We start from the raw sequence: 46,120 nt of genomic DNA on the forward strand, positions 1-46,120 counted from the left end.
AGACCTCAGTATTGAATACAACAGTTGTTGGAGATCCAGCAGTTGCGAATGTTGGAGATACCATCCAGTACTCGTTTGTTGTTACCAATACAGGTAATGTTACTTTGAGCAACGTTGTTATCAACGACGACACCCTATCTGCAACACCATTCACAGTGGGCACACTTGCAGTAGGTGCTTCTGTAACGATTACTACACCAGATGTTCCGTTGTACATCTTGACTCAAGCAGATTTAGATGCAGGTCAGGCTACAAACACAGCTGCTGCTACAGGAACTACTCCTGGCGGAGGTACTACAACCGATGTTTCAGATGATGGTATTACAGAAAATGGAAACGATAACCCAACGGTTACTCCATTAACGCAAGTTCCATCTCTTACAATGTTGAAGACAGGATTGTTTAATGATAACAATTCCGATGGTGTTCCACAAGTAGGAGAGACTATTACTTATACATTCACAGTTACTAATACAGGAAATGTTACAGTAACTAACGTATTAGTAAATGACGCTTTGACTGGCACAGTTCTGGTTCCTGTTACGCCAACAGATCTATTGCCTGGTCAAATAGGAACATTGACTGTTGTTTATCAAATTACTCAGGCTAATATTGATTCAGGTCAGGTTCTGAACTCAGCAAGTACGACAGGATCTTTACCTGGAGGTGGAAACACTACAGATGTATCAGATGAAGGAAATCCAGATAATGGTAATGACAATCCAACAATTACTCCGCTAACAACTTCAAGATTATCGCTGATTAAAACAGCTGTTGTTGGAGGTGACGGAGTTGTGGGCGACGTTATTACGTACACGTTCACGGTTACAAATGTGGGAACTGCAACAATATCTAACATTGTGATTAACGATGCGCTAACAAATACAGTTAATCAAGCTTTGGTTCCTGCAACGTTGAATCCAGGCGAAGTAGGTACTTTAACTGCTACTTATGTAATTACTCAAACTGACGTTAATAACTGTCAAGTTGTGAATACAGCTACAGTAGTTGGTCAGAATCCAGCAGGTGTATTAATTACCGATGTTTCTGACGACGGTGATAATACAAATGGTGATGACAACACAACAGTATCGACGCTTTGTACTATTAATAACGACATAGCTGTAGTTAAAACGGGAGTATTTAACGATTTGAATAACGACGGATTTGCCCAAGTAAACGAAACAATTACGTACACGTTTACAGTAACAAATACTGGAAATTCAATTCTTTACAATGCAGTTATAACTGATGACTTCTTGCCAGGACTTGTTTGGAATCAACCGACTCCCGTTACAATTCCTGAGTTACTGCCAGGGGAATCATTCACAGGAATCCAAGCAGTTTACTATTTAACTCAAGAAGATTTAGATAGAGGTCAAGTGACTAACCAAGCTTCTGTTAGAGCTGTTGCTGCAAACGGAGAAATTGTTGAAGACATTTCAGATGATGACAGCAATAATTTCGATGATCCAACAGTAATCGTGCTCGATGGTTGTACAGTTAAAGTTTATAACTTAGTTTCACAAACAATTGCAGGTTACGAGCATTTACATATTCAAGGTATAGAATGTTATCCGGATAACTCTGTAATGATTTACAACCGTTGGGGTGTATTGGTTTATGAAACTAAAGGCTATAATAATGAAGATAAAGCCTTCCGTGGAATTTCTGAAGGCCGAGTTACCGTTGATAAATCGACGGCATTACCAGAAGGAACTTACTATTACATCTTAAAGTATGTAAAAGAAGGTCAACCAATCGAGAAAGCAGGATTCTTACATTTAACACGATAAACTATTTTCTGGGATCTCTTAACAAGGTCCCGGCCAAATACACAACAAATGAGAGCAAAAATTTGGATATTGTTAATGTTTAGCGCTTGTGCAACTTATGCGCAACAAGATGCTCAATACACGCAGTACATGTATAACACATTAAATGTTAACCCAGCGTACACGGGTTCGCGTGGTGTTTTAAGTATATTTGGATTACACAGAACACAATGGGTGGGGCTAGACGGCGCACCAACGACAAATAACGTTTCGGTTCATTCGCCAATCGCAAATTCTAAATTTGGAATTGGATTGAGCGTTGTCAATGATAGAATTGGGATATCCGATGAAAATACTGCGTCAGTGGATGTTTCGTATTGGATTAAAACTTCCGAAGATTACAAATTGTCTTTCGGATTAAAGGCGTCAGCTCACTTGTTAAGTGTTGACTTTACAAGATTGACCGTTCTTCCCGGTGATAGCCCAAGCATTGGTCAAAATAATATCGACAATCGTTTTACCCCCAATATTGGAGCGGGTATTTATTTACATAGCGATAAAGCTTATTATGGATTGTCTATTCCATTTATGCTAGAAACTACACATTACGACGATAATTCTGCGAGCACGGCAAGTGAAAAAATGCACCTTTATTTTATCGCAGGGCGTGTTTTCGATCTAAATCCTAATCTTAAATTTAAACCAGCATTACTTACAAAAGTGGTAAACGGCGCACCGCTACAAGTCGATTTATCTGGTAATTTTTTAATTAATGATAAGTTGACACTCGGACTTGCCTATAGATGGTCTGCGGCGATGAGTGCTCTAGCAGGATTCCAAATTAACGACTCCTGGTTTATAGGATATGGCTATGATATGGAAACAACCAGATTAGCTAATTACAATTCCGGCTCTCATGAAATTTTCTTACGCTTCGAATTGTTTAAAAATTACGACAAAATTGTCTCGCCAAGATTCTTCTAATATGATGTCAAAAAAAATTAAAGCTTTTTTAGTCTTGTTGTTATGCTGCCTAACGACCAGCTCTTCTTTTGCTCAAAAGAAAAGTCTTGAAAAAGCAGAAAAAAAATACAACAGGTTTGCTTACGTTGATGCAATAGAAATTCTAGAAAAAGTAGCTAAAAAAGGTTACAAAGACGAAAAGATGTTTCTTAAACTAGGAAATGCATACTTTTTTAATGCCGAGTATGATAAAGCTGAGGCAGCCTATAGAGAGCTATTTGCTCTTAATGCCGAGCAAAACGAACAGGTTGTCTACCGGTATGCTCTTTCACTCAAATCAATAGGTAAGTATGAAGAAGCGGATAAATATCTTGACAAATTCAATGCTTTAGCTAGTGCCGACAAAAGAGCTTCTTTATTTAACGATAATCGAGATTATTTAGAAGTCATTAAGATGAATTCTAAACGCTATTACGTAGAAGACGCGGGTATTAACTCAGTCTATTCTGATTACGGATCCTCTATGAATGGCGATAAGTTAGTGTTTGCAACTGCCAGAGATACTGGAGGTCTTTCCAAAAAGAAATTTAAGTGGAATAACAAGTATTTTACAAATCTATTTTCATCAGATGTTAAGGAAGATTTTGATGCACCACTCGGAAATCCAAAACGTTATGGCAAAAAGTTAAACTCAAAATTCCATGAAGCCTCAGCAGTTTTTACTAAAGACGGCACAACAATGTATTTCACTAGAAACAACTATTTAAACGGTCAAATCCGTAGGAATGACAACAAAGATGTCCTCCTTAAAATTTACCGCGCTACATGGGTTAACGGTACTTGGTCTAATGTTATTGAACTTCCATTTGATAGCGACGAGTATTCATGTGCTCACCCAGCTTTATCTCCAGATGAAAAAACAATGTATTTTGCATCTGATATGCCAGGTAGTTTTGGAACTTCAGATCTATATAAAGTTGCAATAAACCCAGATGGTAGCTTCGGAACCCCAGTCAATTTAGGCGCAAAAATCAATACTCCCGGGAGAGAAACCTTCCCATTTGTTAGCACTGAGGGCGAATTGTACTTTGCTTCTGATGGTCACCCTGGGTTGGGCGGACTCGATATATTCGTTACCAAATTTAAAGCGGATGGAACTTTTGGCAGCGTACAAAATTTAGGAACGCCACTAAATAGCAGAAAAGACGATTTCGGATTTTATATGAATCCAGTAGGTAGAACCGGTTTTTTCACTAGTAACCGAGAAAGTGGTAAAGGATTCGACGATATCTACAAATTTACCGAACTTAAAAAGTTAAACTGTGAGCAAGTGCTTGAAGGGATTCTTCGTGATGTAGATACAAACGAGCCTGTAATGGATGCTCAGTTAACGCTGTTCTCAGCTGATATGGATAAAATCGCAACAATCACAACAAATAAAGAAGGGTTTTATTCATTTGGAACCGTCGATTGCGATACAAAACTCTTTGTCAGAGCTGATAAAGTAGATTACGAAACCACTGAGATTCCTATCAACACGCCGAAACTTACTGGTAATACTTACATTCCCTTAACACTGAAAAAGCGTCTTGTTAAAATTGAACAAGGAACTGACTTAGCAGAACGCGATGTTTTAGATATTCCGACTATTTACTTCGATCTTGATAAATCATTCATCCGGAAAGACGCGGCATTTGAGCTTGAAAAAGTACTCGCTGTCATGAATCAATATCCGAAAATGAAAATAGATGTGCGGTCACATACAGACAGTCGCCAAACGAAAGAATACAATCAAAGACTTTCTGAACGACGCGCAAAATCTACAATAGCATGGTTGGTTAGAAACGGAATTTCTCCCGACCGAATTACTGGTCGTGGTTATGGAGAAACGCAACTGGTTAACAGATGTGCCGATAGCGTTAAATGTTCAGAAGCTGAACATCAAATGAACAGAAGATCACAATTTATCGTCGTTGAATTCTAAGTTAAGCGAACTGAATAATGAAGCTGAAGGTAGTCATAAGTTTCTTTTTTATATCCTGTTTCTGTCTGGCGCAGGAAAAAGAAGTTGCTCAGGCTACGCAACAGTTTAATGATTTTGCTTATTTCGATGCAATAAAAATCTATGAACGCGTTGCAGCCACCGGATATAAATCAAAAGAACTTTTTCAAAAATTAGGTAATGCATATTACTTTAGTGCTGACTATGAAAACGCCGCTCGAGCGTACAAAGAACTTTTCGCTCTAACAGACGACCAACACCCCGAATATTTTTATCGATATGCTCAAACTCTTAAATCCTTAGAAGATTACGAGCTTGCTAAGGTGTACATGGATAAGTTCGCCGCTTTTAATATCGGCGATAAAAGAGCAGCCGTTTATCTCAAAAAAACAGATTATTTAGCAGCAATAAAAAGAAATTCAGGTCGGTACAACATCAAAATTTCCGAATTTAATTCTCCTTATTCCGATTATGGAGGAGCTTTTTGGGGAAGTAAATTAGTATTCACAACAACAAGAGATACGGGAGGTGCTTTTAGATCTAGAATGAAGTGGACCAATGGAGCCTTTTCGAATTTTTATCAAGTGTCTTTTGATAACGACGGATCCGCAAATAAAGCCGAACGGTTTCAATCAAAAGTAAATTCGGTTTTTAACGAGTCAAGCGCTGCCTTTACCGCTGATGGCAAAACAATGTATTTCACTCGAAATAACTATCTCAACGGAAAAAAGCATAAAAATAATCGGGACCAGGTTCTTTTAAAGATATATAAAGCAACTTACGAGGATGGTAAATGGGTTGATTTTCAAGAGCTACCATTTAATAGTGATGAATTTTCAACAGCACATCCAGCGCTAAGCCTCGATGAAAAATATCTATACTTTGCCTCAGATCGCCCTGGTGGTGCCGGTAAATCTGATCTCTATGTAGTAGAGATAAATAAGGATGGAACTTTTGGTGAAGTAAAATCTCTCGGACCGGAAGTAAATACAGAATCTCGGGAAACCTTCCCTTTTGTTACAGGAGATAATACCTTGTATTTTTCTAGTGACGGGCATCCGGGCTTGGGAGGAACCGATGTATTTGCTGCGAAATTAACAAATCCGACCACTACTGAAGAAATTCAAAATGTGGGAGAACCAATTAATTCACCTTACGATGACTTTGCTTTTATTATTGACGATAAAAACAAGAATGGTTTTTTTACATCAAATCGTCCCTCAGAATTTGGAGATGACGATATATATCAATTAACGGAAATTAAGCCTCTAGAGTGTAAGCAAAAAGTGGTAGGTGTTGTGGTAGATGAAAAAACACAGCAACCGCTTCCAAACGCACAAGTTATTCTATTGGACAAGAATTTGCAGCGAGTCAATGAGGTGTATGCAAATGATAAGGGAGGATTTACTTTTGAACTAAACTGTAAAAGTATTTACACGTTGCGAGCAAATAAACAGTCCTATGAAACTAACGAAGCTCTAATCAAAACACCTGATTTCTCCGGAGATATTTCTGCAAAAATTGCGCTCTCACAAAAAACAGCTCGTTTCCAAAAAGGAGAAGATATTGCTCCGAAGGTAGGAATCAAAATGATTTATTTTGATTTAGATAAATCATTTATACGTCCTGATGCTGCGGTAGAACTTGAAAAAATTCGACAAGTTTTGATCGAATATCCAAATATGAAAATAGATATTCGAAGCCACACCGATTGCCGAGCCACAGCTGCTTACAACGAAAAATTGTCTGATCGACGTGCACAATCAACTCGACAGTGGTTAATAGATAATGGTATCGATGCAAGCCGACTTTCAGCGAGAGGATACGGTGAATCTCAACCAATTAACAACTGTGTCGACGGCGTTAAATGTTCCGAAGAAGAGCATCAAGCCAATCGCCGGTCACAATTTATTATCCTCTCCCTATAATTTTCCCGTAAAAAATTTGTTAATACTGAGCTTTAGGCATCCGTAGCACAATCGAATTGTTAAATTTGCGTGCTTCACTAAACATATTTTCGAAATATTGTATCTATGAAAATCAAATGGTTCTTTATTTGCCTGTTTATCTTAAGTATTACATCAGGTTTTGCACAAAACATTACAAAGGAAGTTCTGTTTACTGTGGATGGTGAACCTTTTTACACCGACGAGTTTGCTCGTGTCTACAAGAAAAACATTGATTTAGTTAAAGACGAAAGTCAGAAAGATCTAAATCAATATTTAGACTTGTATATTGGATACAAATTGAAAATCATTAAAGCCAATAAACTAGGACTGCAAAATGGTACTGCTTACCAAAATGAATTGAAATCATACAGGTCGCAACTTGCTAAAAATTACCTCACCGATCCAAAAGTCACGAAAGAGCTCGTAGACCAAGCGTACGAGCGATCTAAATTTGAAATTAAAGCCGCTCATATCTTAATTTCTTGCGACGAGAACGCCTCTCCAGCAGACACGCTAAAATCTTATAACAAAATTCTAGAAATTAAGAACAGAATTAGCAAAGGTGAAGATTTCGGAAAGTTAGCAAAAGAACTTTCTGAAGATCCTTCAGCAAAAGAGAATGCAGGTGACCTAGGTTTCTTTTCCGTTTTTAGAATGGTTTATCCTTTTGAGTCAGGTGCCTACAAAACTGCAGTAGGGAAAGTGTCTGAACCTATCAGAACGCGTTTCGGCTACCATATCATCAAAGTTTTAGAAAAGCGACCAAATAGAGGCGAAGTTAACGTGGCTCATATCATGATTGCCAAGCCTGGTACCAAAGAAGGCGATACTAAAGCAAAAGATAAAATAACGGAGATATACCAAAAACTGCAACAAGGCGAGAAATTTGAAACGTTGGCAGAGATGTTTTCTGAAGATCAATCTACTGCAAAGAAAGGCGGAGTGTTAAATAAATTTGCCTCGGGTGATCTAACATCTGAAGAATTTGAAGACGTAGCTTTCAGCCTTTCAACGTCTAATCCTGTAAGTGAACCATTTGAAACAGATTTCGGTTGGCATATCGTAAAATTTTTGCAAAAGTTTCCAATGAAACCGTTCGAAGAGGTTAAATCAGATCTTGAATCTCGAATCAAAAAAGACGAAAGATCACGAAAAATCACAACTAGTTTGGTGGATAAACTCTCTAAGAAATATTCGCCAAAAACAGATCAAAAGGTTTATAAGTCGTTAGAGAAAGTTTTTGATGATTCGTATTACAAAGGTGAATGGAAACAACCAGCAGACACAAAGCCTTTCGAGAAAACTCTGTATACTGTAGCAGATCAAAAATTTACAGCTTTTGATTTTATTCAATTTGTTGATAAGAGACAAAAATTAGCTCCAGACGTCAAACCAATTTCAAAGCTGATTGAAAACCTGTATCAAACGTTTACTACAGAAAAGCTACAGGAGTACTATAACAATAATTTAGAAAAAGAATTTCCCGAATTTGCAGATATAATGACGGAATACAGAGACGGATTGCTGCTCTTTGATTTAATGGAGAAAGAAATATGGCAAAAAGCAAAAACGGATACGATTGGTTTGCAGAATTTTTATAACAGCAATAAATCTGCTTACCGTTGGAAAAAAAGATTTGAAGGTATCATAGCATCAAGCGTAACTAAAGATTTAGTAACGAAAACCAAGAAAGCACTAAAGAATAAAACTGCAATTGCAGACATCAAAAAGGAGCTAAACAAAGACGGTAAATCGGTGATGATCACAGAAGGTACTTTTGATGAAAACAGCGATGCATATCCAGCAACACTGGCTTGGAAAGAAGGACTAAGTGAGGTGCTTCAGAAAGGCGATTATTACTACCTTGTCGAAATAAAGAAAATTCTACCCGCAGCCGACAAAATTTTCGAGGAGGCAAAAGGAAAAATCATCAACGACTACCAGCAATATCTCGAAAGTAATTGGGTAACAAACCTTAAAAAAGATTTTAAAATCGACGTAAATCAAGCCGCTTTCGAACGAGTGAAAGCCGCTTTGAAATAGTAAACATTCACTTATGGAAAAACGCTTTTATGCGCTCATGTTGGTATTCCTTTCCACAACCTTATTTGCACAGGAAATTATAAAGGATACAGTTAAGCCGATTCAGATTCCAAAATCTAAACAGAAAATCGACGGAATTGTAGCTACAGTTGGGGATTATTTAGTTCTAGATTCCGATATCGACAAAAGCTTCTTGGAACTTACAAGTACGCGAAACTCAATTGATGGGATTACACGTTGCCAGATGATTGGTAAGCTCCTCGAAGAACGCCTTTATGCGCACCAAGCCGTTCAGGACAGTATTGTTGTAAGCGATGCTGAAATTAACGGTACTTTAGAAGAGAAGATGTCTGTAATGATTGAACAAGTCGGCAGTATGGAAAAATTGGTCAAGTTCTTTAAGAAAAACTCTGAAGAAGAACTTCGATCTACATTTTTTGATGTACTTAAAATGGGGAGACTCGCTTCTGAAATGCAGAAAAAAATTGTTGAAAAAGTTGAAATAACACCGGAAGAGGTTCGAAATTACTTTAAATCAATACCGAAAGCTGATTTACCCGTTTTCGGCGATGAAGTTGAAGTAGCACAAATCGTCATCAAACCAAAAATCTCTGATGAAGAAAAGCAAAAGGTAATCGATAAACTTAAAGAACTTAAGCGAGACGTTATTAACGGAAGCAGTTTCTTTTCGAAAGCCGTTTTGTATTCACAAGATCCCGGTTCCAAATCGAACGGTGGGTACTACAAAATGAATCGGAAAACGCCTTTTGTTAAGGAATTTAAAGACGTAGCTTTTAGTTTGAACGAGGGCGAAATTTCCGAACCTTTTGAAACCGAGTTCGGTTATCATATTATTCTTGTCGAAAAAATCAGAGGACAAGAAATCGATTTGCGTCACATCTTACTTATCCCTAAAGTTTCCGATGAAGCCCTTAAAGAAGCCAAGGACGAAATTACCGAAATTCGCAAAAGAATTTTGGCGGGAGATATAACATTTGGCGATGCCGCAAGAGCCTCTTCCGACGAAAAAGAAACCAAGAATAACGGCGGACAACTCGTAAACCCGAGAACACTCGATACCCGTTTCGATCTTACAAAAATGGATCCGTCATTGTACTCGCAAGTATCAAATCTTAAACAAGGCGAAATTTCAGTTCCCTTTTTAGATACCGATCAAACGCAAAAGAAAATGTACAAAATCATTACGGTTACTAATCGAATTCCTTCGCACACCGCCGATTATGCACAAGATTTCCTCAAAATCAAAGATTTAGCTTTGAAAGAAAAACAATTTAAAGCCATCGCTAAATGGACCAATGAGAAAATCAAAGAAACATTCATAAAAATTAATGGAGAATACCGCGATTGTCTTTTTGAAAGCAATTGGTTAAAAAAATAATTCAAAATGTCAGACGTAGCAGCAGTTCAAAGCCTTGTTCAAAAACGACTCGCATTGAAGTCCGAGATCGCAAAAGTGATTGTAGGACAAGACGAAGTAGTCGATCAGATTTTACTCAGTATCTTTTCTGGTGGCCATGCTTTATTGGTTGGCGTTCCGGGTTTGGCGAAAACGCTCATGGTAAATACCATCGCACAAAGTTTGGGATTGCAGTTTAAGCGTATTCAATTTACGCCGGATTTAATGCCTTCCGATATTTTGGGAAGTGAAATTCTAGACGAAAATCGAACTTTTAAGTTTATTAAAGGGCCTGTTTTTTCTAATATCATCCTTGCCGACGAGATTAACCGTACTCCGCCTAAAACACAAGCCGCCTTACTTGAAGCCATGCAAGAGCGCGCGGTTACCATTGCTGGCCACAACTACAAACTCGATTTGCCGTATTTTGTTTTGGCAACACAAAACCCAATCGAGCAGGAAGGAACTTATCCTTTGCCAGAAGCCCAGCTCGATCGTTTTATGTTTTCAATCAAACTTGATTATCCAAGTTTTGAAGAAGAAGTTGCTGTCGTAAAAAATACCACTTCAGATTATAAGCCACAAATCCAAGCGTTATTTACTGCAGAAGAAATAATTTCTTACCAAGAACTTATTCGCCGTGTTCCAGTTGCAGATAACGTTATTGAATACGCGGTGCGTTTAGTTTCAAAAACACGACCAAATTCGATAGACGCATCAGATTTTATCAAAAACTACATCGATTGGGGAGCTGGACCTCGTGCTTCACAGAACCTCATTCTAGCAGCTAAAGCCCATGCGTTATTTAACGGAAAATTTTCGCCAGATGCAGAAGATGTTAAAGCAGTTGCAGTAGGAATCTTGCGTCATCGTGTTGTTAAAAATTATAAAGCAGATGCCGAAAATATTACTATTGAAGCGATAATCGAAAAGCTATTTTAAGACCGATTATTGCTAATTTCGGATTTTAAACGCTCGTTTTTAATAATTTTAGAGACGAGCGTTTTTTATTTGATAAATCCTCAAAAGTTGTTTAGAATCAAACGGTATTAGCTTTCGCCGAACAACAACTACCAACGTTTTCGTAAATTTGCACCGCAAACAAATAAGTAAAATCATGGCTTTTGATATTGAAATGATTAAAAAGGTTTACGCAACCATGCCAGAGCGCGTAAACAAGGCGCGTGAATTGGTGGGAAGACCTTTAACGCTAACCGAAAAAATATTATACAACCACCTTTGGGAAGGTAATCCGACGCAGGTTTTTTCTCGTGGAAAAGACTACGTAGATTTTGCTCCAGACCGCGTAGCTTGTCAGGATGCAACAGCCCAAATGGCGCTACTTCAGTTTATGCACGCCGGTAAATCAAAAGTTGCCGTACCAACGACGGTACATTGCGACCACTTGATTCAAGCGAAAGTTGATGCAGCAACCGATTTAGCTCGCGCGAAACAACAGTCGAGCGAAGTTTTCGATTTCCTTTCATCGGTATCAAATAAATACGGAATTGGATTTTGGAAACCAGGTGCAGGAATTATTCACCAAGTAGTATTAGAAAACTATGCATTTCCGGGAGGAATGATGATTGGTACCGATTCACACACAGTAAATGCTGGCGGATTGGGAATGATTGCCATTGGAGTAGGAGGTGCCGATGCCGTAGACGTTATGTCGGGAATGGCTTGGGAGTTGAAGTTCCCAAAACTTATAGGTGTAAAACTTACAGGTAAATTATCGGGTTGGACAGCACCAAAAGATGTAATTCTAAAAGTGGCTGGAATCCTTACTGTAAAAGGAGGAACTGGCGCTGTTGTTGAGTATTTCGGCGAAGGTGCTACCGCAATGTCTTGTACCGGTAAAGGAACCATTTGTAATATGGGTGCTGAAATCGGCGCAACAACGTCAACTTTTGGATATGATGAGTCGATGGCGCGCTACTTGCGTTCGACAAATCGTGCCGATGTTGCCGATGCTGCCGACGCTATTGCACCTTATTTAACGGGTGATCCAGAAGTATACGCAAATCCAGAACAGTATTTCGATCAAGTAATCGAAATCAATTTATCGGAATTGGAGCCCCATTTGAACGGTCCGTTTACACCAGATTTGGCTACACCTATTTCAAAAATGCGAGAAGAAGCTATCAAAAATAACTGGCCACTTCGCGTAGAAATTGGTTTGATCGGATCTTGTACCAACTCGTCCTACGAAGATATTTCTCGTGCAGCGTCGCTTGCTAAGCAAGTTGCCGATAAAAAATTGAAGACCAAAGCTGCGTTTACCATTACTCCAGGTTCAGAAGTTGTTCGTTCGACTATTGAAAGAGATGGTTTCATTGACACCTTCAACCAAATTGGTGCTACTGTGTTTGCAAATGCTTGTGGTCCGTGTATCGGAATGTGGGACCGCGAAGGTGCAGAAAAAGAAGAGCGCAACACGATTGTACACTCGTTCAACAGAAACTTTTCGAAACGTGCCGACGGTAATCCAAACACCTTAGCTTTCGTTGGTTCTCCAGAGCTTGTTACCGCTTTAGCGATTGCTGGAGATCTTGGATTTAACCCAATCACCGATACATTAATTAATGAAGATGGCGAAGAGGTTAAATTAGACGAACCAACTGGAAATGAGTTGCCAGCAAAAGGTTTCTATGCTGAAGATCCAGGATACCAAGCGCCGGCCGAAGACGGAAGCGGCGTTACAGTAGCTGTGAGTCCGACGAGCGAGCGTTTACAGCTTTTAGCTCCGTTTGAACCTTGGGACGGAAACAACATTACAGGTGCTAAATTGCTGATTAAAGCTTTCGGAAAGTGTACTACTGATCACATATCGATGGCAGGTCCGTGGTTGCGATTCCGTGGTCATCTTGACAACATTTCAAACAATATGCTTATTGGCGCGATTAACGCCTTCAACCAAAAAGCTAATTCGGTTAAGAATCAGCTTACAGGAGCTTACGATGCGGTACCGGCCGTACAACGCGCTTATAAAGCTGCTGGAATACCGTCGATTGTGGTTGGCGATCACAACTACGGCGAAGGATCGTCTCGTGAGCATGCTGCTATGGAGCCGCGTTTCTTAGGTGTAAAAGCCGTATTGGTGAAGTCGTTTGCACGTATTCACGAAACTAACTTGAAAAAGCAAGGTATGTTGGCACTTACATTTGCCAATGAAGCAGATTACGATAAAATTCGTGAAAACGACACGATTAATTTCAAAGATTTAACGTCGTTTGCACCGGGTGTACCACTTACGTTAGAATTTATTCACGATGATGGTACTACGGATATCATTCTGGCAAATCATACGTACAATGAAGGTCAAATTGCTTGGTTTAAAGCAGGTTCAGCATTGAATTTGATTGCTGCTGCCGGAGCTGCATAAATCCTTTTGTACATTTTTATAAAGTCTGCCCAGCTCAAAAAGTTGGGCAGATTTTTTTTGGCTTGGAGTTAGGATTAAAAGAAAGAAATCCTTCCGCTTTTTTCGATACTTGTGCCGAACTCACGTTAGTTAATCGTTTTTTGGGAACGATTTTCCGCGTAAGCGACGGCAGCGGAAAGCTTGCGCGAAACGGGCTTAGCAATTGCGGTTTGGTGCGGCGACCAACGGAAGCCCGTGCCAAAGCTTGCAAATGCTTGGCTCGTTTGGTGCCACTTGCAGCGAACGGCGCGGCCCCGCCCAGCGATACATTTTCGTTAGGTTGCATGCGCGGGGATACGCCAAAAAAAACCGGAACACCTTGTAGGCATTCCGGCACAGTATAGTGGTTAGGTTAGTTTCTATTAATAATAGGTGAAGCGGCGCACTTTTGAAATGTACTTTGCCAAGCGAATTACTTGGTGGCTGTAGCCGTATTCGTTGTCGTACCACACATATAAGACTACGTTTTTGCCGTCGGCAGAAACAATGGTAGCATTACTGTCGTAAATGGCTGGTGCTGAGGTTCCGATAATGTCGGACGATACCAATTCGTTGTTTAAAGAATATTTTATTTGTTCGACCAGTTCGCCTTCGAGTGCGTACTTTTTCATGATTTTGTTTACTTCGTCGATGCTGGTTTTTTTGCCAACTTCTAAATTTAAAACCACCAGGGAGCCGTTTGGAACCGGAACGCGAATGGCATTTGAAGTGAGTTTTCCGGTAAGCGACGGCAATGCTTTAGCAACCGCACTTCCAGCACCCGTTTCGGTAATAACCATGTTTAAACCCGCTGCGCGTCCGCGACGGTATTTCTTGTGCATATTATCAACCAAATTCTGGTCGTTCGTGTAAGCGTGAATCGTTTCGAGGTGTCCTTTTACAACGCCGAGCGTATCTTCGACAGCTTTTAAAATAGGTGTGATGGCATTTGTGGTACAAGAAGCCGCAGAAAAAATATCGATTTCATCTGGGTTGTATTCGTTTTGATTAACGCCGTGAACAATATTCGGGACGCCTTTTCCAGGAGCGGTAAGCAACACTTTTGAAACGCCTTTGGAAACTAAATGACGTGCCAAGGCCTCTTGAGTGGTAAACGCACCGGTATTGTCGATAACCAATGCATCGTCTATGCCGTAAGCGGTGTAATCGATATCTTCAGGCTTTTGTGCTGTAATCAAATGAACTGTTGTTCCGTTGATAATCAGTGCGTTATTTTCGGTGTCGGCTACAACCGAACCTTGGAAATCGCCGTGAATCGAGTCGTAACGCAGCAAAGACGCTCTTTTTTCGATGCTTACCGCGTCGTTTTGATCACGCGTTACTACGGCTCGCAAGCGCAACTGATTTCCTTTGCCCATTTTCGACATCATTTCGCGGGCGAGCAAACGGCCAATGCGTCCGAATCCGTAAAGAACGACATCTTTTGGTGTGATATCGACCGATGATTTGGCACTTTTAAGCTTGTCGATGACAAAAGCTTTGGCATTGCTGTATTTATCGTCTTCCATGTGGAATTCGTAGGTCAGTTTTCCTAAGTCGAGTTTGCTTGGTGGCAAATCTAGGCTCAGTACAGCTTTTGCGATTTCAACGGTATCGAAGACACTGATGGGTTTTCCGACAAATTCGCCGGCGTATTCGTGCAAATTGATAATGTCGCTGACCGTTCTATCGATAAGTTGGTTGCGGAAGAGTACCATTTCGATGGATTTTTCGTACCATAAATCGCTAATAGTCTTGATTAGTTCCACACCGGCTCTGCGTCGGTCCGCCTGAAAAGTCAGCTCCTTTTCATACATTGCGTTGGTTGTCATGATTGAATATTGAAGTTAGACGCGGCAAAAGTAATTAATTTGTTGATTTACGAAAACGATTTCGTAAAGAAACATAAAAAAAGTCGGCCACTGCGACCGACTTCTCTTTGGCTATTTCTTGTTCTAGAGAATGAATCGAATTAATTCGCCGTTTTTGGTAATCATTTCTACTTGAACGGCTTGATTTTCATCGATTTTAGAAATGAGTTGTGATACGGTTTCGATGTTTTCGGCAGGAACATTTCCGATTTTTAAGATTACGCCGCCTTCCAAATCGTTTGCAAATTCGGCGAGTTTAGAATTTTCGACACTTTTCACCCGCACACCGTAGTTAACTTTCAGTTTTTTGCGTTCGGCTGCGCTTAGATTTTCTAGTTCCAAACCTTTAAAGTCGGCTACGATCATGTCGTATTTCGTGAGTTTTACATTTGCAGTATAGGTTTTTTCGTCGCGTAGAAACGTAACTTTTACTTCGTCGTTCGGACGTTTAGCATTTATGAAACCAGCTAAGTCGGCATAGGTTTGGATTTTTCGGTCATCTAATTTCATGATGATGTCGCCTTTTTTCAAACCGGCTTTTTCAGCACCCGTATTTTTGTTAACGCTACTTATGTACACGCCGCTGGTTTGAGAAATTCCGAGTTCTTTTGAGACAGTAGCATTTAATTCGCCGCACTCAATTCCGAGAATACCGCGTTGTACGTTGCCATATTCCATGATGTCTTCGATAATCTTACGAGTAATGTTTGAAGGTACCGCAAACGAATATCCGACGTAAGCACCTGTTTGCGATGAAATCATGGTGTTAATTCCGATGAGTTCGCCACGAGTATTTACGAGCGCACCGCCACTATTTCCGGGATTCACGGCTGCGTCGGTTTGTATAAACGATTGAATACCGTTATTTCCTAAGTTTCGCGCTTTCGCAGAAACGATACCCGCAGTTACAGTCGAATTCAAATTGTACGGATTTCCTACCGCAAGAACCCATTCTCCAACTTTAACCGCGTCTGAATCGGCGAAGGTTGCATAGGGAAGTTTTTCTTTGGCATCGATTTTCAGTAAGGCAATGTCCATTTTAGAATCGGTACCAATTACTTTCGCTTTATACGTTTCGTTGTTGTTGAGTGTGATTTCCAGTTCGCTCGCGTCTTTAATAACGTGGTTGTTGGTCACAATATAGCCGTCTTCGGAAATGATTACACCCGAGCCTGTGCCAATTTGCTCTTGCTGTTGTCCGCCTCGGTAACCGTAAAAGAATTCCATAATAGGATTGCTGATGGTGCGGTATGAAACGTTTTTTACGTGAACCACGCAGTGAACGGCTTGATCGGCAGCTGTTGTGAAATCGATATTTTCTGCGCCAAGCGAAGCATTTCTGAGGTAGTTAGCGGGTGCCGAGGTTACAATAGATGCAGTTCGGTTGTCTTCAAATAGCAATTTGTAAGCACCAAGCGTGATTGCTCCACTGCTTAATGCTAGAAAGAATAATGATGCATACTTTTTCATAATCGTTCTTCATTTTAACAATTGTAAAATTAAAAAGTCAAATTTCTTGCCAAATCATCTTTAACCAATGATTAACAGCAGCGCCGACAGCCATAGATTACCTATTTTTGTCGTATGAAAATTCATTTTTATAAGTATCAAGGCGCCGGCAACGATTTCGTGATGATCGACAATCGTTCGGGTTCTTTTCCAACAACAAATCACAAATTGGTACAACAGCTGTGTGATCGGCGGTTTGGCATTGGAGCCGACGGTTTGATTGCTATAGAACCTAGTGAAAACACCGATTTTAAGATGTTGTATTACAACTCTGATGGGAATTTTGGATCGATGTGCGGAAACGGCGGTCGCTGTGCTGTAGCTTTTGCTTCTAAGTTGGGAATCGTTGATAAACAAACCACTTTTGAAGCTACCGACGGTTTACATACTGCAAAAATTTCAGATGCAACTGTCAGTTTGTCCATGCACGAAGTTACTGAAATCAGAAAACTTGATACAGGCCTGTTTTTAAATACAGGTTCGCCGCATTTGGTGCTGGTTGTGGATGATGTAGAGACTGTGGATGTAGCAAGTTTGGGTGCACATTTTCGAAACGATCCGATTTTTGCTCCTGGCGGTACGAATGTCAATTTTGTGCAAATTATAGATGATTCCACACTTAAAATGCGAACTTTTGAACGAGGCGTGGAAGCAGAGACGCTCGCTTGTGGAACTGGCGCAACGGCAGCAGCATTGGCGTTGTTTTATGAAAAGAAGCTGCTGTCAAACCAAGTGAATCTGCATGTTGCTGGTGGCACTTTAGCAGTGCATTTTTCGTTTGATGGTCGTGCATTTACAGCTGTGGAGTTGATTGGGCCAGCAAAAGAAGTTTATTCCGGAACAATTAATTTATAAAATGACCTACTTAAAAGGCAAAAGTATTTTTCTGCGCGCTCTCGAACCGAGCGATATCGACTTTTTATTTGCCGTTGAAAACGACGTGAGTTTGTGGCACATTTCTCAAACCATGCAGCCTTTTAGTAGACATATTTTGGAAGCGTATATCGAAAGTGCGAAATCGGATATTTACGAGGCCAAACAACTGCGGTTGGTTATTTGCGAGATAGAAAGCAATAATTTATGCGGATTTATTGATTTGTACGATTTTGATCCGCGAAACAATAGGGCAGGAGTAGGCATAGTTGTTGCAGAATCGTTTCGGAAGAAAGGAATAGCGAGCGAAGCTTTGGAGCTTTTAATTACCTACGCTTTTGAATTTTTAAACCTCTTTCAACTTTATGCCTGTGTGGAAGAAAATAATCAAGCAAGTTTGACACTTTTCTCTAAATTTGGCTTCGAAAAAACGGGCGTTCGCAAACAATGGAATTGGACGACGACGGGTTTTCAAGACGAAATATTTTTACAGTTAATACAACACAACCATGTCTAAAAAAGGAAAAATCCTTGCAATTGTATCCGTTGTAATTGTTGCCGTAGCAATTGCTTATGGCTATTCGCTTTATTCTAAGATCTTTAGCGCCAATACCAAGTTTGAGGAAACTGAGGTTTATGTGAATATTCCCAGCGAATCGGATTTCGAAAAGGTGAAGTCGATTATGGCCGCTTATGTTCAAAACATGGAAACTTTTGAAATGGTTGCCGGGAAGAAGAAATACAATACTAATGTTAAAAGTGGACGTTTTCTTTTACGCAAGGGAATGAATAACAACGACATTATCAATAGTTTGCGGCAAAGTTTACCGGTTAATATCACCTTTAATAATCAGGAACGGTTGGAAGATTTTTGTGCACGAATTGCGTCACAAATCGAGGCCGATAGTTTGGGGTTGATGGCTGCCATTACTCAAGAACAATTTTTAACTGAGAATAATCTTACGACCGATAATGTTTTGTCGATTTTTATTCCGAATTCATACGAGTTTTTTTGGGATACCGATGCGATGAGTTTTCGTAATCGCATGCTTAAAGAACACAGAAAGTTTTGGACGCCGGAGCGTTTAGAAAAGGCAAAAACACAGAACTTAACGCCAACTGAGGTGTACATCTTAGCTTCGATTGTACATAAAGAAACGGTTAAAACCGACGAGCGTCCGCGTGTGGCAGGTGTTTATTTGAATCGATTGAAAAAGGGTATCAAGTTGGAAGCCGATCCGACGGTTATTTACGCTGTTAAAAAGAATTCGGGCGACTTTACCTTGCAAATTAAGCGGGTCTTGAACAGAGATTTAGCAACAGATAATCTGTACAATACGTATAAATTTCCTGGTTTACCACCGGGACCAATCGCTATGCCAGACATTTCGGCTATTGATGCTGTTTTGAATCCGGAAAAGCACGATTACATTTATTTCTGCGCAAGCGTGAGTCGTTTTGGCTACCACGAATTTGCGGTAACAGCTGCTCAGCACGAAGTTAACCGCCAGAAATATGTAGCTTGGATTAATGCTCAAGGAATCAAGCGCTAATGCGTTTACTGTTTCTTGCCTTACTTTTCACACAGTTTTTTTTCGGACAGCAGTCGTGGCTAAAACCCGCCGACTCGTTGGATCAAACTCGTTTCAAAACGGTAATCATAACCGAAGCCGCGCTAGCTACTTCATCTTTAATTGCTTTACAAACCGTTTGGTACAGCGATTACGAACAAGCTAAATTTCACTTTGTGGATGATAATGCACATTGGTTGCAAGTAGATAAGGCCGGGCATGCGTTTTCTGCGTATCATTTAGCGGCTTTTGGTACCGATTTAATGAAATGGTCGGGTGGAAGTAAACGTCAGCAAGAGCGATATGGTTCTACTTTAGGCTTGGCGTATCTTACAGCTATTGAGGTAATGGACGGATTTTCCGCAGAGTGGGGTGCTAGTTGGGGCGATGTTGCTGCCAATACGGGAGGTTGGGCGTTGTTTTTTGTGCAAGAACGCTTATGGAAGGAGCAGCGAATTGTGCCTAAGTTTTCCTGGCATCGGACAAATTTTGCAGCGCAACGACCTGCTGCGCTCGGAACCTCGACATCCGAACAGATTCTTAAAGATTATAATGGGCAAACGTATTGGTTATCAATGAATTTGAGTGCGTTTTTTAAAATCAAGCAGATTCCAAAGTGGCTTAACATTGCGGTTGGATATGGAGGAACCAATATGTTAGCAGCAACGCAAAGTGCACAAAACGATTTAGGTTTTGGAGATTTGCGGCAACAACGGCAATTTTATCTGGCTCTTGATGTTGATTTAACGAAAATTCCTATAAAGAGTTTGTTTTTAAAAACAGTCTTTTCCGTTTTCAATACACTAAAAATTCCTGCGCCAACACTGCGATTTTCAGAAGGAAGCCGCGCAAAAGGCTATGCTTTTTACTTCTGAAATTTTTAACAAGCTGATATTCAAATCGGTAATAAAAAGTCGTATATTTGCCTGGTGAAATTTTCAGAAGTGACAGTTCTGAAAGAAATCAATTTTATGATTAAAAAGTGGATATTTTACGCTTCAATCGCTCTTATTCTTGCCTTTATCTCATCAGGTTTTAAAGGTTCTAACAGTCAAGTTATAGACTATTCCGAGGATCAATTACTTCAAACATTTGTTTTACCTTCTCAGTATCCTCAAGATTATTACAAGTATCAAATCGTTTTTACGGGTTACAGCTTCACAGGTTTTAAAGAAGCCGTTGCATTTAAAGAAAGCCAAGGAAATTACCGTCAGGTGAACCGTTTTGGTTACATGGGTAAATACCAGTTTGGAAAAGACGCGCTTTCTTACTTAGGAATTAAAAATCACAGTGCTTTTTTGGCCGACGAAAAGTTGCAAGAACGCGCCTTCGAACGTTTATTAGCCGTTAACAAAGGCAAACTCAAGAAGGAAATTGAGATTTTTTCAGGTAAAGAAGTCGGTGGTGTATTAGTTACCGAAAGCGGAATACTAGCAGCCGCACATCTTGGTGGATCTAGTTCTGTGAAAAAGTTTCTTTACAGCAATGGAAAAAATCTAAAGCGGGATGGTTTCGGAACTTCCATTGCAAGTTACATGCGTAAGTATGCAGGATATGATACGAGTTCGATCACAGCAGAAGAATGATTTAAATTAGAACTTTTCTTTTAGTAATATAAAGATAGCAGGTCGGTTTTGTAAATCGACCTTTTCTTTTCGCCACAACTGAACGGTCGTAGTTTTAATAAACTCGGTTGGTAGCGTAATATCTGCGGCAATAGTAAGTAGAGTCGAGTGTCCTAAATGCAGCAGTAAATCTTCGAGCATTTTATTGTTTCGGTACGGTGTTTCGATGAAAATTTGACTCTGATTGCGTTCCATCGAAAGTTTTTCTAAACTTCGAATACTAGTTTTACGCTCGTTTTTATCGATAGGAAGGTAACCATTAAAGGCAAAGTTTTGTCCGTTTAAGCCAGAAGCCATTAATGCCATAAGTATGGAAGATGGACCAACAAGCGGAACCACTCTAATACCGTTTTGATGTGCTAATTGTACTATAACCGCTCCAGGATCGGCAACGCCTGGGCAACCCGCTTCGCTCATAAGTCCCATATTTTCGCCTAACAACAAAGGTTTAAGCATTTCTTGGAGATCTTCGGATTTGGTATGCTTATTAAGCGCAAACAGTTTTAAATCGGGCTGAGATTTTGAAGGACAAACCTCTTTAATGAATTTCCGAGCTGTTTTTTCGTTTTCAACAATGTAGCTATTTAAAAGCGAGACGGTTCGTCCGATACTTCCGGGAAGCACTTCTGCAGCGGTCGATTCTCCTAAGGTTGTGGGTATTAGGTATAGCGTACCTTTAAAGAAGACAGGCTTCATGAACGTCGGTTTTCATCAAGCAATCGATTTGCGATGTTGGTACACGCTTCGTCGAGCATTTGATATACCAGTGTAAATCCGTTATCGTGGCCGTAATACGGGTCTGGGACATCTACTTTCTCACCAGGGAACAATTCGTCTAAGATTAGACGCGCCTTTGATTTCATTTCTTCGTTTGGAGCGAGTTCTAAAATATCGTCAAGATTCGACTGATCCATTGCATAAATATAGTCGTATCTGAAAAAGTCTTCGGGCTTAAACTGTCGCGCAATTTGTCCGGTAATATCAATATTGTTGAGTTTTGCAATCTTAATCGATCGGGCATCAGGTGCTTTACCAACGTGGTAATTACCGGTTCCTGCAGAATCAACAGCAAATCGATCCCGTGGCAATTTATCTGCTAAAATGCCTTCCGCCAGAGGAGAACGACAAATGTTTCCTAGGCATACCATCAAGATTTTTGTAATCATTACAAAGACAATTTTTTGTGGATGTCGTCTACAAACTTCTTGAACTGCTTATCGGTCGAAACCAAATTGTCAACGGTTTTACAAGCGTGAAGTACGGTAGCATGGTCGCGGTCGCCAATTTGGCTACCGATATTTGCTAACGACGCTTTGGTAAACTTCTTAGCGAAGAACATCGCTAACTGTCGGGCTTGTACTACGTGACGTTTTCTGGTTTTAGATTGTAGCGTATCAATATCTAATTGGAAATAATCTGATACAACTTTTTGTATATAATCTATTGAAATTTCGCGTTTTACGTTCTTTACGAATTTTTCAACAACCTGTTTTGCAAGCTCGATGGTTACTTCTTTTTTATTGAAAGAAGATTGAGCAATTAGTGAAATAATGGCACCTTCGAGTTCACGTACGTTTGTTTTGATATTTCTAGCAACGTACTCGATAATTTCGTCGGGCATTTCCACGCCGTCACGATACAAAATATTCTTTAAAATCGCGATACGTGTTTCGTAATCAGGTTGGTAAATTTCGGCAGACAAGCCCCATTTGAAGCGAGATAACAAACGATGTTCGATGTCTTGCATGTCGACAGGCGCTTTGTCGGAAGTTAAAATTACTTGCTTATTGTTTTGGTGTAAGTAATTGAAAATATGGAAGAATACGTCTTGTGTTCCGCTTTTTCCTGAGAAGAATTGAACGTCGTCGATAATCAACACGTCGATCAACTGGTAAAAGTGAATAAAATCGTGACGGTTATTCTTCTTTACAGAATCTATAAATTGTTGTGTAAAGATTTCTGCAGAAATATAAAGTACTGTTTTTTCTGGGTATTTATCTTTGATTTCTACGCCAATAGCATGCGCTAGGTGTGTTTTTCCGAGACCAACTCCGCCAAAAATTAACAGTGGATTAAACGAGGTTCCACCAGGTTTGTTCGCCACCGCTAAACCAGCTGAACGAGCTAGGCGGTTCGATTCGCCTTCTAAAAAGTTATCGAAACTGTAATTAGCATTTAGTTGCGATTCGATTTTCAGATTTCGTATTCCTGGTATAACAAACGGATTTTTTAATTCTGGACTTAGATTTCTGAAAGGCGCATCTACTTCTTGGGTTTTTACAGGAGCGCGACTTGCACTTGGAAGCTGTTCGGTAAAAGGTTGATTGTTGCCGTACGTGTTCTCCATCTTAATTTTGTACAGCAATTTGGCATTCTTACCTAGTTCTTTCGTCAGCGCAACTTTCAGCAACTTCACATAGTGCTCTTCCAACCACTCGTAAAAGAATTTACTCGGAACTTGAATGTACAATGCATTATCCGTAAGCTCAACCGATTTAATTGGCTCAAACCAAGTTTTGTATGCTTGATCTTGAATATTGTCCTTTATAAAAGACAGACAATTTTCCCATACCGATTGCGCAGTTTTTGTCATAAATCCTTCTTTTTTTTGAGTTTGTCTTGTTGAATTTCCACCAAATCAGAGCGTTTCGGTAGATATGTTCAGGTGAACAAATATGTGAACAAAAATCTTTAAAAAAAAATAATTGGTGATTGAATTTTTGAAAAAATAGTTGTAAGATGTGCTCGTTTAACACCGTAAAAATTCATTTCAAAAATACATGAAATCACACCAATATAAAACTAGAATTCGCTATGCCGAAACCGATCAAATGGGCGTTGTATACCACGGAAATTATGCCGTGTTTTTTGAGATAGGTCGTGTGGAATGGTTGAGATCACTGGGGATTTCGTATAAATGGATGGAAGACAACGGAATTATGTTGCCCGTTGTTTCGCTGACAATGAACTACAAAAAACCGGCGCGTTACGACGACGAAATTACCGTCACAACTTTTTTTGAAAGTCTCTCAAATGTCAAGATTGAGTTTTCTTACGAAATTCGAAATGATTCAAACGACTTATTAACAACAGGTTCGTCAATTTTGGTGTTTGTAGATAAATTAACCGGCCGACCCACACAGCCGCCTTCGTACATTCTCGAAAAGTTAGCTAATTTCAGTGAGTCTTAATACGTGATTGTACTCAGAAAAGCTCGTGCGTAAGGATTCGATAGCGGCAACTTTAATTGAAAATTCGATAGAAATTTCAGTTCCTGCACTTTTGTCGATGATTTCTCCTTGAACTTTTTTAAGCAAACGAAATATTGCGGCTTCTTGTCCGTACGGACCTGAAATCTGAAACTGCGCTTTTGGTTCGAATTTTTCAAGAACAGCTTCGGCTATGGTTAAGCGTGCCGATTCGCGGTAAGCCGTAATTAAACCGCCTGTGCCCAACTTCACACCTCCAAAAAAACGCACAACTACACACAACACATTAACCAAATCGGCCGATAATAACTGCCCATAAATGGGTTGTCCAGCTGTTCCTGAAGGTTCGCCGTCGTCGGATGCGCGATAAATCAAGTTGTCGTTCGTTCCGCGCAAGCGAAAAGCATAGCAATAGTGGTTGGCGCCAGGAAATTGATTTTTTACTTCAGCGATTCGCTCTTTTATCTGATTTTCAGAATGTAACGGAAACAGAAATCCGTAAAATTTACTGTTTTTCTCTTTAAAAAGAACCGCGCTGACTGACTCTGAAATCGTATTCAAGTGCTGCTGGATTATAGAATTCCTTTTTCGTACAGATTCATAATCGTTTCTTTGCCCACTTGTAAGTTCCAAACTTGTAAGCCTAATTGTGCCGCAGCATCGGTATTTTCTTTCTTATCATCGATAAAAAGTGTGCGCTCTGCAATCAAATCGTGTTTGCGTAGTATGGTAAGATAAACTTGTGGGTCTGGTTTTCGCATACCCATTTCATGGCTGTAGTATACTTTCTCAAAGCACTGATAGAAGGCACTGGCAAACGATGCGCCCACTTCTTCTTCAAAAGCTTCCATGTGAATAATGTCGGTATTAGTAAGCAAAAACAATTTGTATTTGCTTTTAAGCATTTGCAGTAATTCCAATCGTTCAAGAGGGAAATCTCCAATGAGCGTGTTCCAAGCCGACTTTATGGTTTCAATCGATTGTGTGGGAATAAAGCTCTGAATACCAGATAAAAATGCTTGTTCAGAGATTTTGCCGCGTTCAAAAGCATCGTTTAGTTCAAGAAGCTGTTCGTTGGGTTTCTCCAATCCGATTTTACGAAATGCTTCAAGCGATTCGGCTTTGTTCAAATCGATTAAAACATCTCCAAAATCAAAAATAATTGCTTGTATCATTTGGTCTAATGGTTAATAGCTTATCTGTGCTCGCTCCAACCGCTTCTACCTGTGCCATGCTTTTATCTATGCAAGGTGCCGAAAGTCCTTTTCCAAAATGCTGAGCACTTTTAAAAATCCGAACTTCGTCAAAGAGGTTTAATTCTATAAATTGTTCTAAAACCTGTTTTCCACCTTCTACAATCAGCGATTGAACGTTTTGTTCTTTCAGGTAGGAAAGCAATTGTGCGATCCAAGTTTCGCGCGAGACCAAATCATCGTCGATTCGAATCGTAGGCGCGGCATCATCAAATATAAAATTTTTACTCGGAATTTTATGTTCAAAATCGAGCAGTAGTCGCAACGGATTATTTCCCTTCCACGATCGCGCCGTTAAGCTCGGATTGTCGATTAATGCTGTGCGAGTTCCCAGTAGTATGCTTTGTTCTTCGGTACGCATTTTATGCAGTACTTGTTTGCTTCGCTGATTACTAACAGGAAAATTCGGTTGGTTTGGGTCGGCAGTCATAAAACCGTCGGCACTTTCTGCCCATTTTAAAATGATGTAAGGCCGACCTTTCGCATGAAAAGTAAAAAAACGACGGTTTATCTCTTGGCATTCCGCTTCCAAAACGCCAACAGTAACTGCAACGCCTGCGTCTTTTAGACGTGCAATTCCGCTGCCATTAACCAGACTATGGTAATCGATCGTTCCAATAACGACTCGTTTCACGCGATGTTCTAAGATCAGATCGCAGCAAGGTGGGGTTTTTCCGTGGTGGTTGCACGGTTCTAAATTCACGTAAAGTGTACTTTCGGCAAGCAGCTCTTTGTTTTTAACGGCTCGTATCGCGTGAACTTCGGCGTGTGGCGTACCCGCTTTCCGATGCCAACCTTCGCCAATAATACAGTCGTTATGCACCACAACGCTGCCTACCAAAGGATTCGGGTAGGTGGTTCCCAAGCCTTTTTTTGCTAATTCCAAGCAGCGAAGCATGTAAACTTTATCGTTCATATCGCAAATGTAAGTTTACGATTAGATATTTTCGCAGATATTTTTTCAAATGGAAACAAGTCTGCAACATTTTCGCAAAAGCTTCATCGATGATTTCCCAGATGCTCAAGAAGCCGACACGTTCTTTTTTATGTTGTTGAAAGCTTACGCAGAATTGACGAAAGCGAAGTTTTTTGCAGAACCCGATCGCGAACTTTCTGAGGAAATTGTGCAACGATTTAACGCTGCCAAGGTACGGTTGCTGCAGCACGAACCGATTCAGTATGTTTTGGGTTACGAGTGGTTTTACGGACGAAAATTCTATGTTAATCCGCATGTGTTGATTCCGCGACCTGAAACCGAAGAATTGGTGGATTGGATTGTAGAAGAGTATCAGAATCGAGACAATTTGAAGGTTATTGACTTGTGCACAGGTTCGGGTTGTATTGCGATAAGTTTGGCGCTTTCGCTGAAGGGAACCGTTTCTGCAGTCGATATTTCTGCCGAAGCATTGGCTGTGGCCGAAAAAAACGCACAATTTTTAGATGCGGCAACCAATTTTTTTTTGGCAGATGTTTTGGGAACAGATTTACCCAAAGATTCATTCGACGTAATTGTGAGTAATCCGCCGTATGTAAGGGAAGCTGAAAAAGATGAGATGCAAGCCAATGTTTTAGATTACGAACCGCATTTAGCTTTGTTTGTGACCAATGACGACCCGCTGCTGTTTTACAGACGCATTTTGGAATATGCTCAGAAAAGCTTGAAGCCAGAAGGCAGTTTGTACTTCGAGATTAATCAGTATTTGGAAAAACCGATGCATGAATTGGCTCTCGAATACAACTTTTACGGACTAAACACACGAACAGATTTTCGTGGAAATGTTCGCATGCTTAAGCTTACTCGTACCTAAGCGCTTCGATGGGATCGAGATTGGATGCCTTAATAGCGGGATATGAACCGGAAACAACTGCTACGATAAAGCTCACGATAAATGCCCAAATGATGGCCATCCACGGAATTACAAATGAAAAACTAAGTGCCGCCGAAATTCCCCAACCAATTAAGAGGCCGATTATAACTCCAACAAATCCGCCGATTTGTCCGATAAGTAGTGTTTCAATAAAAAACTGAAAAGCAACCGTTCTTTTGTTTGCCCCTAAAGCTTTTCGGACACCAATTTCTCGTGTGCGTTCAGTTACTGAAACGATCATGATATTCATTAAAGCTATAGAAGATCCAAAAATCGTGATCACGCTAATAACTACGGCAGCAATATCGAGATATCCTGTAATGTCTTGAATTCGTTTGATGAGGTCGTCGCTGCGTTCGATTCCAAAATTATCTTCTTCCACCGGACTTAGTTTTCGTACTTGTCGCATCGTAACTACGGCATGATCTACGGCGGCGTTCAGCAGTTTGTTATCGCCAACTTTTACACTCAAGTCGAAGTTGATGTTAGGTTCGGTGTACATGGATCGCGCTACCTGAATTGGAATGATTACGCGTAAATCTTGCGAATTTCCGAAAGTAGAACCTTCTTCTTTCAAAACGCCAATGACTTTGAATTTGGTTCCGCGAATGGCAATTTCTTTTCCAAGCGGCGGAATATCTTTAAACAGGCCTTTTAGAAAATCGCTTCCTAAAATGCAAAAGCGTGTATTGTTTGAGATATCGAACGTATTGAAATTTCGGCCTTGCGTGAGTTCGAGACCTGCATTGGATAAGAAATTCTCGTCAGCACCAACAACTGATATTTCCGGATCGGTTTTGGCAGAACCGCTGCGTACTTCGGCTTTGGTTGTTGCGGTAAACGATAGGGAAGTGGTAGTCGACGGATAATCGTACCGATTTACGAAAGCACGTGCTTGGGTGTAATCGATTGTAGGATTGGGTTTCCAGATTTCATTACTGCCGCCGCGACGGGTAACTTGCGTGTATTGATTAATGTTAAATGTGTTCGAACCCATCGATGCAAAATTTCCAGTAAGCGTATTTTCTAGTGCGGCAACTACGGTTAAGATACCAACAAGTGCCATAATACCAATGGCCATAATGAGCACCGTTAATGTGGTACGAAGTATTTGCGACCTGATGGCGCCTCGGGCAATTTTTACGTTTTCGCGAAAGAGTTTAAACATATTTGTTTAGTTGTTTGAAGCGACAATTTGTTACAGTGCTTTCCGAAAAAAGTTCGAACGACAGGCTATTTTGTTAGATATTTGCAACTTCAATTTAAGCTATGAAGACTAAAGCTGCTACAGCAAAAGGAACGCGCGATTTCAATGCATTGGAAATTGCACGCCGCAATTACATCACCGGAGTTATTAAATCGGTTTTTGAAAAGTACGGATTTTCTCCTATTGAAACGCCCACATTTGAAAATAGCGAAACGCTTATGGGAAAGTACGGCGAGGAAGGTGATCGATTGATTTTCAAAATTTTGAACTCGGGTGATTTTTTGAAGGACGTTCCTGCGGATTTGTTGCACGAGAAACAATCTTTAAAAGTTACCAAGCATATTTCTGAAAAAGCACTTCGTTACGACCTAACAGTTCCGTTTGCGCGTTATGTGGTACAGCACAGAAATGAGATTGAATTGCCGTTTAAGCGGTATCAGATTCAGCCGGTATGGCGCGCAGATCGGCCGCAGAAAGGACGTTTTAGAGAGTTTTATCAATGCGACGCCGATGTGGTGGGAAGTAAGAGTTTGTGGCAGGAGGTTGAATTGATTGAAATTTATGCTGAGGTTTTTCAGCGTTTGGAACTACACGGAACAACGATTAAAATTAACAATCGTAAAATTTTGGCAGGAATCGCTGAATTGATTGGCGCTGCCGATCGGTTGGTGGAATTTACCGTAGTTCTCGATAAACTCGATAAGATAGGTGAGGACGGTGTGATTGCCGAATTAAAAGAGCGCGGATTTGAGCAGGCCAGTATCGATGCCGCTTTACCGATCATTCGGCTTACGGGTAGTTTTGAAGAGAAATTGCAGCATTTGGATGTGCTTTTTGCTGATATCGCTATAGGGAAAGAAGGCGTTTCGGAGATTCGAACTATTTTAAATCGGGTTGATTTGAATGCATTTCCAGCGGTTGCATTGGGTTTAGATTTGACATTGGCTCGCGGTTTAAATTACTACACAGGTACTATTATGGAAGTGGCTGCGCCTGCCGAAGTGGGCATTGGTTCGATTGGTGGAGCAGGTCGCTACGATGATTTAACCGGGATTTTCGGCATGCCGGGCATTAGCGGTGTTGGACTTTCGTTTGGATTGGATCGGATTTATTTGGCCCTAGAGGCATTAAATTTGTTTTCGGATTCGTTGAATGGAACGCCGGAGTTTTTGGTTTTGAATTACGGCGCGGAAGAAGCGGAGTATGCGATGCAGGTTTGCAGAAGATTGCGTAAGTCGGGAAAAACAGTCGATTTTTATCCGGATGCGGCGAAAATTCAGAAGCAATTGCAGTATGCCTCAAAACGTGGATTTGCTAAGGTTGTTTTATGTGGAAGTTCGGAGATGGAGAAGCAAGAGGTTTCCATTAAAGACATGAACAGTGGGACGCAAGTTCAGGTTTCGATTTTGGATTTGTAAGAAATTGTTTTTCAGACGATTTGTTGAATAATTGCCGTTTTTTCAAAGACGTATTTCGCGCGAACGGGTGCAGCGATATCCTTTTTGGCGCTACGATTTTTCCAGTTTTGTTTAGCCAAAAAGATAAAGCGGAAAACGTGACGGCAGAGCAGGAGCGTTGCGCAGTGATGATTTGTTTTGCCGGCGCGCCCAAATAAAGGTAAGTCTGCAAAAAAATCTGGTTTTTAGCTGAATCTATAAAATTATACTTCGAGATAATTCAACAAAAAAGCGACTCGGTTGGGAGTCGCTTTTGTTGGGGTGATTTTAATTTTTACCGTTTTACAAATTTCAGTACTTTTTGTTCGTTGCCGTTTTTGAGGGTGGCAATGTAAGTTCCGGCGGTAAGTCCGGATAGGTTTATAGTTTCGTTGTTGGATTGGATTTTTGTGTTTTTTACAACCCGTCCGCTGAGGTCGAAAATTGAAATTGTAGTGTTTTCGTTTAAGCCTGTTGGGATGTTGATGTTAAGTTCGGCGCTTGCTGCAGCGAAAACGAGAGAAGCGGTATTTTTTGTGGTTACGTCGTCGATTCCTAGGACATTTTGCGTTTGGAAAGTTAGGAAGAAGCGGTTGTTGTAAGTTCCAGCTTCAAGATCGACGATTAGGTTTCCGGTTTTTAAATTGAAAAAAGTTTGTGTTTCAGCGTCGTAGATGTAGAATGTTTGGCTGGCTGGGAAGTTCTCTGTTCCTTCAAATTTGATTACGTTTTCGCCGGCGGTATCAACCTGAATTCCGATTGCATATGACTTAGTTGAATCGAAAGTATTTACACCTTGAATAAATAGTTCGGAATTTTGGGTGTAGAAATACATGTCGTTTGGCAGGTCGAACGTATTTACAGCGTCTAGTCCTGGGTCGATCGCATCTGTTGCAGTTGGGTAGTTGAAACCCATCAAAATTTGTCGGTAAAAGCCGGAGTGTGCGTAAAAGCCTAGTCGAACTTTTGGATTTGCAGCTGCTGGAGGTACATCCTCGTCGGTATCGTCTTGAGCATAAACACTCGATGTGTTAAATGCTGTAAGGAGCACAATAAGTGCTAATGTAGAAAGTAGGTTTCGTATCATTTGGGAATAATTACGAACCAAAAGTAAATCAGCTTTTTAGCCTTTCCACAGTTTTCCGATTATTAGCCGAGATTTCCGATAAAAGGTAAATTTTTCGTTAAATAAATACAAAAAGGCGACGAAATGCGTCGCCTCTGTCGTTCAAAGGTAAAATTACTTTACAATTATTTTACCTGAAATTGGTTCGGCGTTGGTTTCTACTTGCACCAAGTACGTTCCGGTGGCGTATTGATTTAGCGGTATGATGGTGCGCGCTAAGTCGCCTCGTTCCAGTTCAACGGAATCAATTTCTTGACCTAATAAATTGTAAATACGTACTGATTTAAGTATTCGATTGATGTCTGTATTAACGATACTAAGTGCGTTTGATTCTGTAGCATACGTCATGTTTACAGGATTCATAGGTGTGTTAGTACTTAGTGGAATATTCGTGAAGCGAATACTGAATCGCGTATCATAGGTTCCAGCAGGTAAATTTATTTGGAATTCGCTGCCGTTAATATCGTTATAGGTATCGAGTTCGCTATCGTAAATGTATACGGGCTGGTCGGTAGTCCAGTTTTCAGCTTGGCTAATTTCGAATTTGACGTTACCATCCACTTCGTTTTTAACGCCTATTGGATATTGGCTTGATTCGTTAAATGTACCCACGCCTTGTATTACAAGTTTAGTTTCTCCCAAAAGGAAATACATATCGCTGGCATTTTCATCAAATAAGACGGCATCATAACCGTTGTCGTAGGCATCTGTTGCAAACTCATTCATAAATGAGAGCAAAGTTTCGCGATACTGTTGGTTGGCGCTAGTGTAGAAGAACCAGATTTTCTTGTAATCGTTTGTACTAGGGCTTTCGAAATTTGTTGTCGACGCAGTGTTTGCAGCCTGTCGCAACATAGGTGTTGAGCTAGTGTTGTCTTCTTTTACGAAGGCTCTTTGCGAGTTTCGGAATTGAATATTTGATTGTAATTGGCTAGTAGCACCTTCTACAAAAAATCCTTGTCCGACAGGTACATACCTACGCGGACGGAAGGCGTACAAGCTAGGGTCGCCGGTTCCGGCACCGCCGAGTCCAGTTCCTGAAGCCACGGTTCCTCCTGCGAGCGTGTAGGTGGCGTAACCTCCAATATAATTAACAGTTACGTGCGAGTTGTTTGATGGAGAATGCTGCCAGAAATAAAGTGTCCCGATAATGGATCCTGTTGTTCCGGCATTTCCGCCTGGGTTAATATTATCGCGAATAAATTCATCGGCATCGAGAGCTGACGGGTATGGGTTTCCTACTAGCGCTAAATTACCTGCTGCTACGGGTCTGTTGATCAAGCCATTGTTTGGTTTTCCGACGAAGGTGTAATTCTGAGTCGATCCAGCAGCGCCGCTTCCTTTTAGGGTGAAACCGTCGCCGGTATTTAAACTTCCTGTAGGTCCGATGTATTCCCAATTTGCGTATGAATCGGTTTGATTTCGGAAAGTGTACTGCCAGTAATTACTCAATGAAATTGGAGAAGTTGCAGAACCGTCGGCATCGCCAACCCATGAAATATCTTGTGGTGTTGTTGTGGTTCCGTCTTTAAATACACCACTGATAGAGTAACCATTATTGTTAGCTGTGGTATTTATTGTGCTAACCGGCGATGACCAATAATTGTAGTTAAAGCTATTAGAAGTGCCTTGTTGATCGCGTTGAATACGACCTGAGCTACTTATAGTTAAATCACTATCGTTGGTTTGAATAAGTTGTGAACGCCCTGTTAAATCGATTTCACCATTTAGTGTTAAGCCGTACGAATTGGTGAGTCCTGAATCTCCATTTACGGTTAGTCTGCGATTGGTATCAACTATTAATCCAACGTGAGATACCGAGTTTGCTATAGTGTTGGTGTGTTTAACATTTACTATGGCTCCCAGTACATTGGCATCGGTTACGTCGTTTCCGTTAATAAAGTTTGTTGGATTATTGACCGCTGTGGCTAAGTCGCCGTTTGCAATAGTTATATAGGGTAGGGGTGCAGTTTCTGTTTGCGGGTATTTCACGTTGTAAATTCTTGCTAGCGCTGGGGCAGCGCCGTTATCAATGCTGTTCCAAGTTTTTAGGTCATCGATAACATCATCTCTGTAGTTATCGAATCTGAAATAGGTTAGCAACTCGGTCCAGGTTAGTGCAGTTCCGTCGATATTTTTTGTGAATAAGCTACCCGAAATCGGTGCCGTAGATGAGTTTGTGCTGTTCTCTATTTTCTGGCACATCATTCTTTGAATTTGTGTGGCACTTAAAGCATTACTAAAAACACGAACTTCATCAATTCCGCCTTTAAAGTAGTTTGCAGAAGCGGTTGCGTTTTTGGCGAGTGTAAATCGAGCCGTGCTCGCCGCCAGAGTACCCGCTAATGCGCCGGCAGTTGAGCTCCCAACTAATCGCCCGTTCAGGTATAAGCTCAAGGAAGAGGCACCGCCATTGTAAACTGCTGCAACATGATACCAGCGATTTAGAGCTAAATTTGTACTCGAAGTAACGGTTACGCCTTTTGCTGTGGTTGAAAGGGTATTGGAGTTGGTTGCTACTCGAACAAAGAAATTATCTTGCCCCATTACAATACGGTCTAGACTCGTGGTTGAGGTTAGTTTAATCCAGCCCATCATGCTCGCGGCAGCTCTATTGCTAAGCACTTGAGTCGATTCTCCGTAGTCGTTTCTTCCATCAAATTCGATATATAATGGCAAAGTCAGGTTTCGAGGAGAGCCGAAATTTGTATCGTCGTTATCGAAATCGTTGGTTAAGCCGTCTCTGTCGTTGTCTAATGTTGAATCAATTCTTCCGTCTACAGGTGAATTATCCCAAACACGAAAAAGCGTGCTGTTGATGTCGAAGCTACTTCCGTTTGAAGTTAAATCTAGGTAGTTTGGAATGCCATCATTGTCTGAATCTGCTGCTAAAGGTTTGGCTGAGGCACCAAATCCGTTTAAGTCGTCGTTTGGATCTAACAATCCATCTCTATCAGAGTCGCTTAGGTCACCTTTTCCATCTCCGTCGATATCGCCATCACCATTGTTCCAAGTTTGGGTAATGTTTGACGTATACCAGGTATCAACCTGATATTCATCGATATCGAAGATTCCGTCGTTATCGCTGTCTAAGTCTTCAAAATCGAGCGTTCCGTCGTTATCTGAATCTGGTAGCATATACGTTCCAGCGGCAATTTGTGCATCAATAGAATCTTCCATACCGTTTGGTCTGCCGGTTGGTCCGGTTACATCTGTCCATTTGCTAGCTACGGCTTTATTCATAGTTGCTAAGGAAGCAGTGTTTGCAGCATTATAGCCACGTACGGCATAACCCGCTTCGGTAATGTCTGGAATACCATCGTTATCGGCGTCGAGGTCGTAAACATCGGCGAAACCGTCACCGTCGCTGTCGCACAGGTTTTGGGTCATGGAAAAGTCGTCTAGGGCAATATCGTTTCCTAAACCTCCTGGTCCTAGACTTACTAATCTAAAAGAAACTGAGGTGTTGTTTCCTGGGTTAAAGGTGTAACTAACTTGTTTCCAATCGGATGGGTCGCAAGTATCTCCTGAATTGCAACGAGTAATGCTGCCTGTATCTTGCGTAAAGATTACTGTTGCTTCATCGGCTGCAAGGATTTCTGTACGTACGTTCGGTAGTAATCGTGGTTGTTCGTTTGCTCTTCCTGCATTGATAAAATCTTGGTTGGAGCGGTCGACGTTCATAACCCAATACGAAAAGGTGAGCGGAACATTTGGGACAACTCCATTAATTGTCATTCGATAAAATATTTTCCCAGCGATGGCATCTGCATTTACGTAGAGCATCCGACCGTCTGTATCTCCTATAGTATGGTCGTTACTAATTGTGATAGCGTAATCTGACCAAGGTGTGATTCCCGTTGGATCTCCCGAACCTGTAGGAACTCCCAATTTGTAATATACCACGTAGCGACCATCACCCACGATACGATCAGAACTATCCCATAGGGCATACGTTGTACTTGCTTCCGGATTATTGATGGTGATACCCACGCGGGCGGTTCCCGTTCCGAAATCATCGGCAAACAAGGTGTTAACTACAGTTTTTGCATTGGCATTGTTGATACATGCTGCTTGTTCTGCTGTATCGATAATACCGTCGTTATCGTCGTCGATATCGAGATTATCGGTAACATCGTCGCCGTCTCCGTCTCGGAATGGTAAGCCTACACCACTGATGGTAAAGGTGTACGGATTTTCATCGGCATCTCCGTTGGCTATAGAAACTAATGCTGTTCGTGTACCCGCACCTGAAGGATCAAAAGTGATGGTAAAAGTTGTCGATGTGCCAGCATTTATGGTTGGTAGGGTAGTAATACTCACGGTAAAATCTCTGGCAAAAGTACCCGTAAGGGTGATGTTTCCGCCGGTGAGTGCAGTTACCGCGCCATCGTTGTTAACGATAAACGTATTTGTTACATTTCCTGAATAGGCATAAACTTCTCCAAAATTGGTTCCTTTGGCTAGAGTCGGTACATCGGCAAGAGCAATGTCTGTTGGTGTAGCGCCGCCTCTTACGCGAATTTCTGCGCCGTTTGCCGTTGTAGCGATTCCGGAGACATTAATATCAAACGGATTTTCATCGGCATCGTTATTTGCGATGGAAATTGTGCCCGTTATGGTTCCCGACGCGGCAGTAGGGTCGAACGTTATGTTAAACGTAGCTACTTCTCCTGGTTCTAAGCTTAGGTCGGAAAGTGTACTTACAATAAATTGGGCATTATTTGAAGTTGGATTACTTAGTGTTAGCGTTCCCGTAGCGGTACTCGGATTTCTAATCGAGAAGGTTTTTATTGTTTGTCCGTTTGTTTGTCGGACCGTTCCAAAAGTTGTTCCGTTTGCTGCGGCTGCTGCTGCATTGTCGTTAAAAACGGCATTTGTACCTTGAAAAGCTTCGATTTCGGGGCTTGTTCCGATTCCTGATACCTCGAATTGGAAGGGCGTTTCATTAGCGTCGTTATTTGTTAGACTAATTATACTCGTTATAACGCCGGTTGTGGTAGGATTAAATGTTACCGTAAACGTAGCAGTATTTCCGCTTGTTATTAATAAAGGGAGTAAGGTACTTGGTAGAATTAAAGGAGCCGTAATTGTAAAAGCTGCTGCAGAACTTGAAATTCCTGTAATGCTGAGTGTATTAGCGCCGTTATTCCTGATTGTAAATGTTCGACTAATAGAAGTGTCGGTTGTGTTGAATCTTCCAAAATCGGTTCCTTCCGCTGTATTTGGTCGCTCATAAAGGGCAATTGGCGCTTGAGCAGGTGCAACACCTAACAGTTCGATTTCAGGTGCCGCTGAGTTGTTTGCGTTTGCTGAAATCGAGAAGTTAAACGGATTTAGTGTACCTGCACAATTTGTGACGATACTGCAAGTTGTATTTGTTGCTGCGGAAGCTGTTGGTGCATACGTTATTTGCAGAATTGCTATTCCTCCGGGAGCCACTGTATTTGTATTTAGTGTAGCTGTAAAGGGAGCTCCTATTGTAATTGCTCCGAGATTCAACGTGCCGTTACCTGTATTGGTAATAACGAAGGTGTTTGTGATAGAGCCGGCGTTTTGTCGTTGCGTTCCGAAATTTGTACCTTCTGCGGTAGAGGGCGAATTATCGCCGTCGTTTAATGTGGTGTAAGGTGATGGACCGCCGACAACACTAATATTTGGATTTACTCCGGTACCTCGAACGTCGAAGTTAAACGGGTTTTCATCGGAGTCGTTGCTGGCAATATTTATAGTTGCAGTTCTTGTTCCGGTGGCACTTGGGTTGAAGCGTACGGTAAAAAACGCGGTACTGCTGGCGCCAATACTTGTAGGAGGTGCTGTAACTACTGTAAAATCGGCAGCGTTAGAACCTCCAATCGTTACTGCAATGTTGGTCAGTGGGGCCTGACCTTGATTGAAGATTACATAAGTTACGGTTGCTGTGCTACCATCGGCCTCGTTAACATTTCCAAAATCGGTTCCGTTGGCTGTGGCAAAGCCGGTACTGCCGTCGCCGATCCCTTCTTGTGCTGTTCCTCCGGTTAATGCAATTTCTGCTGTACCGAATGTAATGATAATTCGTCCGGCGGTTCCTGCTGAGCCACCTGTAGCATTTTGTTCTCCACGTCCGCCGCCGCCATTTCCAGTTCCTGTTGCGGCACTTGCATTTCCGTTTCCGGCAGCTCCGTTTCCAGAAATTCCGGCATCGGTTGGGCAGCCACCTGTAGCGGTACCAGGTTGTCCTGCGCCTGTAGCGCTCGGTCCGGCATTTCCGATTCCGCCTGTTCGACCACTTCCACCGCCGCTTCCACCGGCCTCATCGTTTGCAGCTCCACTCGCTGCTCTGGCGTTTCCGCCTGCGCCACCTGCGTAGCTTAAGGTTACACCGAAATTTCCAACAGTTGAAGCAGCGCCACCTGCACCACCGTTACGATTGATGCTGGTAAGTCCGCCGTTTGCAATTATATTAGTATTAAAAATAGTGTTACCTCCGTTTGTACCTGCTGCTCCGCCTGTGCCAATTGAATAGCTAATTGTTGAATTGGGAGTCACAGCTATGACGGCTCTCGTGTAAGCACCGCCCCCGCCACCGCCGCGTGCAGTGGTTCCGCCGGTTCCTCCACCTGCACCGCCGCCCCAAAGTTCAACGGTGATCGATGTTACGTTTGCGGGCACCGTCCACGTTTCAGTGCCCCCGGGTGAATTGTCGGTGAAAGTAGCAGTTTGTCCCAATGTAGCTGTGCTAATGAAAGCAAAAACTGCGGTAATTAATTTTAAAAGAGGTAATTGTCTATTCATATATTTCTATCCAAAGCACGTGACTTGCTGCAAAGGTAATTGTCAAAAAAAATATCTAGAAATTTTTTTGACATATTACTCTATTCAACTATCAGCTAAATTTATATCATTCAATCGGTTATGTAGCAACGGTCGTGTCAGGTTGCACTATTTCGGCGATGAAATACAACTAAAACGTTTTCGTTAGTTTTTACTTCACCCCATTTGCTATATACGAAATAGATTGATTTTTGGTTTTTTTGAAATGATTTTTTTCTGTTAGCGGTTGCAGCGGCATCCTGCTACAAAAATCCTGAAAGGTTTTTGTGGCAGATATAGCGGAAGACGCGACCCTGATATTTTTGCCGTTGCGCCGACAGAAGCTGCGGGAAAAATGGAAGGGGAACAGCCAAATAATAAAAGAAGAATGAATAGTAAAGCAGTATGAACCGACTCGCATTTGGATTTTTAGCGTGGGACTTTTTGAGATTTGTAGCTGTAAAAAATAAAAAGACCGTCTGGTGCCGACGGTCTTTTTGGAATTTGGGGAAAAAAGGGTGCCGGATTAATGCAAAATCATTTTTCGGCTGTAAACAGCATTTTCGGTAGTGATTTTAACTACGTAAGCACCGATGCTGTGTTTTTGTAATTTGAAATTAAGTAGGGTAGTAGCGTTTACATCTGAAATGGTCTCGATTAGTTTTCCGCTGATATCAAAGATTTCTACTGCTTCGATTCGTTCATTACCTGCTTCGATACTCAGTTCATTAGCTTGGCTGTTGTATGCTACTGCGCAGGTATTTTTCTGAATGTTCTCTACAGTTAGCGGGCTATTGTTGAATGTAATTGAGAATCGGTTTTCGTACAATCCTGCTTCTAAGTAAATAGTAGCTTCGCCGTTTTTGATGTCGGTCCATGTATTGTTCAGGGCGTCAAAGAGGTAGATGTTTTCAGAAGTATCGAAGTTTTCGATTTCGTCGACTTTAATGATAACATTACCTGTGTTTGCAGCTTTCACGCCAAGCGGAATTAACTTATCAACATCAAAAGTTCCTTCACCATCGATTACGTATTTGGAATCGTTGAGAATCATGTACATATCGGATGGTGTTTCATCGAAAACGAGTGCGTCGTAACCCGGATCGTAATTTTCTGTTGCAAATTGATTCATAAAACCAACAAGCAACTGGCGTCTTTCACCTTGAGGAGCGGTGCAGCTGAATTTGAATTTTTTGAAGGTATTTGCTGGAATTTCATCTTCTTCATTACCCGAGTCGTTCGAAATAGCAGAACGGAACATGACATTTGACTGTGCATTTGTTTCGCGAACAAACGCACGCTGGTTGTTGTTGAAAACTATAGATCCGCCGGTTGTATTTCCGGTAACGAAGAAGCCTTGTCCTACAGGGATGTATCGTCCTGCTGTACGTGTTGAAGAACCTAAACCGCTGCCTCCGGGAGGGTTAACAGGCGGTGTTGAACCTACTAATGTTAACGCGGCATAACCACCTTGATAATCGCCAACATTGTGTGTAAAGTTGGTGCTGTAGTGTTCCCAGAAGTACAGTGTTCCGTCGAGTGAACCTAAGTTATCGTTAATGAAGGCGTGAGCGTCTAGTGCAGAAGGATAAGGATTTCCACAAAGGTTTAAAAATCCGCCGCCTATCGGTAGCGTGATTTCACCATTATTTGGTTTTCCAACGAAACCGTAATTTTGATTAGCTCCGGCTGAACCTGGGCCTTTCATTGTAAAACCTTCGCCTGGAAGCAGGTTACCGTCGACGCCTAGGAACGACCAATTCGCGTAGTCGTTTCCTACGTTTTGAAATTTGTAGAGCCAATATGCACCGAGCGTAATTGGTGATGTTGGTTGTCCGTAGTAATCATCAATCCAGTTGATGTTTAGCAAGTTTTCTGGATCTGTTGCATCTCTGAGAACACCACTTACGGTATATCCGGAATTCGGTGGTGTGTTTGGTGTGCTCACGGGCGAGCACCAGAAATTGTAATTAAATGAGTTTGATTGTCCGGATTGTTCGCGTTCGATGCCGCCGATACTTGCTGCATCATAGTCGGAATCTGTAGTTTGAACCAATTGTGATAGGCTGGTTAAATCAATAGTACCGTCGAGTTTTAGATAATGAGTAACTTCGATTTTCGAGTTGTTTGCAGCAGACATTTTGTTTGCAGTGACATCTAAGCCAAGAACTACTTTATTTCCGGTAGATTCGATGTTGTGTGATGATTGTACAATATTCCAAGCGATTCGTGTAGTTCCGTCTACAATGGAAAGGCTGTAAGGTGCATCGGTTACCGTTGAATTGTTCCAAACTCCGGGCGTGTACCAATTGCCATTGGCTGTTGAGCGGTAGGGCAGCGGTGCAGTTTGATAATCCACGGTTGTAAGGTTTTTCAATGCTGCAGTGTAGTCGTTTGTCGATTGGTCTTTGGCATTGGTGTATGTGTAGGTCGACATTGGGTAGTACGCTTCGAGGTTTGCGTAGGGAATGTCGGCAACCTCATTTTTCGTAACGCTTGCAGGTAATATCGAACCGTTTACGAAATTATTGTTGTTGCGCAGTTCTTGATTCATGATATAGCGCAGTTCGTTAGCGCTCAGTGCAGTACTAAACACGCGTACTTCATCGATACCGCCACGGAAGAACGATGTTGGCGATATAGCGTCGGCTCCTGCAATTAAGAATGATTGATTATTTGCGGGCACTACGGGCAGGGTTTGTGCAGCAGCTGCAACACCGTCGATGTATAAGGTATAGACTCCGTTTTGTCCTGTAACTGCAACGTTGTGCCATATATCAGCTGGGATTACGGTTGAAGACGTAATTTGCTGTAATCCGCCTGCGATGAAAGAAAATTCTAGCTGACCTGCGCTGTTGATTGTGAAGTCGTAACCTTCTGTGAAACTGGCATTTCTTTTTGATAAGATGCTTCGCCCGTCTTGTTGTTTTCTTACCCAAGCCGAAATGGTAAAGTCGGTATTTACGTTTAATACTGGTCCGGCATCTAGGTAATCATTTACTCCGTCGAAGGTAATGCAGCGCTCGAAAGTACGTTCAGGCGCGTAACCGAATGTGATGTATCGAGTTCCGTTAAAGTCGTACGTACATTCAAGTTTTGAGCCGTTGAATCTCATAATGCGGTATTCGGCTGTTGGGCTGAAGATGGGACTTGATGAGATGAACATCAGGAAGTCGCCGGGAGGCGTAATCGTAGAAGTTAAAAGGGTTGATGGAACCGAAACGGTTACGGTAGCCACATCGCCACCTGTTTCAACAACGCGCCAAGTACGTCCAATGGAAACGAAATCGACTTGAGAAGTTAATCCAGAGATTCCACTACTCATATTTACGATAACTGGTGCTTGAGCGCCAAGGGTTCCGTTGTTTGAGCCCCAGACAAGGAACCGCTTGTCGCCTGCAAAAGTAGCTGTATTTGCACTGTTTGTTTCAGCTATCGTGCTTAAGCCAATAGTGATATCGGCATTGGTATTTTCTGTTTTAGATTGTTTTTGATTAAGTCCGGATAAATCGTCGCGTCCAATTCCTGCTACGTTATAGTTAAACCCAGCTCCCGAATTGTAAATAACACTTCCTGCCGAGTCGAGGTAGTTTTGACTGATTCCGTTTACGCCTAACGTTATTCCGTATTTAATGGCTAGATACGATTCGATTCTTTGTCGATCGGTGGTGTTATTTCTTGTACTATAGTTGATGATTTCAAGAATATCGCCGTTATATGAAGCATCGAAAAATTCGCTTCGACCGAGCCAGTATCTGGAGTTCACTATGTCTTTATACGTTGCTGGAAAAACTTCGGTTGTAGTTAGTAAATTACCGTTACAGAGAATTTCCATACGTCCGGCAGCCGACTTTCGTGGGTTAAAAATTTGTACTCCTCGGTACGATTTAGTTGTACTGATTTCGCCTGTTCCGTAAGATGTTTGAGCACCTTGGTTGTATGCAAGAACTTCATTAGTATGGCGAACAGAGGTGTTACCCATTTGGAATCCAGTTACGTCTTGGCTATTTCGGTTAGTTGCGATGTCGTCGCCACAGTAGATGTCTTGTGGATTAGAAGCAGAAGTTATTGTACCTGTTGGACGAATAACGATGAACATTTCACTGTTGTAGAAGCCTTGGTTTCCTGACATAGAATTTGCTCCGTTAAAGTTCACAACCGGATTGAAGTTGACGTTTGAGCTCGGGTTGTTTCGGAACTTAGGTTCGCGAGCAAATCTGGAAATAGCTGTTTTAGTGCTTCCTAATACTTGATCTTGCCAAGTTTGCATGTCGTCGTTGTCGTTTAATGATCCAACGTTACTGTTAGCTTTTAGCCAGAAGCGTAAGTTTGATGTAATTCCGCCAGGAGCTGATGTAGGAACAGGTGCGTTTACGATATCAGCGCTTACCACAAAGTCGTAGGTACCTTCATTCGGATCGTTACTGGTAACAGTAATAGTAGCTGTTTTGACTCCAAGAACTGTGTTTGGTGTGAAGGTTACAACAAAAGACGCTACAGCACCCGAAGCTAGTGAAGCTGGAACTGGTGTGGCAGTAAAAAGTGCAGCGTTAGGTCCTGATATACCCACTGTCGTACTTAATGTAAGGGAGTTGGTTCCTAGTGAATAGATGTTAAACGGTATTGCGATAGAAGTTGCGCTATCGGTTTGACCGAAGTTGGTTTGATCGTTAACGGCAGGTGTTGTATCTCCATCGGCGATTGAAATTTCATTACCTTGAATGTCGATTTCACGTCCTGCTACAAGTGCTGCTCCTTGAACTACGAAGTCGTATATATTTTCGTCGTTATCTGTATTGTTGATTGAAATTATAGCAACTGTAGTTCCAGCGACAGTAGGTGCGTAGGTTATTTGAAATGTAGAGCTACCACCTGCTGGGATCACTGCATTTGGTTGCTGACTTACCGTAAATTCTGGACCTCCAGTTAGCACAACAATTGGTGTCCCCGTTAGGTTTAATGGTCCTGTTCCGGTATTAAAAATGGTGAATGTTCTTGTAATAGTTCCCGGAATAAGAGCTGTTCCGAAGTTGGTATGATTGGTTGTAGTAGTTCCTGAGGCACCATCAAGAATACTAACGCCGTTTCCAACTATATCAATTTCTGGTGTTACTCCTGTGCCTCCGGTTCCCGCTAAATCGAAGCTAAATGGGTTTTCGTCGGCATCGTTAGTAACAATCGAGAAATTAGCAGTTCTCGTGCCTACAGCGGTTGGTGTGAATCGAATGACGACTGAGGTGGATCCGCCCGGTACTACTGTTGCTGCTGGTGCTGTTGCAACTACGAATTCGCTACTGTTTGCGCCAGTGATTGTAATTGCGCCTAAGGTTAAATTAGCGGTTCCTGAGTTTTCGATGATAAAAGTTCGGTTGAGTTGAATACCCACGTTTGTAGTACCTACATTGGTAAAATCGGTGGTTTCGGGTGTATTGTCTTCGTCGACGATGTTAAATCCATTTCCAGAAAACACTATTTCTGGAGCAATAATCTCAGCAGCCACTGCTACACGCGGTACTGTCACGCAACCATTAACATTTGCTTCTACGTAGAATAGAGTAGTACTTACTAAGTCTGGTGTGGTAAATGAAGTACCTGTTCCAAGAGCGCTACCACCAACTGCTACATCGTACCAAGATATGGTTCCTGCAGATGCTGTAGCTTGTAGTGTAAGTGGGCCGAAATCATTTCTTGAAGCACCTGTTGTAGAAGTGATTGTTGGGTAGTCTGAAATTACGGTTAATGATCGTGGTGTACCGTTTCCACAGCTATTTGATGGTGTTACAGTAACGTCACCCGTATTGGTAGTTGTTAACACTGTAACTGAAGACGAAGTTCCACCGGTTTGTTGCGTCCAGTTGGTTGGGAATGTCCAAGTGTAAGTAACTCCTGGTACAGCAGTTACGCTATAAGATACGATCTGACCTGGGCAAAATGTGCTATTTCCAGTAATGCTTCCAGGCTGACTTGGCACTGTGTTCACCGTAACGCTAGCTGTATTATTGGCAGAGATTGCATTAGAACAAAGCACAGGACTGCTACCGCTTGAAAGGTTAGTTATCGTTACAGTTACAGTACCAGCGTTGTTTAAACTTGGTGTAGTAAATGTACCCACATTAGATGCACTTACAGTCATTGCAGCGGTAACTCCGTTAGAAATTACGCTGCCCGATAAATTGTATGTTACAGTGTAGGTTCCTTGAGGCAATCCGGTACCGCTTAAAGTTACAGTAACTGTTTGCCCTGAGCATATAGTAGAACTTGATAAAGTTGTCGAGTTTAAGCTGTACGTCGGACAGGTCCATGTTACTATTGCTTGTCCAGGTCCACCAGGTCCACCTAAACGATCGGTGGATGTTGCTGCACGTGCGCCACCACCGCCACCGCCTATTGCTAAAGCTGTAATACCGTTAGAATCTCCGATAACGCCGTTAGCTCCTGCACCTCCACCAGTGGGTGCTGTTCCTCCCACAGCTGCCAAAGCGTTATTTCCATTTGATCCGGTTCCAGCGCTACTTCCACCCGCTCCTCCGGATGTTAAAGCAACACCAGCTGAACCTGCACCTCCGTAGAAATTAACTTGTCCGCCTACATTTCCGGTAAGTGGGCCAGTTGCTCCTGCCGCTGATTGGTTATTATTGTTTGCACGCGCACCGCCGTTTCCACCAACAGCTAATAGTGTTGTAGTGCTACTAAACCAAGTAGATCCGCCCGGTGCACCTATACCCGTGCTTCCTGTACCACCTACACCAACATTTACAGTATAATTAGTTCCTGCTACTACAGGTATTGCATTATGTCTGGTATAAGCACCTCCGGCACCACCACCACCTGCAGAACCTGTTCCTGTAACACCACCTCCGGCACCACCAGCTCCCCATAGTTCAACACGAACCGAGTTGACACCCGCAGGAGGAGTAAACACGCCTGTGCTTGTATATGTTCGACTTTGAGCAAATAGTTTTGAAGAAAGGGCAGTTCCTAATAATAGAATTGCGATAAGCAATAATCGTGTAGTTTTTTTCATATCTCGGGGCTTTTAGATAATGAATTGATATGTCGCATTTTCAATGCAAGGATAAAACTACATTAATAAGTTATAGGACGCCAAATAAAAAGTGTTAAATTTTAACAAAATTAACGATGAAATGCAAAATATAGCGACAAAATACGTCTCAGTGTCAAAAATATAAGAAAAAACTTATAAAAAAAGAAACACAAAAGCAGCTGCTTTACTTTGATTCTTCAATGCTAAGAAATAGTATAAAACAAAAAAATCGGTCCCAATTTGAGACCGATTTTTAATATATAATTTGAAGGAGTTAGTTCTTAAATGGGAACTTTCTCACATAAACTTCATTTTGCGCATCGTAGATTTTCACTAAGACGATCTGCGTTTCTGCTTGAAACTCTGTTGCTGTAAATCGTGCTTGTGCTGCTTGCGCTTTGCTGTACAACAAACGTCCGCGTAAATCGTAGATTTCTACTTTCGCGATATCGAATCCTTGAGCTTGTAGCTGTAAGTGCTGATTCTGCGTAACCAGTACATCGGTACCTTTTGTAATCGTGCCCACACCGAGCGTTTCAGCTTGATAAACTATCGTAAAACGCTGATCAAAACTACCTGCTTCTGTGATGAAGTTATAGGCCGATTCGCTTAAGTTGTGCGTGATTCCACTCACTGCATCGTGCACATAAATGGCTTGTCCTTCTGCAAAAACGCCATCGAAATGATCGATGCTAATGCTGTAACTGCCACTTTGCGCCGCTACAAATCGCAACGGAACTTGGTCGGTGTTGGCAAACGGAAGTGCACGTGCCTGAATAACCAAACCTTGACCGTCGATGACACTCGCCAGCGCATTAGTTCCTTCTAACAAAGTACCGTCGTACGATGCATCAATACCGTTACTGGCTCCTTGAATGTAGCCAATCAAAATCTGATTCACCGGTTGGTTTTCTGCCGAAAGGTTCAACCAAAAACGATGACGCTCGATGTTTTCTCTAAAAAACTGATTCTGATTGTTGCCGGTTCGCATGCTGTTGGTAAAAGTTGCCGTTCCAGCAGTCGATTTCTTTAAAATAAAACCTTGACCCACTTGGATACTGCCGTTTGGCGTCGGACCACCGGCTGTAGCTGCTGTACCTCCCGAGAGGTTAAACGACGCATAGTTGGCCGCTGCCGTAGCTCCTTGCTGGCTGTGTGTCCAGAAGTAGATTGTTCCCGG

Annotated in this window: 28 protein-coding genes and 1 pseudogene; 16 read left to right on the top strand and 13 right to left on the bottom strand. The window is 41.6% G+C overall.

Features of this window, described 5'->3' with window-relative positions:
• The 8 genes from Q0064_RS08420 to Q0064_RS08455 form a co-directional block, all read left to right on the top strand.
• A partial coding sequence (locus tag Q0064_RS08420; RefSeq protein WP_298147116.1) for a gliding motility-associated C-terminal domain-containing protein occupies window positions 1-1,796 on the top strand: 1,796 nt, incomplete at its 5' end.
• Between the two features lie 48 nt (window positions 1,797-1,844).
• The gene (locus tag Q0064_RS08425) at window positions 1,845-2,759 is read left to right on the top strand and encodes a type IX secretion system membrane protein PorP/SprF (protein WP_298147119.1); all 915 of its coding nucleotides are present in this window, start codon (window positions 1,845-1,847) and stop codon (window positions 2,757-2,759) included.
• Complete coding sequence (locus Q0064_RS08430; RefSeq protein ID WP_298147123.1) at window positions 2,692-4,722, top strand: OmpA family protein; 2,031 nt, start codon at window positions 2,692-2,694, stop codon at window positions 4,720-4,722. Before Q0064_RS08425 ends, Q0064_RS08430 begins: the two co-directional genes overlap by 68 nt.
• 17 nt (window positions 4,723-4,739) lie before the next feature.
• The gene (locus Q0064_RS08435) at window positions 4,740-6,668 is read left to right on the top strand and encodes an OmpA family protein (RefSeq protein WP_298147127.1); all 1,929 of its coding nucleotides are present in this window, start codon (window positions 4,740-4,742) and stop codon (window positions 6,666-6,668) included.
• Window positions 6,669-6,773: 105 nt separating this feature from the next.
• Window positions 6,774-8,732, top strand: a complete 1,959-nt coding sequence (locus Q0064_RS08440; RefSeq protein WP_298147130.1) for a peptidylprolyl isomerase — start codon at window positions 6,774-6,776, stop codon at window positions 8,730-8,732.
• Between the two features lie 13 nt (window positions 8,733-8,745).
• On the top strand, window positions 8,746-10,131 hold the full coding sequence (locus Q0064_RS08445; RefSeq protein ID WP_298147132.1) for a peptidylprolyl isomerase: 1,386 nt from the start codon (window positions 8,746-8,748) through the stop codon (window positions 10,129-10,131).
• A 6-nt stretch (window positions 10,132-10,137) separates the two neighbouring features.
• Window positions 10,138-11,091 (top strand): MoxR family ATPase, encoded by a 954-nt coding sequence (locus Q0064_RS08450; protein WP_298147135.1) that lies wholly within the window; start codon window positions 10,138-10,140, stop codon window positions 11,089-11,091.
• A gap of 175 nt (window positions 11,092-11,266) precedes the next feature.
• Window positions 11,267-13,534 (top strand): aconitate hydratase, encoded by a 2,268-nt coding sequence (locus tag Q0064_RS08455; RefSeq protein ID WP_298147140.1) that lies wholly within the window; start codon window positions 11,267-11,269, stop codon window positions 13,532-13,534.
• A 401-nt stretch (window positions 13,535-13,935) separates the two neighbouring features.
• Here Q0064_RS08455 and Q0064_RS08460 read toward each other — a convergent pair whose 3' ends face one another.
• Both Q0064_RS08460 and Q0064_RS08465 read right to left on the bottom strand, forming a co-directional pair.
• On the bottom strand, window positions 13,936-15,384 hold the full coding sequence (locus tag Q0064_RS08460; RefSeq protein WP_298147142.1) for a glyceraldehyde-3-phosphate dehydrogenase: 1,449 nt from the start codon (window positions 15,382-15,384) through the stop codon (window positions 13,936-13,938).
• Between the two features lie 123 nt (window positions 15,385-15,507).
• The gene (locus Q0064_RS08465; RefSeq protein WP_298147145.1) at window positions 15,508-16,893 is read right to left on the bottom strand and encodes a trypsin-like peptidase domain-containing protein; all 1,386 of its coding nucleotides are present in this window, start codon (window positions 16,891-16,893) and stop codon (window positions 15,508-15,510) included.
• 114 nt (window positions 16,894-17,007) lie between these two features.
• Here Q0064_RS08465 and dapF point away from each other — a divergent pair, with 114 nt between their 5' ends.
• The 5 genes from dapF to Q0064_RS08490 all read left to right on the top strand — a co-directional run bounded on the left by dapF (window position 17,008) and on the right by Q0064_RS08490 (window position 20,962).
• The gene (dapF, locus tag Q0064_RS08470; protein ID WP_298147147.1) at window positions 17,008-17,787 is read left to right on the top strand and encodes a diaminopimelate epimerase; all 780 of its coding nucleotides are present in this window, start codon (window positions 17,008-17,010) and stop codon (window positions 17,785-17,787) included.
• A 1-nt stretch (window position 17,788) separates the two neighbouring features.
• Window positions 17,789-18,322, top strand: a complete 534-nt coding sequence (locus Q0064_RS08475) for a GNAT family N-acetyltransferase (protein ID WP_298147150.1) — start codon at window positions 17,789-17,791, stop codon at window positions 18,320-18,322.
• Entirely contained in the window at window positions 18,315-19,358 is a 1,044-nt protein-coding gene (gene mltG, locus Q0064_RS08480) for an endolytic transglycosylase MltG (RefSeq protein ID WP_298147153.1), read from the top strand. Before Q0064_RS08475 ends, mltG begins: the two co-directional genes overlap by 8 nt.
• Window positions 19,358-20,251, top strand: coding sequence for a DUF2279 domain-containing protein (locus Q0064_RS08485; RefSeq protein ID WP_298147155.1), 894 nt, complete (start codon window positions 19,358-19,360; stop codon window positions 20,249-20,251). Before mltG ends, Q0064_RS08485 begins: the two co-directional genes overlap by 1 nt.
• A 69-nt stretch (window positions 20,252-20,320) precedes the next feature.
• Window positions 20,321-20,962: a peptidoglycan-binding protein LysM gene (locus tag Q0064_RS08490; protein ID WP_366095011.1), complete on the top strand. Its 642-nt coding sequence runs from the start codon at window positions 20,321-20,323 to the stop codon at window positions 20,960-20,962.
• A 6-nt stretch (window positions 20,963-20,968) separates the two neighbouring features.
• On the opposite strand, the gene Q0064_RS08495 is transcribed toward Q0064_RS08490, so the two are convergent.
• The 3 genes from Q0064_RS08495 to dnaA are packed head-to-tail and all read right to left on the bottom strand — an operon-like array spanning window position 20,969 to window position 23,594.
• The gene (locus Q0064_RS08495; RefSeq protein ID WP_298147158.1) at window positions 20,969-21,697 is read right to left on the bottom strand and encodes an SAM-dependent methyltransferase; all 729 of its coding nucleotides are present in this window, start codon (window positions 21,695-21,697) and stop codon (window positions 20,969-20,971) included.
• On the bottom strand, window positions 21,694-22,167 hold the full coding sequence (locus Q0064_RS08500; protein ID WP_298147161.1) for a low molecular weight protein-tyrosine-phosphatase: 474 nt from the start codon (window positions 22,165-22,167) through the stop codon (window positions 21,694-21,696). Before Q0064_RS08500 ends, Q0064_RS08495 begins: the two co-directional genes overlap by 4 nt.
• On the bottom strand, window positions 22,167-23,594 hold the full coding sequence (gene dnaA / locus Q0064_RS08505; RefSeq protein WP_298147164.1) for a chromosomal replication initiator protein DnaA: 1,428 nt from the start codon (window positions 23,592-23,594) through the stop codon (window positions 22,167-22,169). Before dnaA ends, Q0064_RS08500 begins: the two co-directional genes overlap by 1 nt.
• 187 nt (window positions 23,595-23,781) lie before the next feature.
• Between dnaA and Q0064_RS08510 the strand changes: the two genes are divergently transcribed.
• A complete protein-coding gene (locus Q0064_RS08510) occupies window positions 23,782-24,192 on the top strand; it encodes a thioesterase family protein (RefSeq protein ID WP_298147167.1) in 411 nt (136 codons plus the stop codon).
• On the opposite strand, the gene Q0064_RS08515 is transcribed toward Q0064_RS08510, so the two are convergent.
• The 3 genes from Q0064_RS08515 to ribD are packed head-to-tail and all read right to left on the bottom strand — an operon-like array spanning window position 24,169 to window position 26,379.
• Window positions 24,169-24,771, bottom strand: coding sequence for a YigZ family protein (locus Q0064_RS08515; protein ID WP_298147169.1), 603 nt, complete (start codon window positions 24,769-24,771; stop codon window positions 24,169-24,171). The genes Q0064_RS08510 and Q0064_RS08515 overlap by 24 nt on opposite strands.
• Before the next feature lie 11 nt (window positions 24,772-24,782).
• Window positions 24,783-25,385, bottom strand: a complete 603-nt coding sequence (locus Q0064_RS08520) for an HAD family phosphatase (protein ID WP_298147172.1) — start codon at window positions 25,383-25,385, stop codon at window positions 24,783-24,785.
• Window positions 25,363-26,379: a bifunctional diaminohydroxyphosphoribosylaminopyrimidine deaminase/5-amino-6-(5-phosphoribosylamino)uracil reductase RibD gene (gene ribD, locus Q0064_RS08525; protein WP_298147175.1), complete on the bottom strand. Its 1,017-nt coding sequence runs from the start codon at window positions 26,377-26,379 to the stop codon at window positions 25,363-25,365. Before ribD ends, Q0064_RS08520 begins: the two co-directional genes overlap by 23 nt.
• 49 nt (window positions 26,380-26,428) lie before the next feature.
• Here ribD and prmC point away from each other — a divergent pair, with 49 nt between their 5' ends.
• Window positions 26,429-27,271, top strand: a complete 843-nt coding sequence (gene prmC, locus Q0064_RS08530) for a peptide chain release factor N(5)-glutamine methyltransferase (RefSeq protein ID WP_298147178.1) — start codon at window positions 26,429-26,431, stop codon at window positions 27,269-27,271.
• Here prmC and Q0064_RS08535 read toward each other — a convergent pair.
• Window positions 27,258-28,499, bottom strand: coding sequence for an ABC transporter permease (locus Q0064_RS08535; RefSeq protein ID WP_298147181.1), 1,242 nt, complete (start codon window positions 28,497-28,499; stop codon window positions 27,258-27,260). The two genes, prmC and Q0064_RS08535, sit on opposite strands and share 14 nt — an antisense overlap.
• A gap of 101 nt (window positions 28,500-28,600) precedes the next feature.
• On the opposite strand from Q0064_RS08535, the gene hisS reads away from it, so the two are divergent.
• On the top strand, window positions 28,601-29,956 hold the full coding sequence (hisS, locus tag Q0064_RS08540) for a histidine--tRNA ligase (protein WP_298147184.1): 1,356 nt from the start codon (window positions 28,601-28,603) through the stop codon (window positions 29,954-29,956).
• Window positions 29,957-30,269: 313 nt separating this feature from the next.
• Here the strand turns inward: hisS and Q0064_RS08545 are convergent, their stop codons facing one another.
• The 4 genes and pseudogenes from Q0064_RS08545 to Q0064_RS08560 all read right to left on the bottom strand — a co-directional run.
• Window positions 30,270-31,061: a T9SS type A sorting domain-containing protein gene (locus tag Q0064_RS08545; RefSeq protein WP_298147187.1), complete on the bottom strand. Its 792-nt coding sequence runs from the start codon at window positions 31,059-31,061 to the stop codon at window positions 30,270-30,272.
• A gap of 153 nt (window positions 31,062-31,214) precedes the next feature.
• Window positions 31,215-37,877, bottom strand: a complete 6,663-nt coding sequence (locus Q0064_RS08550; RefSeq protein WP_298147190.1) for a choice-of-anchor D domain-containing protein — start codon at window positions 37,875-37,877, stop codon at window positions 31,215-31,217.
• Between the two features lie 544 nt (window positions 37,878-38,421).
• Window positions 38,422-44,919, bottom strand: a complete 6,498-nt coding sequence (locus tag Q0064_RS08555; RefSeq protein WP_298147193.1) for a choice-of-anchor D domain-containing protein — start codon at window positions 44,917-44,919, stop codon at window positions 38,422-38,424.
• Window positions 44,920-45,214: 295 nt separating this feature from the next.
• Window positions 45,215-46,120 (bottom strand): annotated as a pseudogene (locus tag Q0064_RS08560) (hypothetical protein); the annotation flags it as partial.

The organism is Flavobacterium sp. (assembly GCF_027490375.1).
In the GTDB taxonomy this organism is placed as follows: Bacteria; Bacteroidota; Bacteroidia; order Flavobacteriales; family Flavobacteriaceae; genus Flavobacterium.

Coding starts and splice junctions, on each gene's coding strand:
- Q0064_RS08425 (WP_298147119.1), top strand. CDS start 1,845: ATGAGAGCAAAAATTTGGATATTGTTAATGTTTAGCGCTTGTGCAACT.
- Q0064_RS08430 (WP_298147123.1), top strand. CDS start 2,692: ATGAAATTTTCTTACGCTTCGAATTGTTTAAAAATTACGACAAAATTG.
- Q0064_RS08435 (WP_298147127.1), top strand. CDS start 4,740: ATGAAGCTGAAGGTAGTCATAAGTTTCTTTTTTATATCCTGTTTCTGT.
- Q0064_RS08440 (WP_298147130.1), top strand. CDS start 6,774: ATGAAAATCAAATGGTTCTTTATTTGCCTGTTTATCTTAAGTATTACA.
- Q0064_RS08445 (WP_298147132.1), top strand. CDS start 8,746: ATGGAAAAACGCTTTTATGCGCTCATGTTGGTATTCCTTTCCACAACC.
- Q0064_RS08450 (WP_298147135.1), top strand. CDS start 10,138: ATGTCAGACGTAGCAGCAGTTCAAAGCCTTGTTCAAAAACGACTCGCA.
- Q0064_RS08455 (WP_298147140.1), top strand. CDS start 11,267: ATGGCTTTTGATATTGAAATGATTAAAAAGGTTTACGCAACCATGCCA.
- Q0064_RS08460 (WP_298147142.1), bottom strand. CDS start 15,384: ATGACAACCAACGCAATGTATGAAAAGGAGCTGACTTTTCAGGCGGAC.
- Q0064_RS08465 (WP_298147145.1), bottom strand. CDS start 16,893: ATGAAAAAGTATGCATCATTATTCTTTCTAGCATTAAGCAGTGGAGCA.
- dapF (WP_298147147.1), top strand. CDS start 17,008: ATGAAAATTCATTTTTATAAGTATCAAGGCGCCGGCAACGATTTCGTG.
- Q0064_RS08475 (WP_298147150.1), top strand. CDS start 17,789: ATGACCTACTTAAAAGGCAAAAGTATTTTTCTGCGCGCTCTCGAACCG.
- mltG (WP_298147153.1), top strand. CDS start 18,315: ATGTCTAAAAAAGGAAAAATCCTTGCAATTGTATCCGTTGTAATTGTT.
- Q0064_RS08485 (WP_298147155.1), top strand. CDS start 19,358: ATGCGTTTACTGTTTCTTGCCTTACTTTTCACACAGTTTTTTTTCGGA.
- Q0064_RS08495 (WP_298147158.1), bottom strand. CDS start 21,697: ATGAAGCCTGTCTTCTTTAAAGGTACGCTATACCTAATACCCACAACC.
- Q0064_RS08500 (WP_298147161.1), bottom strand. CDS start 22,167: ATGATTACAAAAATCTTGATGGTATGCCTAGGAAACATTTGTCGTTCT.
- dnaA (WP_298147164.1), bottom strand. CDS start 23,594: ATGACAAAAACTGCGCAATCGGTATGGGAAAATTGTCTGTCTTTTATA.
- Q0064_RS08510 (WP_298147167.1), top strand. CDS start 23,782: ATGAAATCACACCAATATAAAACTAGAATTCGCTATGCCGAAACCGAT.
- Q0064_RS08520 (WP_298147172.1), bottom strand. CDS start 25,385: ATGATACAAGCAATTATTTTTGATTTTGGAGATGTTTTAATCGATTTG.
- ribD (WP_298147175.1), bottom strand. CDS start 26,379: ATGAACGATAAAGTTTACATGCTTCGCTGCTTGGAATTAGCAAAAAAA.
- prmC (WP_298147178.1), top strand. CDS start 26,429: ATGGAAACAAGTCTGCAACATTTTCGCAAAAGCTTCATCGATGATTTC.
- Q0064_RS08535 (WP_298147181.1), bottom strand. CDS start 28,499: ATGTTTAAACTCTTTCGCGAAAACGTAAAAATTGCCCGAGGCGCCATC.
- hisS (WP_298147184.1), top strand. CDS start 28,601: ATGAAGACTAAAGCTGCTACAGCAAAAGGAACGCGCGATTTCAATGCA.
- Q0064_RS08545 (WP_298147187.1), bottom strand. CDS start 31,061: ATGATACGAAACCTACTTTCTACATTAGCACTTATTGTGCTCCTTACA.
- Q0064_RS08550 (WP_298147190.1), bottom strand. CDS start 37,877: ATGAATAGACAATTACCTCTTTTAAAATTAATTACCGCAGTTTTTGCT.
- Q0064_RS08555 (WP_298147193.1), bottom strand. CDS start 44,919: ATGAAAAAAACTACACGATTATTGCTTATCGCAATTCTATTATTAGGA.